The following is a 55676-nucleotide window of genomic DNA, read 5'->3' as shown; positions in this document are numbered from 1 at the left end:
CGACGCTGGCGGCGCCGGGAATGCCCATCTTCTCGAACAGGAACACGAAGGGGCTGACGCCGGGCTTGAGCTCGGTCCAGGGCACCAGCGACATCATGATGACCAGCGCGCCGATGTAGAAGATCAGGATGCGCCACACCACGCCGTTGGTGGCGCGCGGCAGCACCTGCTCGGGGTTCTGCGCCTCGCCGGCCGTCACGCCAATGAGCTCCACGCCCTGGAAGGCGAACATCACCATCTGCAGCGTGAGCGCCACGCCCAGCACGCCAAAGGGCATGAAGCCCTGGTGCGACCACAGGTTGGAGAAGCTCGCGGTGGGCGCCAGCGGCGTGACGCCGAAGAACAGCACGGCCAGGCCTATGCCAATCATGGCCACCAGCATCACCACCTTGATCAGCGCGAACCAGAACTCCAGCTCGCCGAACACCGCCACCGTGATGCGGTTGGCGAAGTACAGCACCAACAGCGTGGTGAGGGCCGGCAGCCACTGCGGGATGTCCGGGAACCAGTAGTGCACGTACATGGCCACGGCGGTGATCTCGGCCATGCCGATGGTGACCCACATGAACCAGTAGGACCAGCCCGTGGCAAAGCCCGCGAAGGGGCCGACGAACTCCTCGGCGTAGGAGGCGAAGGAGCCGGACACGGGGCGGTACATCAGCAGCTCGCCCAGGGCGCGCATGATGAAGAAGATGATGGCGCCACCCACCGCGTAGCTCAGTATCAGCGCCGGCCCCGAGATGCTGATGGCACGCCCGGCGCCCAGGAACAGGCCCACGCCGATGGCGCCGCCCAGGGCGATCATCTGGATGTGCCGGTTCTTCAGCCCGCGGTGAAAATCGTGTTCCTCGTGGCGTCGTTCCGCCGCGAGCATGGTGTCCAGTTTCGTCACGCTTGTCGTCTCCTGTGTGATGTCAAAGCCCGGGCTTGAAGCCCGCGCCCCTGCCGTGCGGTTGAGTCCGCTTCTTCTTGTGTCTTGTGTCTTGCGGCTTGCAAAGCCGAGTCCGGCCCAGCCGCGGCGAGCGCGGGAGCCGGAGCGCCGAAAGCGGCGTTTAAAGGGTGGTCAGGCGCGCGCTCAGGCGTTGGAGCCGGCCGTTTGCAGCCGTGCCGGCGTGGCGCGGCCCCGGCTGTAGCGCTCGATGCCCAGCCCTTCCATGCTGATCTCGGGCTCGCGCCCGCTGATGAGGTCGGCCATCACGCGGCCGGTGCCGGCCGCCATGGTCCAGCCCAGCGTGCCGTGGCCGGTGCTGAGCATGAGGTTGCCGTAGGGCGTGGCGCCCACGATGGGCGTGCCGTCCGGCGTCATGGGCCGCAGCCCGGTCCAGAACTCGGCGCGCGAGACGTCGCCGCCGCGCGGGAAGAGGTCGCTCACCACGAACTCCAGCGTGCGGCGGCGGGCCTCATAAAGGTTGAGGTCGAAACCCGAGAGCTGCGCCGTGCCGCCCACGCGGATGCGGTCGCCCAGGCGCGTCACGGCCACCTTGTGCGTCTCGTCCATTACGGTGGATTCCGGCGACGCCGACGCGTCCGTGATGGGCACGGTGATGGAGAAGCCCTTGACCGGGTACACCGGCACGTCCAGGCCCAGCGGCTTGAGCAGCTTGGGCGAGTAGCTGCCCAGCGCCACCACGTAGCGGTCGGCGCGCAGCACGCCCGCGGCGGTGCGCACGCCGGTGATGCGGTCGCCCGCGAAATCCAGGCCCTGGATGTCCACGTTGTAGCGGAACTGCGCGCCCAGCAACTGCGCCATGATCGCCAGCGACTGCGTGAACTTGAAGCAGTCGCCCGTCTCGTCGCCGGGCAGGCGCAGCGCGCCCACGAACTTGTGCTGCGTTTCGGCCAGACCGGGCTCGATGTTCACGAAGCCGGCGCGGTCCAGCACTTCAAAGGGCACGCCGTACTGCTTGAGGATCTCGATGTCCTGCGCCGTGGCGTCCATCTGCTTTTGCGTGCGAAAGAGCTGCAGCGTGCCTTGGGCGCGGTCGTCGTACTGGATGCCCGTCTCGTCGCGCAGCGCCCGCAGGCAGTCGCGGCTGTACTCGGCCAGGCGCACCATGCGGCTCTTGTTGACGGCGTAGGCCGCTTGCGTGCAGTTGCCCAGCATCTTGAGCATCCAGCGCCACAGGGCCGGGTCCAGCGAGGGCTTGACCACCAGCGGGCGGTGGTGCATCAGCAGCCACTTGATGGCCTTGAGCGGCACGCCCGGGCCGGCCCAGGGCGAGGAATAGCCGGGCGACACCTCGCCGGCGTTGGCGAAGCTGGTTTCCAGGCCCGCACCGGGCTGGCGGTCCACCACCGTCACCTCGTGGCCGCTGCGTGCCAGGTAGTACGCCACCGAGGTACCGATCACACCACTGCCAAGCACCACCACACGCATGTCGTTCACCCTGATCTGGAGCGCACCACGGCGGCACGCGATACGAGCCCTATCGCAACGCCTGTGCCAACTCCAATAAATTCAATGAAATCAAAGGCTTACGTGAATCTGCGGGGAATTTCTGCCCGAAGTTTGTATTGATTTCAATACGGCTGCGGCGTGACCTGCATCACGCATGTCCCGACAAGCCTTGAGCGACAAGCACTTAGCGACTTCGTATCGAAAGCTTTACACTGTCATGAAATGAATACAGGTGCTGTGTGCGCATAGACGTCGCCATTGCCGACCGGGTCGGCATCGCCCATGAAATCCTGGCGCAGCTTGCGCGGCGGGCGCTCAACGTCTCGGCGGTGGAGGTGGAGCCGCCGCACGTCTACATCGAGGCGCCGGCGCTGGATGCCGCGGGGCTGGAGGAGCTGCGCAGCGACCTCCTGCGCATCGCGGGCGTGGAGAGCGTGGACGTGCTGGCCATGATGCCCGGCGCGCGCCGCCGCCTGTACCTGGACGCACTGCTGGCCTCGCAGGAGGACCCGGTGCTGGCCGTGGACGCGGCGGGCTTGGTCGTGGTGGCCAACGCCGCGGCCGTGGCCGCCAGCGGGCTGCCGGAGCAGCGGCTGGTGGGCCTGTCGCTCAAGGCGCTGATCAACGACGCGGCGCTGGTGGAAGCGCTCATTGCCAACGGCTACAGGCTGCCGGTGAGCGAGGTGCTCATCAACGGCGAGCCTTTCCTGTTCGAGAGCGTGGCGCTGCAGGAGGAGGGCGGCGGCATGGTGGCCGGCGCGGTGCTCACGCTGCACGCGCCGCACCGCTTGGGCGAGCGCTTGAGCGCGCTGCAGAACTACGGCAGCGCGGGCGGCTTCGAATCCATCCTGGGCGAATCGCCCGCCATTCGCCAGCTCAGGCAGCGCGCGGCGCGCATGGCGCAGGTGGACGCGCCGCTGCTCATCCACGGCGAGACGGGCACGGGCAAGGAGCTGCTGGCGCATGCCTGCCACGCCGGCAGCCGGCGGCGCGAGCAGCCCTTCTTTGCGCTCAACTGCGCGGCGCTGCCGGAAAGCCTGGCCGAGAGCGAGCTGTTCGGCTACGCGCCGGGCGCCTTTACGGGCGCCTTGCGCGGCGGCAAGCCGGGGCTGCTGGAGCTGGCCGACGGCGGCACGGTGTTCCTGGACGAGGTGGGGGAAATGTCGCCCTACCTGCAGGCCAAGCTGCTGCGCTTTCTCAACGACGGCAGTTTCAGGCGCGTGGGCGGCGACCGCGAGCTCAAGGCGGACGTGCGCATCGTCAGCGCCACGCACCGCGCGCTGGAGCAGATGGTGGCCGCGGGCAGCTTCCGGCAGGACCTGCTTTTCCGCCTGGACGTGCTGCACCTGCAGGTGCCGCCGCTGCGCGAGCGCACCGAGGACATCGTCCCGCTGGCCGAGGTGTTCCTGGCCCGCGCCTGCGCGCAGACCGGCCGCGCCACGGCGCGGCTCACGGCCGCGGCACGCGCGGCGCTGCTGGCCAACCCGTGGCCGGGCAACCTGCGGCAGTTGCAAAACGTCATCTTCCGTGCCGTGACCATGAGCGAGGCTGCGCTCATCGACGTGGGCGACCTAGAGCTGGCCGGCGCCGAGGCGGGCACACGCGCGGCGCCCCGTGCCGAGGAAGTGCAGTCGCTGGACGAAGCCGTGTGCGGTTACGAGAAGGCGCTGTTGCAGCGCCTGTACCCGCAATACCCGTCCACGCGGCGCCTGGCCGAGCGCTTGAAGACCTCGCACTCGGCCATCGCGCAGCGGCTGCGCAAGTACGGCATAGGCACGGCCTGAGCCGCCTGTCGGGCCGCTGCGGGGCTCAGGCCGCGGCGGCGACGCTGTGCCACTGGCCGTCCGGCCGTTGCAGCACGCAACGCTCGCGCGGGGCCTCTATGAAGACGCTCAGCCGCTGCGGCGTGTGGCGCAGGTCGCTGCCGTTTGTTGTGTGAGCAACTGGGCTTGGAGCTGCAGGGTGCGCGCAGCGCCGGAGCCGAGGCGCGGGGCCTGTGCTTTGCCGCGCGGCGGGCAGGGGGCGTGCAGGCCGCAGGACGTATCCTTCCCGGCCCATCAACATGCGAAGGCGCCGCCCCGGGCGCGAGAAGGAAGCAATTCATGGACGACCAAGCAGCAGCCGGCTTCTGGCAAACGGTGCGCGAACAGGCCGATGCGTTGCGGGCACCGCTGTCGACCTCGCCGGACGAGGCGGGCTGGGACGACGTGGTCGCGCAGGTCGGCGCGGCCATGGAGGTGCTGGAAGCGGCCGTGCGCGAGGTGGACGAGCGCTTGGGCGTGGAAGCGACGCAGGCGCAGGACGCCGGCAACGTGCAACTGGCCATCACCTGCGGCTGCAACGTGGAGGCGATGGACGAGGTGCTGGCGCTGGTCGCTGCCGCGCCGGCGCTGCCCCCGGGCCTGAGCACCGTGGCCTTCAAGCAGCCCGTGCCCGCGGAAGTGATCTCCGGCTTCGGCAACATGGAGTTCGCGGGCCAGGAGGTTGCGTTCGACGCGGTGCGCTTCATCGCCCGCCCGGCCGAGTCCGGCAACGGCCGCTACGACATCGTGTGCTTCGCTCCCAGCCGGGTGGAAACGCCTTTCGACGAAGGCGTGCCGGGTTCCATGGCCGTGCAGATGGTGCTGGGCATGGGCATAGGCGAGCTCAAGCTGATGACGTGCATCGGCCAGATCGGCGTGGTGCTCACCGACGAGCCGCCGCAAGGCGCCATGACCTCCTGGGAGCTCAACCAGGTCATGGACGAGCACAAGGTCCATTGAGACGTGTGCGCGGCATGCGGCGGGCGTTCGCCCGCTGCCGCCGCCCGTGATGGGTGATGGCCGCCTGTGCCGGGGCCGCGTCCGCAACGCTCACTTGCCCACGCAACGTTCAACACCACGTCCACAACCGTTTGTTTGTTGATTGACTTAACAATGCTCGTTATGTCAATTCACGTGGGCTGTGCATGCTTGGCGGCGTGCGCTCCAAGCGATGAGATCTTTACGTTTTGACCGGCCTTGAAAAGGCTGCTGCGTGGCACAAGGTAGGAGGTTTACCCCTGCATCCTTCAGCACATGCCCGTTCGAGAAACCGACACCAAGACGACGATCTCCCATGACGGCTTGCGGTACACGGCCAGGGTGCCGGGTTCGCTGTTCGGTCCGGTGGCGCTGGGTGGGCGGCTGACGATGATGTCGTGCTTCAAGTGCGGCCGTCACAAGCCCATGTCCGCGCTGGCAACCAAGCGCATCCTGGGCCGCAACGAGAAGGTATGCGCCCAGGGCTGCCGCTCGGACAAGTAAGCGCCGTTGCCGGCTCAACTTGAAGCCGGCGCGGCTTGGATGCTGCCTGCGCGGGCGCCGACGGCGCCGTGGTACGGCTTGCAGGCCCGGTGCGGGCCCAAGCTGTTCAGTGCGTGTCGCTGCAGCGGTACAGCGGCCTGGGCACGCCGGCCGTGTAGCGCTCGCGCAAGGCAAAGATCTCGTGCCGCGCCTGCGCCAGGGTCACCTCGCCGCGCGCAGCCCGCCGTTCGAGGTCGGCCAGCGCCAGTTCGTATTCCGGATGGTGGCCGCCATGGCAGCCGGAGGAGATCGAGGTGGTATCCATTGCGTCAACAGCAGGGTTACGGAATGGCCTGGGCCATGCACTGACAAACGGCACCGACAAAAACCACTTGGACGGTGCCACGGTGCCGACTCGAAGCAATTGACGTTCCAAGCAGCTGGTTCACATCGTAGAGGTCGCGGCAATTGGCGTCTTGGCGGTTTTACCCTGACTTGACGACAGTTGAATGCAGAAGATTTCACGTTTGCCGGCGGCTGGTTTGCCGAATCCAAGCATGTCTACACTGAGAAAACTTCCCTCCCGCCTGAAAACCTGCGTGTACGAGCTTTCCCGATTGCGTACTGCCTTGTGTACCTTGGAGGAGCAAATTGCCCATGCACGCGATAGGGTCATGGCCTGCGATGGAGCAGCCAAGAAAGAGTTACTGCCTATCTCCGAACACCTGGACGGGGCCATTGCCCACCTGAAAACCCTGGTGAACGCGCGCGGAGAAAACGCCCAAGCGCTGGCGCGTGCGCATTTCGCCAAGGCTGGCCTGGCCGAGGGCGCCGTTGTCACCCTCACCTATCCGGTTTACGGGCTGCGACGCGCCGCGGTGTTCGACGAGGAACGGCTGCCGCGCAAGCTCAAGGACGTCACGCTCAAGGTCGAAGGCTTCACGGTCGAGCATGTGCGCGGCAAGACGGAGGTGGTGTTGGGCGTCAGCGGCCACTTGGTCGTGGACGGCAAGCCGTCCAAGGAGGCGGGTACCTTTTGCCTGCACCCGGGCTGTCCGGTGGAGGTGATCAAGCCCGCGCCGGCCAAGGATGTGCCGCTGCTGCCCGCCCCAGCCGCGGACTGAAGCACCGTGGCCGGTGTGAATAGCGCACGGCCGCAGGCCGGGCGAGCGGGCCGCCGAGCCGCGCTCCCTGAAAATCCCGGCCAAGCAGGAGAAGTTGAATGAGCAAGCATGGAACGTTGGCCAGGACCAAGGCGGCCAGGTTCTGGACCGTGGTCCAGGGCCAGGTGAAGGATTTACTGGCGACGGCGCAGCGCCTGGGCGACCCGGCCACGCACGAAGCCGCGACGCAGCGGCTGTATGAGCTCGCACCCGCGCTGGGCAAGGCCGCACGGCAGTTCCACCGCGAGCTCAGCGTGGAGTTCAATCCCATCTCGCCGCCGCCGGGCAGCCGGCTGGAGATCCTCGTCACTTGCGACGGCAACGGCGCGGGCATGGAAGCGGTGCAGGAGCTCGTGGCGCTGGCGCCGGCCCTGCCTGCCGGGCTGAACGTGCGCGCCTTCCGTCCGCCCATGCCGCCGCAAGTGATCGAAGCGTCCGAGGTGGAGGTCGCCGGCAAGAAGGTGAAGCTGGCCGACATGCGCTACAGCGCCACGCCCAGCGCGCAGCACCCCGGCCGCTTCGACATCCTGTGCTGGGCCCCGTGGCAGGCCGTCACGCCGGACGACCGCGGCAACCCGGGCTCGGTGGTCGCCATGCTGGCCCTGGGCCATGGCGTGGGCGAGGAGCGGCTGCTGGCCAAGGTGGGCGAGGTGCGCATCGAGCTGACCTTTCAGCCCGCGGCCCAAGGCCTGCGCAGTTGGGAGCTGATCCCGCTGCTGGACCAGGCGTCGGCCTGAGGTCCAGCCGCCGGCGCCGCGGGGTTCAGCGCCGCAGCCGGTAGCTGCGCATGAGGGGCCGGCCGTCCAGGCCACGGCTGCGGCCCTCGCGCGGCGTCCAGCCCAGCTCGCCCAACAGCTCGAACACCCGTATGGCCTCGACCAGCCGCGTGGTTTCCACCACGCGCATGAGCAGGCCGCGCTCGTCTTCTATGCCTATGCGTATGGCGCGCGCCTCGGGGTCGGCGGGCGGGCGGCGCAGCTCAAGGCCTTCCAGGCGGCGCCACAGCTCCAGGCAGGCTGGAGAAACGGCGCGGTCCAGGGCTGGGGTGGAGAGGGCGTGCATCGTCGCGGTGCGTTGGTTGAACAAAACGCAACGAATGCAAGGTCGGTGCCCAAGCACACAGGGATTTCCCCAGGAACTTTGAAAAACCGTTGCCGCGCCGCTACTCGTCCCTGTTCAAGGGCCCATTGAACCCCGGCGCGAAGCTCCAGAACAGGCGCATCCATGCCTGCGTGAAGGTCCATACGGCGGACCACGGATGCGCCCACGGCGCCACTGCCCACGGCGGCGCATCGCTGTGTTCGAAATCCGACCGCCAGGACGAACACGCCGGCTCCAGCAGCACCAGGGCGAGCTTTTTGCGCATGGCGATGTCCCGCTGCGGTGCGTGCGTCATGGCGCTGCGGGCGGCTGAGCGCCGTGGCCCTGTGGGTGGTCGTGAGGGCCGGATTGGTGATCGTGGCCGGCCATCGCATGCGGACCGTGGTCGCTGAGCTGCGCGTCGAACCAGGCATGCACCGCGGACGCCAGCGTGGCGTCGGCCGCGCGGTAGCGCAGCTCGGCGCCGCCCGGGACGTCGCGGTACTCCACGGACAGCCGCCCGGCGGGCGCCTGCCGCAGCGCGGCCAGGCCCGGCATGGCCTCGCCGTGGATGTGCGCCGGCCCCGAGAAATCGCCCTGCCGGAAGCGCTCGTGCAACTCGCGCAGGTGCTCGCGCACCAGCCGCACCTGCGTGGCGTTGGCCTCGTCGCGCGCCACCACGCGCTGCACGCCGCCGTCTTCCAGCTTGGTGAACACATGCACCGTGGCCTGCAGGTCGAACGGCATCACCTGGGTGCCGCGGCGCGCCACCTCATGCAGGCGCTCGGCGCTGGCGCTTTGCTGCGCCTGCGCCGGCAGCGCCGTGGCGGCAGCCGCAAGGCACAGCGCCGGGGCCCAACGGATCTTGAGCATGCAATGTTTCCTTCTCTGAAGCGGGCCGGCGCGTGCGCCCGCCCGGCGGGGCGCAAGTGTGCAACAGGCGCGGCGGCTTTTCTTCAACTGCGCCAGGGCAGCGCGATGGGCTGCCCGTCGGCCAGCCGCGTGTCCACGGGCGTTGCGGCGAACACGGCCAGCAGCTCCAGCGGCGCCTGCCCGCTGTTGAGCAGTTGATGCACGCGCTGCCTGGGCAGCAGCACCGTGCTGTTTGGGCCGAAGGGAATCACCTGCCCCTCGGTGACCAACTCGCCGTGGCCGGCTAGGCAGAAGACGATCTCGTCGCACTCGTGCTGGTGCGCCGGTGTGGCCGCCCCCGGCGACAGGGACTGGCGCCAGACGGAGAGCTGCTGCAGCCCGTCCCGATGGCCCGCCCAAGTGGCGTGGGCGATGCCGGGCAGGCCGCAGGCTTGAGGCGGGGTTTGAGCGAGGACGGTCATGGCGGTGTCTCCAGGGTCAGTGGCAGGGTTTCGAACGGTCCGTGGCGCCTTGGACGGTGTGAAGTCTGCGCAGCCGCCAGGCGTTGCGGAAGTGCAGGCCCCGGCACAACACTGAGGACGTTTTGTCGTCAATGGCGAGGACAGCCATGTCCATGCACGGCCTGCAGCAGTACGTCGCTTTCGCGGAGACCGCGCGCCACGGCAGCTTTGCCGCGGCGGCGCGCACGCTGGGCACGGTGCCCTCCGCGCTGGCCAAGGCCGTGGCGCGGCTGGAGGTGGAGTTGGGCGTGCGGCTGTTCCACCGCACCACGCGCCAGGTCACGCTCACGGCCGATGGCGAGCGGCTGTACGCGCAGTGCCTGCGGCTGCTGGCCGAGGTGGAGGCGCTCAAGGCACAGGCGTCCGGCACGCGCCTGGAGCCCGCGGGCACGCTGCGCGTGGACCTGCCCATCTTCTACGGCAAGCACGTGGTCATGCCGGTGCTGGCGCGGCTGGTGCAGCGCTGCCCCGACCTGCGGCTGGACGTGCGGCTGCAGGACGGCTACGTGGACCTGGTGCAGGAAGGCATAGACCTCGCCGTGCGCGTGGGTCACCTGGACGACTCCTCGCTCGTGGCCCGCCCCATGGACGAGCAGCAGCTCGTCCTATGCGCCAGCCCGCCCTATCTGGCCGCGCACGGCACGCCGACGGACGTGGCGGCCCTCGTCTCGCACCGCGCCATTGCCTTTCGCATGCCCACCAGCGGCCGGCACAGGCCGTGGCAGTTCCTGGAAGGCAGCGTGGCTGTGGAGATGGCGCCGCCCAACGTGGTGGCGCGCGTCAACGACGGCGAAGGCATGGTCGAAGCAGCCCGCCTGGGTTTGGGCCTGTGCCAGGTGCCGGATTACATGGCCGCCGCGGCCCTGGCCCGCGGCGAGTTGCTGGAGGTGCTGGCCGACCGGCGCCCCGGGCCCATGCCCATCAGCGTCGTCCACGCCGGAGGACGGCTGCTGCCGGCGCGCGTGCGCGTCGCGCTGGATGCGTTGACGGCGCTGCACACGTCCGGTGCGGTGGGCTGAACACCGCTCAACCCATGGCGTTGGCGCGCCAAACAGGCTCTTTACAACATACACGTGATACTGAACGCACCAAGGTCGCTGACGTTTGACACCGTTTCCCTGCCGTCCTGAGCCGCGCTGTTGGAGGGGGGACAAGGGAGAAAAAGGAAATCAGAAGCAGCCGGCTTGTCAGAACTGGGGTTGGGTCAATGCTGTTGGTGTTGCATTACACGTGTATGTTGTTATTTAGGTAGGCACAGGGGCTCCATCAAAAGCCAGCACCCGGCGGCATCAACACCCACAGCCCCAGCTCGCCGCGTTGCCCTCAAGGCCAGCATAGAAGCCAGTGCGCCCGCGCGCGGCTCTGCGCCACCAGCTGCGCGTTGGGCTCGTCCGTGGACAGCACCCACTGCCGCGCCGCCGACGCGCTGCGTCCGAAAGCCTCATGCCGGCGGCACAGGCGCTCCACGCGCTGCGCGTCGCCGCCGTCCAGATACCAGGCCTCGTCCAGCAACGGCACCACCTCCCGCCAGTGCGGCGCCTCCAGCAGCAGGTAGTTGCCCTCCGTGATGACCAGCGGCAGCGACGGCGGCACGGCAATAGACCCTGCCACGGGCTCCTCGATCTCGCGCCGGAAGGCCGGCGCATACACCGTCTCATCCGCCACCGGCCGGCGCAGGCGGCGCAGCAACGCCACGTAGCCGGCGCTGTCGAAGGTGTCCGGCGCCCCCTTCCTGTGAGCGCGGCCCAAGCGCTCCAACTCGGCTTGCGCCAAGTGAAACCCGTCCATGGGCACCACCACCGCCCGCCCCGGCAAGGCCTCGGCCAGGGCCTGCGCCAGCGTGGACTTGCCGCCCCCCGGCGGTGCGGCGATGCCCAGCAGCCGGCGTCCCCCGGCCTGCGCCAGCGTCCGCGCGCGCTCCAGCGCGGCCGGCGGCACGGTGATGGCCGTCATGCGCCGCCTCCCGGACGTCGGCGGCCCGCCGCCCGCCACGCCAGCGCTCGGCCTGCACGATCAAACCGCCCAGCCGCCGCGCCGTGGCGCCCCCGCTTCCGTCCTGCCTGCTTCATGCCGCCCTTCATGCGCCAGCCCTGGCGAGCAGACAGCGTAGCGAGCCGCTTGCCCCATCCGCCCACGGGGTAAATATGACGATCATCATATTTTTGGCTACATTGGAGCCCATGGAACGCCAACCGACCCGCAAGCAATTGACTCACGAGCGCATCGTCGAGACCGCCGCACGCGCCATACGCCGTGCCGGTTTCCATGGGGTCGGGGTGGCGGACATCATGAAAGAGGCCGGCCTGACCCACGGCGGCTTCTACGCCCACTTCGCCTCGCGCGACGCCCTGCTGGCCGAGGCGCTGGAGCGCGCCGGCAGCGAAAGCGCCGCCCGCCTGGCCCGCTCCACCGAAGCCCACCCGGCGCAGGCGGCCAACCCCTTGCGCGCGCTGGTGGAGAGCTACCTGTCCGATGCCCACCTGGCCGGCACCGAGCGCGGCTGCCCCGTGGCCGCGCTGGCGGGCGAGATGCCGCGCCAGGCGCCCGCCGTGCGCGAAGCCGCCGCCCAACGCGTGCGCGGCCTGCTGGCCGCCGCACAGCGTGCCTTGCCACAGGGCGCGCCCGCGGGCAGCGCGGAAGCCGTCGCCAGCCAGCTCGTGGGCGCGCTGCAACTGGCCCGCGCCCTGGGCGACAACGACGAGGGCCGCGCCCTGCTCGCGCACACCCGCGCAGCCCTGCTCGCCCAGTACGAACAGCCGTCCGAACAGCCGCCGGCCCAGGCCGCCGTGGACTGACCCTTTCCCGCGCGCCGCAGGCTGCGGCCGCCCTATTGGCTCGCCCCAAAATATGATGATCATCATATTCAAGGCGTTTTCCCTGATCACCGATTCCACCCGACGAGGACCCGACATGAAGCTCGACAACGCCACCGTCCTGATCACCGGCGCCAACCGCGGCATAGGCCTGGCCTTCGCCCGCGAGGCGCTCCAGCGCGGCGCGCGCCGCGTCTATGCCGGTGCCCGCGACCCGGCCAGCGTCACCCTGGCCGGCGTGGAGCCCGTGCGGCTGGACGTCACCAGCCCCGAGGACGTGGCCGCCGCCGCGCGCCGCTTGGGCGACGTCACGCTGCTCATCAACAACGCCGGCGTGGCCGAGCTGGGCCCCTTCCTGGCCGAGGACGGCGAGGCCTCGGCGCGTCGGCAGATGGAAGTCAACTACTACGGGCCGCTGCGCCTGGCCCGCGCCTTCGCCCCCGTGCTGGCGGCCAACGGCGGCGGCGGGCTGCTGAACGTGCTGTCGGTGGCGAGCTGGGTGCACGGCATGGACCTGGCCGTCTACGGCGCCACCAAGGCCGCGGCCTGGGCCCTGACCAACGGCCTGCGCCACGAGCTGCGCGCCCAGGGCACGCAGGTGCTGGCGCTGCACATGGGCTTCGTGGACACGGACCTCGTCCACGCCGTGCAGGCCCCCAAGTCCCGCCCCGAGGACATCGTCGCCCGCGCCCTGGACGCGCTGGAATCCGGCGCCGAAGAGGTGCTGGCCGACGAGTTCACCCACCAGGTCAAGCAGGGCCTGTCGGCCGAGCGCGGCATCTACCTGCAGCCGCTGTGAGGCGCGCGGGCCGGCGTCGCCACGCCGGTCCGTGCCCTTGTCCGTGCTTTGTATGCCCGCCCCTTCCACCGGCGCTGGCTACGCCCCACCGCTGCTCCTGGAGCCCGCCATGACGCCCCCTTCCCCCGGCGCGCAAGCCGCCGCCGTGCCCCTTGCCGCATCGCCCGCCGCCGCGCGCACCGCGCTGCCCTGGCCCGTGTTCTGGATCGCCAGCGTGGCCGTGTTCCTGGTGTCGCTGGACAGCACCATGCTGTTCGCCGCCTTCGCCGCGCTGCGCCAGGCGTTCCCCGGCGTGTCGGCGGCCGAGCTGTCCTGGGTGCTCAACGCGTACACGGTGGTGTTCGCGGCCATGCTCATCCCGGCGGGCGGGCTGGCCGACACGCACGGGCGCAAGCGCGTCTTCATGGTGGGCGTGGCGCTGTTCCTGGCCGCCTCGGCCGCCTGCGGGCTGGCCGGCGACGTGCAGTGGCTGATTGCCGCGCGCGTGCTGCAGGCCGTGGGCGCGGCGCTGCTCACGCCGGCCTCGCTGTCCATCGTCCTGGCCGCCTTTCCCGTGGAAAAGCGCGCCGTGGTGGTGAGCCTGTGGGGCGCCGTGGGCGGGCTGGCCGCGGCGGTGGGGCCCAGCTTGGGCGCTTTCGTGGTGGACGGCGCGGGCTGGCCCTGGGCCTTCTACCTGAACCTGCCCGTGGGCGGCCTGGCGCTGTGGTTCGCCGCCTCGCGCCTCCCGGCCTCGGCACGCGGTGAAAAGCGCCAGCGCGTGGACGGCGTGGGCATGGCGCTGCTGATGCTGGCCGTGGGCGCGGTGGCGCTGGGCATCGTGCAAGCCGACGCACCGCACTGGAGCCGGGCCGACGTGGCGGCTTGCCTGCTCACCGGCGCGGTGGCGCTGGCGAGCTTCATCGCTTGGGCACGGCACACGCCGGCGCCGCTGGTGGACCTGAAGCTTTTCCAGCACCGCAGCTACCGCTGGGTGAACCTGGCGACGCTGGCCTTCGGCACGGCCTTCGCGATGATGTTTTTCGGCGTCTTCTTCTATCTCACGGCGCTGTGGCACTACCCGCTGCCGCGGGCCGGGCTGGCCATCACGCCGGGGCCGCTGCTGGTGATGCCCACGGCGCTGGTGGGCGGGCGGCTGGCCGCGCGCCTGGGCCACAGGCCGCTGCTGCTGGCCGGCGCGGGGCTGTTCGCAGCCAGCGGGCTGTGGTTCTGGATCGTCCCCGGCCTGGAGCCGGCCTACCTCACGCAATGGCTGCCCGGGCTGGTGCTCAGCGGCTTGGGCGTTGGGCTGGTGCTGCCGTCGCTTTCAGCCGCGGCGGTGAGCCGGCTGCCGCCCGCGCACTACGCCGTGGGCAGCGCGGTGAACCAGGCCACGCGCCAGGTCGGCTCGGTGTTGGGCGTGGCGCTGACGGTGCTGCTGGTGGGCGCGGCCGGCGTGCAGCGCGCGGATTTCAGCCTGCTCTACGGCGGCTACGTGGCGCTGGCGCTTCTCACGGCGCTGTGCAGCCTGCCGGTGGACACGCGCCCGCCCAGGGCGCCCGCGCGGGATTGAGCTTTAAACGGCGCCTGCATGCGAGCACACGGGGCACGCGCGGCGCTGTCCACGCCTGCCTCTTTTTTAGGCATAGGCGGTACACCCCTGGCCCATCAAGCACTTAGGCGTGCCGCGCGCAGCCGCCCCACAGACTTGTCCACAGCGGCGGGGGGTAAGTGCGGGGCAGGCGCTGCAACCTGGTCAGGCCGCGAGCCAAGCCTCGAATTCCCGGTCTCCCATGGGCGGCGCCACGTAAAACCCCTGCAGCTCCGCACACCCCCGTGCCGCGAGCCCCTGCGCCTGGGTTTCAGACTCCACGCCCACGGCCACGCTGCGGATGTTGAACGCCTGGGCCATGCCCAGTGCGGCGCGGACCATCTGTAAATCGCCCTGGTCGTGCTGCATGCGCCCTATGAACCCGCGGTCGATCTTGAGCGCGGACACCGGCAGCCGCCGCAGCGTCGCCAGCGACGCGTAGCCGGTGCCGAACCCGTCCAGCGCCACGCCTATGCCGTGCTTCGCGCAAGCTTTCACGGCGCGCGCGGCGGCAATCAGATCGTCCTGGACGGCCGTTTCCGCCACCTCCAGCTCCACGCCCGCGCCCCCATTGCCGCCACCGCCGCCCTCCAGCAGCAGGCACGCCACCGTGTCGGCCAGGTCGGGCAGCGCCAGCGTGGCGGGCGCCACGTTGAGGCTCAGCGCCAGCGCGTGGCCAGCCTCGCGCCAGCGCGCGCGCTGCACCGCCGCGGCCCGCAGGGCCCACAAGTCCAGCTCCACCTCCAGCGGCGTACCGGCGGCGGCCTTCAGAAAATCCTGTGGCGACAGCAGCCCGCGCCGGGGGTGCTGCCAGCGCAGCAGCGCCTCGGCGCCCAACAAGCGCCGTGTGCGCGCGCACACGCGGGGCTGCCAGTGCAGGCGCAACTGGTCGCTGAACAGCGCCATGCGCAACTCCTCCAGCAGCGCCTCCTGCTCCAGCGGCCGCTCCAGTGCCTCGCCGGCCAGGCACACGCCCTGGCCCAGGCGCTGCGCGCGGTACATGGCCGCGTCGGCCGCGCGCAGCAGCGCCTGGGCCGAGTCGCCATGCGCCGGCCACATCGCCACGCCCGCGCTGGCGCTGGCGCGCGGCACCTGCGTGCTCAGCGCGTAGGGCTGCTGCAGCGCCTGGTGCACCCGCTGCAGCGTTGCCTGCACGGCGGCCATGCCCTGCAGCCCGCCCAAGAGCAGCGCGAACTCCCCGCCGCACAGCCGCGCCACCGTGTCGCCCGGGCGCAGGCAACCGCGCAGCCGCGCCGCAGCCGCCAGGAGCAGCGCATCGCCCTGGGCGTTGCCGTACCAGCCGACGAAGTCGTGCCAGCCGTCCAGGCTCAGGTGGCACACCGCCACCTGGTGGTCCTGGCGCCGCGCCTGCTCCAGCAGCTCGTCGAGCCGCTGCGGCGCCAGCGCCCGCGCGGGCAGCCCCGTCACCGGGTCGTGCAGCGGTTGGCCGCCGCCCGCCGCCGGGGAACCCGCCACGTGGCCGGCCGGGCGGCCGTACCAGGCCACGTAATGGGCCGGCGCGCCGCCCTCGCCCTGGACGGCGGCGATGCGCACCCGCTCGGCCACCAGCGTGCCGTCGGCGCGGCGGTTCCACACCTCGCCGCTCCAGTGCCCAAGCGAGTGCAGGCTGGCCCACAGCGCGCGGTAGAACTCGCGCCCGTGGCGGCCGCTGGCCCAACGCGCCGGGGTGGCGCCCAAAAGCTCCTCGCGCGCGTAGCCGCTGGCGGCGACGAAGGCGTCGTTGACGCCCTGGATGCGCCCGCCCGCGTCCGTGACCACCATGCCCTCGCCCTCGGCCTCTTCGGCCAGCCACTGCGGCGCCTGTCCGTCCGGCAGCGCCTGTTCCTGCGCCTGCAGCAGGGCGCCCAGGGGCAGCGGCGCATTCATGCCGGCGCTCCCAGCGCGTCCTGCAGCGTGCCGGAGCCCACCAGGCGCAGCCAGCCGCAGGCGGCCACGGCGGCGTGGCGGGCGTCGCGCGGGTCGCGCGCCAGCACCAGCAGCCGTGTCGAGGGCACGCAGCGGGCGATCTGGAGCAGCCATTGCTCGAAGCCGTCGCCCGCGTGGTCGCCATCGACCACCACCGTGTCGAACCCGCCGCCGCAGGCCTTGAACACCGCCGGCGCCACGCTGGTGTAGAGCTGCCACTGCAGCCCCGGCTGCAAGCGCGCCAGCGCGGGCAGCAGCGCGGCGCCCCGGTCCACGGTGGTGACCAGGATGGCGCCGGAAGAGGAGTGGGACATGGACTGCGGACCTGATGCTGCTGCTGCGGGCCGTGCGAGACGGATGAAGGCCGGGCCCGAAGACACGAAGTGTCCCGGCGGCGGGCACCGGCGTCTGCCGCGAAAGCTGGACGGGCGCTGTAGCGGATTCTTGATGGTTCGGAAGGGGAAGGCGGCTGACCTTGGACGCAGGCAGCGGGATGGCGGCTGCCGGCGCAGCGGCCCCTCAGCCTTCATTCCCACGAAGGCGCACTGCGGTCCGGGAAAAACACGTTTCCTTGGACAGCCAGGCGCCTTCGCGGGAATGACGGGCGCACCCTCGTGGACCGCACGCGCCCAACGGCAGGTGTTGGACCGTCTAACACCGTGTTCAGGGGAGAGGCCGCAGCGTGCCGGCGGCACGCCCGGCAACTCACTCCTCGTCGTCCTCCACCAGCCCCGTGCGCAGCGCCAGGCGTACCAGGGCGGGCACGTCGCCCACGCCCAGCTTGGCCATGAGGCGGCTGCGGTAGGTGTCCACGGTGCTTGGGCTGAGCTTCAACTGCGCGCCTATGGCGGCGCTGGTGCGGCCCTGCACCACCAGGCGTGCGATCTGGCGCTCGCGCGGCGACAGCAGCGCGATGGGGTCGTCCTGCGCCGGCGCGGCCAGCTCCTGCACCAGCAGGTCGGCCACACCCGGGCCCAGGTGGCGGCGCCCTTGGGCCACGGCCTCCACCGCGGCCAGCAGCTCGCGCGTGGGCGAATCCTTGAGCACATAGCCCAAGGCCCCCAGCCGCAAGGCTTCGCCCACGTTGCGCGGCAGCGCCGACATGGTCAGCACCAGCGTGCGCACGCCAACAGCCCTCGCCTTGAGCGCGCCCAGCAGCTCCAGCCCCGAGCGCGCCCCCAGGTTCAGGTCCAGCAGCAGCAGTTGCGGCTGCAGCGCGGCGATGTCGGCCAGGGCGCGCTCGGCGTCCTCGCCTTCGCCCACCACCTCGTGGCCCGCGCCCTGCAGCACGGTGCGCAGGCCGTCGCGGACGATGGGGTGGTCATCCACCAGATAGATGCGCGTCATCACGGTCGTCCTCCCATTCGATCTCCATGCGGCTGCCCTGCCCCGGGCGGCCCTTGAGCCGGTAGCGCGCGCCGATGGCGAAGGCGCGCTCGCGCATGCCCACCACGCCCAAGTGGCCCGGGCGCTGCGGATCGTCCGGCACGCCGCAGCCGTCGTCGCGCACCTGCAGCCGCAGCCAGCCGCGCTCGCCCTCCAGCGCGCAGTGGATGTGCGTGGCCCCGGCATGCAGCACGGCGTTGTGCAGCGCCTCGCGCGCGACCATGAAAAAGGCGTACTCCACCTGCGGCGGCCAGCGCAGCGACGGCAACCCCGGCGTGACGCGCAGCGACAGCGCCGGCCCCCCGGCCTCGGCGCGGCGGCAGCGCAGGTCGTGCTCCAGCGCCGCCACCAGGCCCTGTTCCTCCAGCAGCGCCGGGCGGAGCTCCACCAGCGCGCCGCGCACCTCGGCCGAGGCCTGCTCCACCAGGGCGCGCACGGCAAGCGCGGCGCGGCGCTGGGCGGGCGACAGCAGCGGCAGCGGGTCCGGCGCCTCCAGCGCCGAGAGCTGCAGGCGCAGCGCGCTCAGCGTCTGCCCCAGGCCGTCGTGCAGCAGTTGCGCCAGGCGCCGCGTGCCTTCCTGCTCCTGCTCCATCAGGCGCTGGGTGAGGCGGCTCAGGTCCAGTTGCGACTGCAGCAGCGCGCTTTCGGCGCGCTTGCGCTGCGTGACGTCGCGCGCTACGCCCAACAGCCCGGTGATGCGCCCGTCGGCCGCGCGCAGCGGCAGCTTGACGCTCAGGAAGTGGCGCTGCTCGCCGCGGCCGGCGTCGAAAAAGCGCTCCTCCACCTCGATGCGCTCGCCGCCGCGCAGGATGCGCTCGTCCTCGGCGTCCGCCGCCGCGGCGTGGCCCGCGGGCAGCACCTGGGCATTGCCCAAGCCCTGCAGCGCCTCGCGCGGCAGGCCGATGACGGCTGCCGCCGCGCTGTTGAGCAGCGTCCAGCGGCCCAACGCGTCCTTGGTCCACACCGGGTCGGGAATGTTCTCCATCACTTCCTCCAGCACGGCCGCGGCCTGGCGCGCGTGCGCCTCGCTGCGCGCGAGCTCGGCCGTGCGCTGCGCCACGGTGCTCTCCAGCTCGTCGCGGTGCGCGGCCAGCGCGGCTTCGGAGGCGCGGCGGCGCGCCACCTCGCGCCCAAGCAGCAGCACCACGGCCAGCAGCGTGCACACCGCCAGCGCCCCGCCCACGGCCAGGGTGCGCGCGGCCTGCCGCGGGGTCTCTTGCACCAGCAGCCCGGCACCGGTGTGCAGGGCACGCAGGCCGGCCCCCTGCGGCGGCGCCAGCACGCCCAGGCGCACCACGGCCGACCAGCCCATGGCCAGCAGCGCCACCACGGCCACCGTGGCGGCCACCAGGCTCAGCCGCGTGAGCCAGCCCGCGCCCAAGTGCAGCAGCAGCCAGCCCGCGCACAGTGCCAGCAGCCCAAGCGCCGTGTGCAGCGCCATGCCGGCGTAGGGCCACAGCCGATAAAAGGCCTGCACGTCCACCAGGCAGCCGAAGACGGCCAGCAGCGCCAGCAGCGCGGCGGCGACGGCTGCCGCCACGGCCCAGGCGCCGCGGCGCCCGGGGGGACGGCCGGACCCCGCCGCCAATGCCAGGCCGCACAGCACGAAGCCCAGCGCGGTGGCGGGCAGCATGCGCCCGCCGGGCCCCGTGGTGTCGGCCAGCAGGCCGGCCACCTCGGCGGCGCGGCCTTGCAGCGCGTCGCCCACGCAGCCCGCCAGCGTCGCGGCACCCGCGCCGGCCACCAGCAGGCCCAGCACCTGCGCCAGCCGGCGCGCCGCGGCCGACGCGCAGGCCGACAACAGCAGCGCCAATCCCGCCCCCGCGAAGCAGCCGGCGGCCGCGAGCTTCATCAGCCCCGGCCCGGCCGACTGCAGCGCCCGCACGGCCGGCAGGTGCAGCCAGCCGTCCAGCAGCACCAGGCCGCCCAACGCCAGCACGCCCAGCGCCAGGGCCTGCGCGGCCCGCGTGGCGCAGGGGGAAGCGCAGGAGCTCGCCAGTGAGGGATCGCTTGCAGCCAAGAGGAGGAAGGGCGGGCCCGCGGCCCCCCGAAAAACCGAAAGCCGAGGATTGGAGAGCCTGCGCGCCGCCCTGGCGCCACGTCACGGCGCGAAAGTGTGACGAATCGACGCTTCACCGCAGCCTCACCACCCGCTCACCACCGCCCCACCGCAGCCCGGCCGCGGCCGGACCGCAAGCGCCCTGTGGCCCCACCCCCGCTGTCGCCGCCCCCTCAGGTCAGGAGAAAACGCTCCACCGCCTCCATGAACACGCGCGTGCGCGCCGGCACCAGCCCGCGCCCGGGCAACTGCGCGTACACGCGCAGCGCATGCGCCGTGAAGCCCGGCAGCAGCGGGACGAGGGCGCCGGACTCCACCTCGCGCCGGCAGTAGGAGGTGGCCAGCATCGCCGCCCCATGCCCGGCCAGGGCGGCCTGCAGCCGCAGCGCGGCGTTGCTGGTACGCAAGGGGCCGCGCGGCTGCAGCTCGTGCGTGCGCCCGTCCGCATGCTGGAAGCGCCACCACGCCTCGCCCGGCGTGGTCAGGCAGGGCCAGCCGACCAGGGCCTGCGGGTCGGCTGGCTGGCCGTGGCGGCGCAGCAGCGCCGGCGCGGCATAGACGCCGCGCGCCACGCTGTAGACGCGGCGCACCACGCGCTGCGAGTCCGGCAGCGGCTCGCTGCTGCTGAAGAACACCACGTCGTACTGGGCCGTGGCCTCCTCCACGTCCGAGGCACGCACGTCCAGCTCGATCTGCAGCCCGGGGTGGCGCGCCAGCACGTCGTTGACCACCTCGCCCAACTGCAGCGCGCCGAACTCGTAAGGCGTGGCGATGCGCAGCATGCCGCGCGGCTCGTCGCGCGCGTCGCCCGCCTCGGCGGCCACCGCGTCCAGCCGCTCGAACAGCGGGCCCAACTGCGCCAGCAGCCGCTGGCCCTGCTCGGTGAGCAGCAGCCGCCGCGTGCTGCGCTCCATCAGCCGCGCCCCCAGCGCCTGCTCCAGCCGCGCCACCGCGTGGCTCACCGAGGACTTGGGCCAGTCCAGCTGCTCGGCGGCGCGCGTGAAGCTGCCGCAGCGTGCCACCACGGCAAAGGCATACCAGTCGTTCCAGTTCATGCGGCCTATTGTCCAGATTGTCCAATCACTTGAACACTGCGTTCACCAACGCCTCTTTATGCCGCCGGCCGAACAATGCAACATCCCGGCATGAAGTTCACGCCGTCCGTCCTGCCCTCGTCCCCGTCCGCCGCGCTGGTGCGGCCGCCGCTGCTGTCGGCGCATCCGCACTGGGCCGCCTGGCGCGTGTACGCCTTCGGCGCGGTGCTTGGGCTGGTGGCGTCGCTGGACATCGTGGGCTCCATCCTCATCGCCATGGCCGGCACGCAGGTGCAGGTGGGCCTGCACGCCGCGGCGCGCGACTTCCTGTGGGCGTTCACCGCCTACGCGGGCGCGGCGGTCGTGGCCAACCTGGTGCTGGTGCGCGCGGCCGCGCACGTGAGCTGGCGCGGCTTCACGCTGGCCAGCCTGGCGGTGTTCGCGGCCGGCTCGCTGGCCTGCGCGGCGTCGCCCTCGCTTGGGCTGCTGGTGGCGGCGCGCGCGCTGCAGGGTTTGGGCGGCGGCGGGCTGTTCGCCGCGGCGCGCATCCTGGCGCAGTACAGCGCGCAGCCGCGCGAGCGGTTGTCGCTGTTCTGGGGTTTCGGACTGGCCAACTTCACGCTGGTGGCGCTGGCGCCCTGGGTCACGGCGACGCTGATGGCGCGCCACGGCTGGCCGCTGCTGTTCCTGCTGCAGGCAGGGCTGGCCGTGCTGCTGCTGCCGCTGGTGTGGCTGCTGTTTCCGCGGCGCGGCGCGGGCGCGCCATCGCAGGTGCGCACGGGTGCGCCGGTGGACGCACACGGGGCCGCGCCGGCAACCGCGCCCATGGGCACGCCGATGGGCTCGCTGGACTGGCCGGGCGTGGCCGCCTTTTCCCTGGGCGCGCTGCTGCTGGTGCACGCGCTGGAGCAGTTGCGCCACTTCGCGCCGGCCCAAGCCCCGCTGCTGGCCGGTTGGGCGCTGGCCGGGCTGGCGCTGCTCGTGGCGGCGCTGCGGCGCTTTCACCGCCACCCCGACCCCTGGCTGGACCCGCGGCGGCTGGCCAGCCGCCGCTACCTGGCGGGCCTGGCCTTCTACGGCCTCTTCTACCTGGTGAACGGCGCCTGGAACTACGCCGTGCCGGCGCTGCTGGTGCAGGGGCTGCACATGCCGCTGCCGCAGGCCGGGGCGCTGCTGTCGCTGGGCGGGGCGGTGTCGGTGGTGGCGGTGGTGGTGTTCCACCTGTCGCTGCCGCGGGTGATGCGCAAGCGCCGCTACATCGCGCTGGGCTACGTTGGGCTGGCCGCCGCTTTCGCGCTGATGGCGCAGGCGGCGCATGCCGACGGCGCGGCGCCCGCCTGGGCACTGGCGGGACTGCTGCTGCAGGGCGCCATGCCGGTGCTGGCGCTGCTGCAGGTGGCCATGATGACCTTCGTGGAAATGCCCACCGAGGACTTCGCGCACGCTTACGCGTTCAAGAGCATCGTGCGCGAGATCGTCAACGCGTTGGGCGCGGGGCTGACGGTGCTGCAACTGCAGCACGGCAGCGAGGCGGCGCTGCAGGCGTCCGCGCCCGCGCTGGCGTCAGCCGATGCGCACGCCCTGGCGCTGCGCGCCGCGGCGGGCGATCTGTTGGGCGCGCTGGCCCTGGGCTGCCTGCTGGTGGCCGCGGTGGCGGTGGCGCAGCGCTCGCTGAAGTAAGCGCGGCGGCGGCGCCCGCGCAGGACGGGCGCCCAGGGCTGCTCTCAGTGCAGCACCAGCACCGGCAGCTTGCTGTTGGAGATGACGTGCTTGGTGTGCGAGCCGAAGAGGAACTCGCCCAACGCGCCGCGGCCGTGGGTGACCATGACGATCATGTCGCAGCCCAGGCGCTCGGCCTCGCCGGTGATGGCGTCGTCCACGGCGCCGGACTCGACGGAGTGGCCGCTGAACTCCACGCCGGCCGCCACCGCGCGCTCCTCGAACTGGCGCAGCAGCGCCTTGGCGTGCTTCTGGTTCTCATCCTCGTGGTGGCGCACGCGCTCGGCGTAGGCCGCCGCATCGGGGCTCACCAGCGACAGGCTGATTTCCGGCTCGACCACGAAGCCCGTGATGCGCGCGCCCAATTGCTGGGCCAGGGCGATGCTGCCTTGCATGGCGCGGTGGGAAAGCTCGGAACCGTCAACGGGAACGAAAAGGTGCTTGTACATGTGGGTTACCTCGTGCTTACAGCGTAGGTGCGCGGAGCCGCCCGGGGATTGATGTCCATCAAGTTGTCATGCCGCCAGCCCGTTGCCGCCGTTTTTCCGTGGCGCAGGCCCGGCTCAGCGGCCAAACCCGAACAGGCGCCTGGGCGTGTCGCACCACAGCGCCTGGCGCGTGGCCGCATCCGGCACCCAGGCCTCCCACAAGGCCAGCAGCGGGCCGTAGTCGATGCGCGCGGGCGCACGCAGGAAGGGCCAGTCCGACGCCCACACCAGCGACTGCGGGCCAAACGCGGCCAGCAGCGCCTGCACGAAAGGCCGGGCATCCCCGTGCGGATGCGGCTGCGCCGAGAACTTGGCCAGGCCGGAGAGCTTGACGCAGGCCCGCCCCGTGTCCGCCAGCGCCAGCAGCGCCTGGAAGCCCGCCTGGCCCACGCCGGCTTGCGGGTCAGGCCGGCCCGCGTGGTCGAACAGCAGCCGCGCGCCGCTGTCGCGCAGCAGGGGCGCCATCTCCACCAGCTGGTCGCCCTGCACCTGCACCTGGGCCCACAGGCCCAGGTCGCGCAGCCGCTGCAGCAGCGGGGCGGCGTCGCGGTAGGCCGACGTGCCCAGCAGCGCGGCGTTGAAGGCCACGCCGACGACACCGGCCGCCTGCAGCGCCTGCAACTCGTCGCGGCCGGCGTCGTTGCGCACCACGGCCACCCCCTTGTAGCGGCCCGCGCCCTGGGCCAGCGCATCGAGCAGGCAGCGGTTGTCCAGCCCGTAGCCGGAGTTGGGCCCAACCAGCAGGGCATGGCTGAAGCCGTGGGCATCGAGCAGCCGGCCCAGTTGCGCGGCCGTGCCGATCTCGGCGCCCGCGGGCCTGTAGAAGGTGTCAGAAGCGTAGGCAAAGCGGTCCGGGTCGAAGACGTGCACGTGGCAGTCCACCCAGCCGGCGGGCGCCGCATTCAACACGGCGGTTTCGCTTGTCATGTCGGCTCCCTTGCGTCCCACCCGGCCAGCCGGCCCCCAAGAAGACTCACTTGCGCAGCTTGGCCAGCTCGGCGTAGGCCTCCCTGACCGTTTCCGGCCCAACCTTCTCGGCCAGCTTGTCTATGGCCGGCTTGGCCTTGGCGCGCATCTTCTCCACCTCGGCCGGCGACAGCTCCGTCACCTGCATGCCGCCCTTCTTCAGCTCGGCCAGGGCCGCGTCGGCCTGCTGGCGCGACACCTGGCGCTGGTACTGGATGGCGGCCGCCGCGGCGTCGGTGACGATCTTCTTCTCCTCGGCGCTGTAGCCGTCCCAGACCTTCTTGCTGAACAGCAGCGCCATGGGGTTGTAGATGTGGCGCGTGACGGTCAGGTACTTCTGCACCTCGTTGAAGCGCGAGGCCTTGATGGTGGTGAAGGGGTTCTCCTGCCCGTCGATGGCCCCCTGCTCCAGCGCGCTGTACACCTCCGGGAACGGCATGGGCGTGGCGTTGGCGCCCAGGGCATTGAACAGGTCCACGTAGATGGGCGACTGGATGACGCGGATCTTGAGCCCCGCGATGTCCTCGACCTTGTTGATGGGCCGCTTGTTGTTGGTCAGGTTGCGAAAGCCCAGGTCGAAGTAGCCCAGGCCCACCATGCCCTTGTCGGCCAGCATGCCCAGCAGCTTCTGGCCCAGCGGGCCGTCGCTGAGGGCATCGGCCTCGGCCGGGCCGTTGAACAGGAAGGGCACGTCGAAGACGCCCAGCTCCTTGACGTGCGAGGACAGGATGCCGGCGTTCAGGTTGGTCATCTCCAGCGTGCCGCCCTGCACCGCGGAGACGTTCTGCAGGTCGCCGCCCAGCACGCCGCCCGGGAACAGCTTCACGTGCATCTTCTGGCCGGAGGCCTTTTCCACCAGCTCGGCAAAGCGCTTGGCGCCCAAGTCCTGCGGGTGGCCCGCCTGGTTGAGGTAGGCGAACTTGATGGTGCGCTCGCGCACCTGCGCGCCGGCGGACGTCGCGGCGCCGGCCAGCGCCAGCGCGGCGGCCACGGCCAGTGCGGCACGGCGGGTGAGGGTGTTCATGGCTTGTCTCCTGTGGGATGTCGGTCTTGTGGTCTTGCGGTTTTGCGTTCTTGGAATGGATCTGCAGCTTCCGCGGCTCAATCCACGCCGGCCAGCAGTGCGCGGGTCTTGTCCAGCATGCGGCGCACGCGCTCCAGCGCGGGCAGCGTCTGCGCCAGCGACGCCATGGGCACTTCCAGGCTCAGCGCAATGCCCGCCGGCAGCGCGCGCAGCAGGCCGCGCAGGTCCAGCCCGCCGTCGCCGGGCATGAGCCGCTCGGCGCGGGCCTGGTGCAGCAGCGTGGCGCGATCGCTTGGGCGCTGCGCCGGCGCGTCGCACAGCTGCGCATAGCGGAAGTACGCCGGGTTGAGCGCGGCCACGCCGGCGGGCGTGCCGCCGGCGCGGTCCCAGTGGAGGGGGTCCACGACCAGGCCGAGGTCGTCCCGGCCGGTCGCTTCGATCACGCGCGCGGCGGCCTCCAGCGTGGGCACCTCGTACCAGGGCGTGGGCTCCAGGTCCACGACCAGCCCGTAGCGCGCGGCCAGCGTGCACAACTGGCCCAAGCGGTCGGCCAGGCGGGCGGTGTCCGCGTCCTGCGGGGCCGCCAGCACGTGGCGCGCGCCCAGCACCGCGCCGGCCTCCAGCGCGCCCTCGTAGTCGGCCACGCGGGTGGCGGGCTGCAAGCGGAAGATCTCGATGTCCCACACCTGCAGCCCCGTGTCGCGCAGCCGCCGCGCGGCCTCGCGCACCAGCGGCGTGTCGCCCTGGGTGTCGTGCCGCGGCTCGTCGGCCGTGGCGGGGATGAGCCGCAGGCCCAGGCCGTCGCAGCCGGCCGCCGCGGCGTTGCTCACCATGTCCGGCGGCGACAGCTCCAGGTGCGTGAGCGGCGCAATGCCGATGAGGCGCTTCATGTCGCGTGGCCCAGCGGTGTCAGTAGTTGGCGCGGCCGCCGGAGAGGTCGAAGGCAAAGCCGGTGGTGAAGCTGCACTCGGGGCTGGCGATCCAGGCCACCATGGCCGCGATCTCCTCCACGGTGAGGAAGCGGCCCATGGGAATCTTGGCCTTGGAGGCGGCGATGTGCTCCGGCGTCATTTCCTTGAGCAGGTCCGTCTCCGTCATCACCGGCGCGATGCAGTTGACCAGCACGCCGGAGTCGGCCAGCTCGCGCGCCAGCGACTTGGTGAAGCCCACGACGCCATGCTTGGCCGCCGCGTAGGCGGCAATGCCGGGCACGCCTTCCTTGCCCGCGGCCGAGGCCACGTTGACGATGCGCCCGTAACCGGCGGCCCGCATGGCCGGCGTGGCCACGCGGCAGCAGTGGAAGACGCCGCCCAGGTTGACCGCCAGCACGCGGCTCCAGGCCTCCAGCGGGTACTCCCACACCGGCGTGACCGGCCCGTTGATGCCGGCGTTGTTGACCATGATTTCCACGTGGCCGACGCGCTCCAGCGTCGCGTCCCAGGCCCGCTGCACGCTGTCGAAGTCGCTGACGTCCACGCGCTGCAGGTCGGCGGGCATGAAGCCGGCGCGCTCGGTGTCGAAGGCCGACACGTCGCGGTCCCAGATGACGACCCGGCAGCCCTCCTGCGCCAGGCGCCGGCCGATGCCCAGGCCGATGCCGCGCACGCCCCCGGTGACGATGGCGACTTGTCCTTTGATGCCGGGGCCCGTGATGTCCATGCTGTCCTGCTGCGTTGGTGGCTGCGATGGACGGCGACTGTAGGAAGGCGGGGAAAATCGGTCCATCCGCTACAGCCGATCAACGCCATCAGGAAATCCGATAGTGCATTCGGACCACGACCCCGCCCAGCTCCTGGACCCCAAGCTGCTCACGCTGTTCGTCCTGCTCTACACCACGCGCAGCGTCACGCGCGCGGCCGAGGCGCTGGAGCAGAGCCAGCCCACGGTCAGCGCGTGGCTGGCCCGGCTGCGCGAGCTGCTGGGCGATCCGCTGTTCGTCCGCACGGGCGCCGGCATGCAACCCACGCCGCGCGCCGAGGCGCTGGTCGAGCCGGTGCGCGAGGCGCTGCAAAGCCTGCGCCGCATCAGCGCGCCGGCGCGGGAGTTCGTCCCGGCGCAAGCGCAGCGCGGCTTTCGCGTCTGCATGACCGACGCCAGCCACATCACCCTGCTGCCGCGGCTGCTCAGGCGCGTGCGCGCGCAGGCGCCGCGCGTGCGGCTGGAGGCCATTCCCATCGACGACGGCACGCCGCGCGAGCTGGAAACCGGCCACGCCGACCTGGCCCTGGGCATCATCCCCGGGCTGGAGTCCGGCTTCTACCAGCAGGTGTTCTACGAGCAGGACTTCGTGTGCCTGGTGAGCCCGCAACATCCGCTCATCCACGACACGCTGACCCTGGAGCAGTACCAGGCCGCGGCCCACGTGCAGGTGCTGTCCGGCAAGAGCCACGCGCTGCTGGAGGAGGCGCTCAAGGCGCAGCGCGTTCAGCGCGACGTGCTGCTGCGCCTGCCCGGCTTCCTGGGCCTGGCCACCGTCGTGGCGGACACGGACCTCGTGGCCACCGTGCCGCGCCAGATCGGCGAGACGCTGGCCCGCAACGGGGGGCTGAAGGTGCTGGCCTGCCCCATCGCCGTGCCCCGCTACACGGTCAAGCAGTACTGGCACGCGCGCATGCACCACGACCCGGCCAACCGTTGGCTGCGCAACCTGTGCGCCTCGCTTTACATGAACGGATGAAGCCCGCCGCGCGGCTCAAAAGGCCACGCCGCGCACCATCTCCACGAAGCGGGCCATGACGGGCTTTTCCTCCACGTCCTTGCGCCGCCACACCAGGCACAGCTCCGACACCGCGTGCGCGGGCAGCTCCACGGGCCGCATCACCACGCCCGCCATCGAGACCTGGCTGGCCGAGCGCTGCAGCAGCGCCAGGCCGACGCCGCTGGCCACCAGGCCCAGCATGCAGTAGGTCTGGCGCACCTGCTGCACGCAGTGCGGCGTGATGCCGGCGGTGTGGAACACGCTGGTGAGCAGCTCGTACATGCGCCCGCCCTGGCCGGGCTCGTACATGACGAGGTTTTCGCCGTCCAGGTCCTGCAGCCGCAGGCGGCGGCGCGAGGCCAGCCGGTGGCCGGCGGGCAGCGCCGCGGCGAAGGGCTCGCGCAGCAGGCTCAGGCTGTCGAAGTCGGCCAGCGCCACCGGCGGGCGCACGATGCCGGCGTCCAGCCGCCCCGTGCGCAGCGCTTCGAGCTGCTCGGAGGAGCTCAGGTCGCGCAGCACGATCTGCACGCGCGGCAACTGCGCGGAGGCCGCCGCCACCAGCTTGGGCAGCACGCTGAAGCTGGCGCCGGCCACGTAGCCCAGGGCGATGCTGCCCTCCTCGCCGGTATCGGCGCGGCGCGCCGCCAGCGCCGCCGACTGCGCCGCCTCCAGCACCCGCTGCGCCTCGCCCAGGAAGGCCTGCCCGGCCGGCGTGAGGCGCACCGCGTGCGGCCCGCGCTCCAGCAGCCGCACGCCCAGGGCGTGTTCCAGTTGCTGCACCTGGCGGCTCAGCGGCGGCTGCGTCATGTTCAGCCGCTGCGCTGCGCGGCCGAAGTGCAGCTCGGTCGCGACGGCCACGAAGCAGCGGAGCTGGCTGAACTGGAACGGGAGAGACACGGGGCGAGGTCCTGCGGGCACCCCTGGCCGCGCGGCGCAGACGCAAGGACGCAGAGCGCGGCGGCAAAGGGCGCGTCAGTCTATAGCCGCTTCCTCGGCCGGCACGGCCACGCCCAGGCGGTCGGCCCAAGCGGTGAGCGTTGTCCAGGCGGCCGCGCCGTAGGCAATGCCTTGCGCGCGGGCCTGCTGCTCCAGCCGCGCCGCCTGGTCGCCGGGCATGCGCACCGGGCTCGCCGGGTCTATGGGCCGGTTGGCGCGGCACTGGCGCGAGAGGTAGTCCGTCTGCTCCATGAACGCCTCGCGGCCGGCGAAGAAGGCGGGGTCGATGACCTGCAGGAACACGTTGCCGCCCCAGCGCGCGGGCGCGTCGGCCCGCCCGTGGCCGGAAAGGCCTTGCGACAGCGCCTCCACCATCAGCGCCAGGCCAAAGCCCTTGTGGCCGTACTCCTGGCCGCCCAGGAGCTGCAGCGAACCGCGCGGCTCGGCGTGCTCCAGCACGGCCGGGTCGCGCGTGGGCCGGCCCTGGGCGTCCAGCAGCCAGGGAAACTCGAACTGCTCGCCCGCGGCGTGCTTCTGGCGCGTCATGGACGTGGTGGTGATGGAGGCGCACATGTCCACCAGCACCGGGTGCTCAGGCCCCGGCCAGCCCACCGCGAACGGGTTCGGCGTGAACAGCGCCTCGGTGCCGCCGTAGGGCGCCACGCGCCGCGCCGCCGGCTCCGAGTTGGCGATGACGGCCACGCAGCCGCGCTCGGCGGCCTGCCGGGTCAGCGCCGCCAGGCAGCCGATGTGGTGGCTCCTGCGGAGGGCCACCGTCACCACGCCCAACGTGGCGGCGCGATCGACGGCCATGCCGATGGCGCGGCTCATCAGCCACAGGCCCGGCAGGTAGGCGCCGTCCCACACCACGGCCGCGCCGCTGTCGGCCACGACCTCCGGCTCCCCGCGCAGCGCCATGCCGCCCTTGGCGATGTCGGCCAGGTACAGCGGCGCCATGGCCAGGCCGTGGGTGCGGCGGCCCATCATGTCGGTGAGCACCAGCAGCCGCGCCACCTCGGCGGCCTTGTCGGCCTCCATGCCGGCGGCCTCGAACAGCGCGCGGCCGAAGGCGGTGAGCGCCTCGGCGGGCAGGCGCAGGGCCTCGTGCGCGTCGCGGGCGTCGTGGGCGTCGTGGGCGGGCTGCGTCATTGCGCCCCCTCGATCACGCCGCCGGCCTGCTTGACCACCGCGGCCCAGCGCGTGCGCTCCTTGGCGATGAGCTCCGTGGTTTCCTGCGCACCCAGGCTGGAGACTTCCATGCCCGCCTCCACCAGCGCAGCGCGCACCGCGGGGGTTTGCACGATGCGCGAGAGCTCCGCCCCCAGGCGGGCCACCTGCTCCCTGGGCATCTTGGACGACACCGTGACGCCCTGCCAGGTGCCCGCGACGAAGTCCGCCACGCCCTGCTCGGCCAGCGTCGGCACGTCCGGCAGCAGCGGCGAGCGCGTGGCCTTGGACACGCCTATGACGCGCAGCTTGCCGCCCTGCACCAGCGGCAAGGTGGCGGGCATGCCGTTGAGCACGGCCTGGGTGTTGTTGGCCATGGTGTCGGCCACGGCCGGCGCGCCGCCCTTGTAGGGCACGTACTGCCAGCGCAGCCCCGTGAGCTGCGCGAGCTGCATGGTCGCCAGGTGGTTGGGCGTGCCGGTGCCGGGCACGGCGGCGCTCAGCCGCTCGGCCTTGGACAGCGCCACCAGCTCCTTGAGGTTGGTGGCCTTGAGCGTGGACGGCACCACCAGCAGGTAGGGCGCGTAGGCCAGCATGGCCACGCCCTGCAGGTCGCGCGCGGGGTCGTAGGCGAGATTTTTGTAGGCCAGCGGCGCGATGGCCAGCCCGCCCACGTCGCACAGCAGCAGGGTGTGCTGGTCGGTGGCCTGCGCCACCGCCGCGGCGCCGATGTTGCCGCCCGCGCCGCCGCGGTTCTCCACGATGACGGGCACGCCCAAGGCATCGCTCAGCGGCTTGCTGATGAGGCGGGCGATGATGTCGGAGGTGCCGCCCGCGGCATTGGGCACGACGATCCTGAGCGGCTTGTTGGGCCAGGCCTGGGCCCAGGCGCCGGACGAGGCGGCCAGCGCGAGGGCCGCAAGCGCCTGCAGCGCGTGGCGACGACGGGAATTCATGAGGCTTGTCTCCTGGTGATGCCTGCGGGCCTGTGGACCAGGCCTCCAGGAAATTGCATCACCGGCGACGATGCGCGTCCAATGCCAACGCTGGATGGGACGATGCGCGCTTTGCATCGCAACCGGCCAGCCGGCCGGACGCGCCTAGGCCAGCGGCACCATGAGCTGCCGTATCAACGCCGCGGTGTCCGGCCGCGCGCCGCGCCACCAGTTGAAGGCCTCGGCCGCCTGCTCCACCAGCATGCCCACCCCGTCGGCCAGGCGCGGCACGCCGGCATCGCGCGCCAGGCGCAGGAAAGGCGTGAGCCCCTTGCCGTAGGCCATTTCGTAGGCCAGTTGCGCGGACCCGAACACCGCGAACGGGATACCGGGCAGCTCGCCCGCGAGGCTGGCCGAGGTGCCGTTGAGCACGATGTCGAAGGCCATGCCGTCCAGGTCGTTGAGGCCGCAGCCTTGCACCGCGGCGCTGCCGCACTGCGCGGCCAGTGCCCGCGCCTTGGCCTCGGTGCGGTTGGCGATGACGATGCCCATGGGCTGCTGCGCCAGCAGCGGCAGCAATGCCCCGCGCACCGCGCCGCCGGCACCCAACAGCAACACGCGCCGGCCGGCGACGTCGAAGCCCTGGTTGAGGCGCAAGTCGTTGACCAGGCCGACGCCGTCGAAGTTGTCGGCGCGCACGCGCCCGCCGTCGAAGGCCAGGATGTTGGCCGCGCCGGCCAGGTGGGCGGCGTCCGACGTTTCGGTCGCATAAGCGAGGGCGTCGAGCTTGTGGGGCGCGGTGACGTTGACGCCGCGGGCCCCTTGGGCGCGGAAGGCGTCTACCGTGGCCTTGAAGCCGTCGAAACCGGCAGGCGCTTCCAGGCGGATGTATTCAAGCGCCTGGCCGGTCTGGCGCGCGAACTCGGCGTGGATCAGCGGCGACTTCGATTGCGACACCGGGTTGCCGACGATGGCGTAGCGGTCAGGCATGGGCTGTCTCCTGGTACGGGTACTGCGGGCGATGTGAGGCCGCGCAGCATGCGGCGGGCCGGCCGGCGGGACGGCGTCGCCGCGCCCCTCAGCCCACGCTGCCTGCCTGCGCCTGAAGCTCCTCGAAGGACAGCAGCCGCCCCGCAATGGCGCTGGCCGCCACCGTGGGCGGGCTGGCCAGCCAGACCTGGCCCGGGCCGCCGCGGCCCGGGAAATTGCGGTTGATGGCGCTCACCGTCACCTGCGAGGCCTCGGTGGTCGAGCCCGGCCCGCAATTGCCGCAGGCGCCGCACGAGGGCTGCAGGATGCGCGCCCCCACCTGCTCGAACGCCTGCAGGTAGCCCTGGGCAATGCAGTGGTCGCGCACGGCCGTGGTGCCGAACTGCAGGAAGAGCTGTACCCCCGGCGCCACGCGCAGGCCGCGCGCGGCGGCCCAGGCCAGCACGGCGTGGTAGTGATCAAAATCCTCGCGCTTGCCGGCGGTGCAGGAGCCACCGTAGGCGATGTCCACGCGCACGCGCTCCTGCAAGTCGCCCAGGGCCACACCGTTGCCGGGGTCGCCCGGGCGGGCGACCATGGGCGTGAGGCGGCTGCAATCGACGCTGAGCACCTCGGCGTAGGCCGCGCCGGGATCGCTGCGCATCCACGGCTCAAGCTCGATGTCCACGCCACGGCGCTCCTTGAGAAAGCGCAGCGTCTCGGCGTCCGGCGCGACGATGCCGGTAAAACCGCCCAGCTCGGCCGTCATGTTGGTCAGCGTCGCGCGCTCGTCGGTGGAAAGCGCTTCCACCACCGGCCCGGCAAATTCAAAAACCTTGCCGACGCCCGCGCCGGCGCGCAGCGCGGGCAGCGCCAGCAGGTGCAGCACCACGTCCTTGGCGGTCACGCCGGCCGGGAGTTGACCTTCCAGCCGCACCAGCAGCGAGGGCGGTAGCGTCAGGCGCACGGCACCGGTGACGAAGGCGTTGGCCATGTCCGTGGTGCCCACGCCGAAGGCCACGCAGCCCAGCGCGCCGCTGTGCGGCGTGTGCGAATCGGTGCCGGCGATGAGCTGCCCGGGCAGCGCGTAGTGCTCGGCCACCATGGCGTGGGAGATGCCGGCGACGTGGCGGCCATCGTCCCGCGCGGCCTCGGCCTCGGTGAGCGTGCGGTGCTCGCGCAGGCCGTGCTCGGCGGCAAAGGCGCGTTGGGCGCGGCACATGGCCAGCACCTTGTCCACCAGGCCGCCGCGCAGGTGGGCCGGGCTTTCGGTGACGTAGTTGGTGTGGTCCTCGAACACGACGATGGAGCGTGGATCGTGCAGCGCCAGCGGCTTGCCGAAAGTGGCCTGCAGCATGTGCGCGGCCATGCCGGTGTAGTACTCGTGGATGAAGCGCAGGTCGGCGCGGACGAAGGCGCCGTCGCCGGGCGCGGGGTCGGCCGGCGTGAGCGCGGTGGCCAGCGCGTGGCGGGCCACGATCTTCTCGAACAGCGTGCGCGGGCGATCGCCTTCGGCCACCGCGGCCGGGCGCACGTCGCGCATGTGCCGCTGGCCAAAGCGCAGCAGGCCGCCGGCGCGCAGGATGGCGGCGGCCAGGGCGTCGCGGCCCTCCACCAGCTCGTCCACGGCAATGGCCTCGCCGGCCAGGATGCGCGGGATGAGGCCGAAGTCGGTGGAGGTGAACAGGCCGATGTTGTCGGCGTTCTGCCGGTAGATGCGCTCGAAACTCTCGGCGATCACCAGGCGTATGCCCGCGAGCTTCTCGGCAAAGGGGCTGTGCTCGCGCGAGGAGCCCTTGCCGTAGCGCTTGCCGGCCACGGTGACGCAGAAGCCGCCGCCGCGCACGGCCTCGGGGCCCAGCGGCACGGTGTCGCCGGCCTTGAAGCCGGTGTAGGCGAAGCGGCCCAAGCGGTCGTCGTAGTGCGAGAGGATGTGCACCGGCGTGATCTCGTCGGTGGACACGTCGTCGCGCAGCGTGCCGGCCTGCGCCGGGGTCAGCGGCTCGCCCGCGAGCTGCCGCGCCATGGCCTGGGCCGAGGCGCTCAGGAACAGCAGCCGCCCGGGCAGGGCCAGCGTCGCGCCGTCAGGCATCACTGCGCCTCCAGGCCGATCTTCTTGGACAGCCTGGCGTACTTGGCCAGCTCGCTGCGGAAGAAGGGCATGGCCTGGTCCATGGGGGCGACGCCGATCTGGTTGCCCTGGCGCGCCATGGCCTCCTTGGTGGCCGGGTCGTCGAAGGCGGCCACCACGGCGTCGTGCACGCGGCGTGCCTCGGCCGCCGGCAGCCCCTTGGGGCCCACGACGGCGAACCAGGCCTCGACCACGACCTTGCTGAAGCCCTGTTCGGCGAAGGTGGGCACGTCAGGCAGCGCGGCCACGCGCTGCGGCGTGAACAGGGCGATGGCGCGCAGCGCGCCGGATTTCAGGTGGCCCTGCACGCTGGGCAGCGAGACGGCGCCGAAGTCGATCTGGCCGCCCATGAGGTCCGTGACCATGGGGCCCACGCCCTTGTACGGGATGTGGCGGGCCTTGGTGCCGGTCTCGTCCAGCAGCGTTTCGGTGGCCAGGTGCAGGATGGTGCCGTTGCCGCCGGAGCCGAAGTTGAGCTCGCCGCTGCGGGACTTGAGCAGCGCAATGAACTCCTTGGCGTTGGTGGCCGGCACCTTGCCGGGATTGACCACCAGCAGCATGGGCGTGGAGCCCACGACGGCGATGGGCGTGAAGTCGCCCGGCATGTCGAAGGGCAGCGTCTTGAAGAGGCTGGGAAAGATGACGACGTTGTTGGAGACCACGCCCAGCGTGGCGCCGTCCGGCGCGGAGCGCGCGAGCTGCTGCAGGCCGACGATGCCGCCGGCGCCGGACTGGTTGTCCACCACGATGGGGTGGCCCAGCGCCTTGGCCAGCGCGGGCTGCGCGGCGCGGGTGATGGCGTCCACGCCCGACCCCGTGGCGTTGGGGAGGATGAACCGGATGGGCTTGTCGGATTGAGCCAGCGCGGGGGCGCACAGGCCGGCGCCGGCCAGGGCCAGCAGCAGGCTGCGCCGGGTGATGGGGGTGGTCATGGGCTTGTCTCCTGTCTGTCTATGTGTCGTGTGCTGCCCGCTTGAACCGGTTCAGCTCACCAGCTTTTCCTGGCGCAGCCGTTCGATGTGCTGCGCGTCGTAGCCCAGCCCGGCCAGCAGCTCGGCCGTGTGGGCGCCCAGCGGCGGCGGTTGCAGGCGCACCGGCAGGCGCTGGCCATCCATCGTGATCGGGAACAGCGTCGTCTTCACCGTCTGCCCGGCCTTGTCGCCGTCGGGCACCACCACGTCGGCCAGGCCGCCGGTGGCCAGCAGGTGCGGGTCGTCAAAGAGGTCTTCCGGGCGGCGAATGGGCGCGTAGGGCAGGCCGGCCTTCTCGAAGAGGTCCGCCAGCTCGGCCGCGCCGCGGTGCGCCAGGCGCTCGCGCAGCGTGGCCAGCAGTTGCGGGCGCACCCGCACGCGGTCGTTGTTGGTGGCCAGTGCCGGGTCGGCCTTGAGGTCGTCCAGGCCCAGCGCGTCGCACATCAGGCCCCATTGGGCGTCGCTCACCGCGGCCAGGAAGATCTGCTCGCCGTCCTTGACGGTGAACACGTCGTACACCGCCCAGGGGTTGTCGCGCGCGGGCATGGGCGCGGGGTGCCGGCCCGTCATGGCGTACTGCAGCATGTGCTGCCCCATGAGGAAGACGTTGTTCTCGTACAGCGCCGACTGCACCTCCATGCCGCGCCCGCTGATGCCGCGCTGTATGAGCGCGCCCAGCACGCCGATGGCGCCGAAGAGGCCGCCCATGATGTCGTTGACGCTGGTGCCCGCGCGCAGCGGGTCGCCGGGGCGGCCGGTCATGTAGGCCAGGCCGCCCATCATCTGCACCACCTCGTCCAGCGCCGTGCGGTGCTCGTAGGGGCCGGGCAAAAACCCCTTGTGGCTGGCGTAGATCAGCCTGTCGTTGACGGCGGCGAGGCTGGCGTAGTCCAGGCCGTACTTCTTGAGCGCGCCGGGCTTGAAGTTCTCCACCACCACGTCGGCGCTGGCGGCCAGGCGGCGGGCCACCTCGGCGCCCTCGGGGCGGCGCAGGTCCACGCCCACGCTCTTCTTGTTGCGGTTGAACATGGGGAAGAAGCCCGCGCCCGCGCCGAGCAGCCGCCGCGTGCCCTCGCCCTCCACAGGCTCCAGCTTGATGACCTCGGCGCCCATGTCGGCCAGCACCATGCCGCAGGTGGGGCCCATCACCATGTGGGTCAGCTCGACGACCCGCAGGCCGCTCAGGGGTTGGGGTGCCGTGCTCATGCCGCGTTCCTCATCGTCAGTGTCTTGGGCAGCCCGGCGCGCCAGATGGCGCCGTGCAGCGTCTCGCCTTCCAGCCACTGCGCAACGTTGCGGCGCAGCGCCATCAGCGCGTCGAAATCCAGCCCGGTGGCCACGCCCATGCTGGCGAACAGGTAGGCCACGTCCTCCGTGGCGACGTTGCCGCTGGCGCCGGGCGCGTGCGGGCAGCCGCCTATGCCGCCGTTGGTGGCGTCGAAGCGGCGCACGCCGGCCTGCCAGGCGGCAAACACGTTGGCCAGGCCCAGGCCGCGCGTGTCGTGGAAGTGGCCGCAGGCCAGGCGGTCGCCGACCAGCTCGAAAGCCTGGCGGAACAGGCGGCCCACCTGCAGCGGGTCGGCGTAGCCCACGGTGTCGGCCAGGCCGACGCGGTCGGCCCCGGCGTCCAGCGCGGCCTGCAGCAGCCGCAGCACCTCGGCCTCCTCCACGCGGCCCTGGATCGTGCAGCCGAAGGCCGTGCTCATGCCGACCTCGATCAGGCAGCGCGAGCTGCTGGCGTCGCGCAGGGCGCGTATGCGGGCGATCTCGGCCACCACCTCGTCCGGCGTCTTGCGCAGGTTGGCCAGGGAATGGGCGTGGCTGGCGGACAGGGGCAGCAGCATCAGGTCGGCGCCGCTGTCCAGCGCGGCCTGCGCGCCCTTGAGGTTGGGCACCAGCACGGACGTCACCAGACCCGGCAGCTGGCGCGCCTGCGCCACCAGCGCCGCCGTGTCCGCCAGTTGCGGCAGCAGCCGCGCCGGGACGAAGGAGCTGACCTCGATCTCGCGCAGGCCGGCCGCGTGCGCGGCGCGCAACCACAGCAGCTTCAGCTCGGTGGGCAGCGTGCGGGCCACGCTTTGCAGGCCGTCACGCAGGCCCACTTCGCGCACGGTCACGGCATCCGGGAAGGGTTTGTTCATGGAGCGGGACTGTAGGCGTTCCACGGGGTGGGTCCCCATGGCGATTTTTCAGCCCTGCCGTTCCAATCCGGAACAACGACGCCTGGAGCCTTTCATGAGCCGACCGCTGGACCCGCTGCTGCTGCAAAGCTTCGTTGCCGTGTGCGAGGAGGGCAGCATGGCCCGCGCGGCGGCGCGCGCCTCGCTGGTGGCCTCGGCCCTGAGCAAGCGCGTGCTGGCGCTGGAGCAGGAGGTGGGCGTGCCGCTGCTGGAGCGGCGCAGCAACGGCGTGACGCCCACGCCCGCGGGCGAGGCGCTGCTGGCGCGCGCCCGCGAGGTGCTGGCGCAACTGGAGCGCGTGCGCGCGGAGCTGGGCGAGTTCGGCGCCGGCGCGCAGGGCAGCGTGCGCGTGCTGGCCAGCCCCTCGGTGCTGGCCGAGAACCTGCCGGACGACATCGCGGCGTTCCTGCGCCGCCATCCCGCCCTGCGCGTGAGCCTGGACGAGCGGCAGAGCGCCGAAGTGCTGCGCGGCCTTCGCGAAGGCGCGGCCGATCTCGGCGTGCTGTGGGACCAGGGCGACACGGCGGGGCTGGACGCGACGCCTTACCGCAGCGACCACCTGTGCGTGGTCATGGCCGCGGGCCACCCGCTGGCGCGGCGCGCGGCGCTGGGCTTCACGGACATCCTGGACCAGCCGGCGATCTGCATTTCCCCCGGCGGGCTGCTCGACCGGCTGCTGCGCCGCCAGGCGGCGCTGCTTGGGCGCACGCCCTCGTACCGGATGCAGGTGTCCAGCATGGACGCGGCCTGCCGGCTGATTGCCGCCGGACTCGGCCTGGCCATCGTCCCGCGCGAAGTGCCCGTGGCGCTGGCGGGGGCCGGGAGGCTGGTGCTGGTGCCGCTGGCCGAACCCTGGGCGGAGCGGCGCTTCGTGGTGGTGACGCGGCCAGCGCCCTTGGGGTCGGCGAGTGCGCGACTGTTGGCGGGGTTTCTGGGGCAGGCAGGCGCTTGACCAGGCCAAGGCGGCAGGTCGAACTGCCCGCCCACGGGCCGCGGTGCCGTGAGAAGCGTAACTAGAAACTGGCTGAAGCTTGGAATTCCAGCCTGGGCTTGTTTTTGATCGAGCAGCGCCGATACACGATCAAACTCGTGACGGCATAACACCCCACCAAGTTTCCCGTCGAAACCAGCACGAATTCAGCGTTGCGCGCCACCAGGGCCGCATACAGCAGCGTCACTGTGGCCGAAGTGCTCCAGATACTCCAAGTCAAGAGGGAAACGTCGGCCGCGCCGGTGCGGCTGCGCCACACGGACCATAACTGCGGAATATAGGCGGCCACGAGCACGGCCCCAAATACCGCATACAGAACACTCACCAGTTCAAGCACGACTTGGCTTTCAACAATTCAGGTTTGGGCCAAGTGTGCTTGATACAAGAAAAAGGATTAAATTCTATAAGCGGCGTGTATTCGGACTATTTCTCGCGGGCCGATTCAAATGCGACAAAAGTCACGGTGCTATTTCTCGGCCGGCCGCATCAATAAATCCCGGTCAGGTAGTAGATCCCGATCACTACGAACACCGCCGCCGTCTTGATCAGCGTGATGGCGAAGATGTCGCCGTAGGACTGCTTGTGCGTGAGCCCGGTGACGGCCAGCAGCGTGATGACGGCGCCGTTGTGCGGCAGCGTGTCCATGCCGCCGCTGGCCATGGAGGCCACGCGGTGCAGCACCTCCAGCGGGATGCCCGCGGCGTTGGCCGACTGGATGAAGGTGTCGGCCATGGCGGCCAGCGCGATGCTCATGCCGCCGGAGGCCGAGCCGGTGATGCCGGCCAAGGCGCTCACGGTGATGGCCTCGTTGATCAGCGGATTGGGGATGCCGCGCAGCGCGTCGGCGATCACCGTGAAGCCCGGCAGCGCGGCGATGACGCCACCGAAGCCGTACTCCGAGGCCGTGTTCATGGCCGCCAGCAGCGCGCCGGCAATGGCGGCCTTGGAGCCGTCGGCGAATTTCGACTTCACGCGCGGGAAGGCGAACACCAGCACGGTGAGGATGCCCACCAGCAGCGCGCCTTCCACGGCCCACACGGCGGCGATCTTGGAGATTTCCGTCACCACGGGCTTGCCGCCGGTCAGGGGAAGCTGGTGGGTCTGGCCGTAGTGGGCGTAAATCAGGTCCGTGAACACGCGGTTGAGCACGCCCACCAGCACCAGCGGCAGCAGCGCGATCAGCGGGTGGGGCAGCTTCTCGGCCTCGTAGGGCTCGGGCTCGTTGAGCAGGTTGCTGCCGTAGCCCTCGCCGGCGGCCAGGGCGCGGCGGCGGCGGCTTTCCAGGTAGAGCATGCCCATGGCCAGGATGAACAGCGCGCCGAACACGCCCAGCCACGGCGCGGCCCAGGTGGTGGTCTTGAAGAAGGTGGTGGGGATGATGTTCTGGATCTGCGGCGTGCCCGGCAGCGAATCCATGGTGAAGGTGAAGGCCCCCAGCGCGATGGTCCCGGGAATGAGCCGTTTGGGAATGTTGCTCTGGCGGAACATCTCCGCCGCGAACGGGTACACCGCGAACACCACCACGAACAGCGACACGCCGCCGTAGGTGAGCACGGCGCAGACGATGACGATGGAGAGCATGGCCCGCCCGCGGCCCACCACGTCGATGACGGCCGCAACGATGGACTTGGAGAAGCCGGACAGCTCGATGACCTTGCCGAACACCGCCCCCAGCAGGAAGACGGGGAAGTACAGCTTCACGAAGCCCACCAGCTTGTCCATGAACACGCCGGTGAACATGGGCGGCACCCAGGACGGCTCGGTCAGCAGCACGGCCAGCAAGGCCGCCACCGGCGCGAACAGGATGACGCTGTAGCCGCGGTAGGCCACGAACATCAGCAGCACCAGGGCTGCCAGAACAATCAGAAAACTCACCGGAACACTCCCTGTCGCATGTGGAGCTTGCGCTCCCGTTGGAGAACCGCTTGAACTGCCACGGCGCCTGCCCGCGGTTGTGCCATGCCGCCGCCGCGGCTGGATGAGCGGGCAACCGGCACGCGGCGGCAATCCGCACCTGCTCTGCGCTGCATCAAGCAGCCGTGCAGGCGTGCGCTGCGCGCAGGCTGTACCGCACCGGTCGGCGCCCCAGGAGCAGCCGCCGTGCCCGCATCGGCCGCCACGGCCGGCAGCCGCCCGGCGCCGGCGGCGCAGGCGGCGGAACCTGCGCCTCCCATACAAAGGCGGCCGCGCCGGGCCCGCAGGCGCGCGCGGGCTGCCGCCGGTTTGAGCCCGCACGCGCCGGGCGCTTTCCCAGGTTTACCGGTGGCCGTGCACGGGCATGGCAACGGCTTCCGCTTCCGACCCGCCTGAATCCGACCCTGGTGCGGAGCAGCCGCCCGCCTCGGCGCGCAGCCGGCTGGACGCCGGCCTGATCACCGGCGCCTCCGACGAGCCCTCGTGAGCCCGCAAACGGGCCCGCGGGCGTGCATCTCTCACGATTGAGGAGTTTGCCTGGGTTCAATTGCAGGGCCTGCGCGCCGATACAGCGTGATCCCCAGAACGCCCCACCCCCGCACTTCATGAAACACCTGCGCCGCAGCCCGCCCCCCCGGGCCTTGCGCCTTGACGTCACGGCGGCCCGCTCCCGGCCCGTGCGCGCCTGACCGTGCAGCGCTTGAAAGCGCCGCTGGAGGGCGCGCGCCGCGCGCTGGGCACGCTGCGCGCGCGGTTGACGCTGGCGGGCATCGCGCTGCTGGCGCTGGTGGTGCTGCTCAACACCTTGACGCTGGTGCAGCGGGCCGAGCAGGACACGCTGGTCGAGCAGCGCGATCGCGAGCTGGTGAAGGCGGAGCGCATCGCCGAGGTGCTGTCCGGCCGCGTGCTGGAGCTGCAGGGCGCGCTGGCCGCGGTGGCCGGGCAGCTTGACCAGCGCACGCTGCACGACCAGGCCGCGCTGGAGCGCTTCATGACCGACCGCATCGTGCTGCGGCGCATGTTCGGCAACGTCAACGTCGCCACGGCGGACGGCACGCTGCGCGTCTACGGCGAGCACAGCAGCCTGCGCAAGGTCGTGGCCAACGTGGCCGACCGCGCCTACTTCCGCCAGGCCATGGACAAGGCCCAGCCCAGCATTTCCGAGGCGCTGGTCAGCCGCGTGCTGGACGAGCCCGTGATCGTGCTGGCGCAGCCGCTGCAGGGCTCGCGCGGGCCCTTCGGCATGCTCAGCGGCTCCATACGCCTGGGCAGCGGCGGGCTGATGGCGCAGGTGCTGCAGTACCGCGGCGCCGGCGAGGCCGACGCGCTGCTGGTGGTCACGGACGAGCGCGGGCGCATCCTGGCGCACCCCGACATCGGCCGGGCGCTGCAGCACATCTCCACCGAGCCGCGCCTGGCGCAGGCCTGGGACGACTGGGTGCGCATGGGGCGCCCGCTGGAGCCCGCGGGCGTGTCCGCGCAGCAGGAGGGCGAGCTCGTCAGCGTGGCCGCCGTGAGCGGGCCGCAATGGCTGGTGTGGCGCGCCATGCCGCAGCAGCGGCTGCTGGCGCCGCTGCACGACGCGCGCCGCCTGGCCATCACTTGGGCCGTGCTCATGATCGTGGCTGCCAGCGCGGCGCTGCTTGGGCTGGTGAGCTGGCTGCTGCGGCCGCTGCAGGCGCTGCAGCGGCGCGCGCAGCACCTGTTCGATCCTGCCTTCGACCCGCACGCGGGCTGGCCCGCGGCCACCGGCGAGATCGCCAGGCTGGCGCAGGCGCTGCGCCACGCCGGGGCCGAGCGCGCGCAGATGGATGCCTTCAACACCGAGCTGCTGCGCCGGCTGGAGGGCGTGATGGCCGCCGCGCCCGTGGGCATCGCCTTCACCCGCGACAACCGCATCGAACTGGCCAACGCCGAGCTGTGCGCGCTGCTGGGCCGCGAGGCCGGCACGCTGGCCGGCCAGCCGCTGAGCGCGCTGGGCCTGCGGCAAGACGGCGTGCTGGCCCTGCTGCGCCGCGCCACGCGCGCCTTCCAGGCCGGGCAGCCCTACAGCGACGAAATGGAGCTGCGCCTGGCGCACGGCGGCACGTTCTGGGCGCAGTTGCGCGTGCAGCCTTCGCGCGGGGACGAGGCCGCGCCGGGGCTGATCTGGTGCGTGCTCGACGTCACCGCGCAGCGCACCGCGCGCGAGCACTTGCGCTGGTCCGCGCACCACGACCCGCTCACCGGGCTGGCCAACCGCGCAGCGCTTGAGCAGCAGCTGGAGCATGTGTTCGCCGCCCGCCCGCGCTCCATGCCCGCGATGCTGGTGGCCATGGACCTGGACCACTTCAAGCCCATCAACGACAGCGCCGGCCATGCCGCGGGCGACGCCATGCTCAAGGCCGTGGCCGCGGCCATCAACGGCTGCGTGCGCGTGGGCGACCTCGTGGCGCGCTTGGGTGGCGACGAGTTCGTCCTGCTGCTGCAGCGCTGTCCGCCGGAGCGCGCGCTGCTCATCGCCCAGGCCGTGTGCGCGGCCGTGGCCGCCATAGAGCTGCCCTGGGAGGGCCGCACGCTGCGCGTGAGCGCCTCCGCCGGCGTGGCCGAGCTGCAGGCCGACATGTTCGAGGTGGCGCACTGGCTCAAGGCCGCCGACCGCGCCTGCTACGACGCCAAGGGCGCCGGGCGTGGGCACGCGCGTGCCGCCCTGGTGAGCTGAACAGGCCCAACGCTTGCGCAGGAAACCATGAAGATTGCTTTTGCCAACGAAAATGTGCAAAAGCTCCGGCAATTTTTCGCGCCGGCGCTTGCGTCATGGCAAAGCGCGTCGCACAGCGCATCCGCCAAGGCCGCGCAGATGCTCAACTCGCCGTCTGGCGGGTCGATATGCAGCGTTGTCCGCCTGGTTCACGACAACGCCGTCGTGGCGCGCTGCCTGTACGCCTTGAGCAAACACACCGCCCAGTCCGCCAGTGCCCTGCCGCAAGGCTCCAGCTTGCGGCTGCGCACCGTTTCGCGAAACTTCTTCGCGCTGGTGTCGGTGGCGCTGGCGGCCAACCTGCTGTTCCTGCTGGCCATTGGCGCGGCCTTCGACAGCGCGCGGCTGGCCGCGCTGCGCCGCGACCAGGCCATGGGCCTGGTGGGCGAGTTGCACCACGAGACCGACCGGCTGGCGCGGCTGGTGCGCGCCTACACAGCCACGGCCGATGCGCGCTACCTGCTCTATTACTACGACATCCTGGCCATACGCCAGGGCGAGAAGCAGCCGCCGGACCCGGCCGACCGCCTGTACTGGGACCAGGTCATCGCCGGGTTGAGGCCGCACCGGCTGCCCGGCGGGGGCCCGGGCCTGCCCCTGGCCGAGCGCATGCGGCGCATGGACTTCGACGACGCCGAGCAGCAGGCGCTGCGTGCCGTGCTGCAGGCCTCGGCCGTGCTGGGCAAGACCGAGCAGGTGGCCTTTGCCGCCACGCAGGGGCTGTACGACAAGGCCAAGGGGCAGTTCGTCTCCGACGGCGAGGCCGACCCCGCCTTCGCGCGGCAGGTGGTGTACAGCGCGCAGTACGAGCTGCAGGCCGCGCAACTGGCCGGCAAGGTGGACGAGCTCGTGCGGCTGACCGACGTGCGCACCGCCGCCGAGGTGCAGGCCGCCGGCTTGCGGCTGCGCGGCTTCGTGAGCGCGGCCATCGCCATGGATGCGCTGGTGGCCCTGGCCGTGTGGCTGGCCTGGCGCGGCGTGCGCCGCCGCGTGCTGCAGCCCATCGCGGGCCTGGCCGCCACGGCCGAGCGCTATGCCCTGGGCGACTACGGCGCGCAGATGGACCCGGTGAGCGCGCGCGTGGGCGAGCTCGACGGCCTGGCGCACACGCTGGAGCACATGGCCGCCTCCATTCGCAGCGACCTCGAAGAGCGCGCGCGCACCCAGCGCGAGCTGGAGGCCGCGCGCACGCAGGCCGAGGCCGCCACGCGGGCCAAGAGCCTGTTCCTGGCCAACATGAGCCACGAGATACGCACGCCGCTCAACGCCATCATCGGCATGACCTACCTGGCGCTGGGCACGCCGCTGACCGACCAGCAGCGCGACTACCTGCACAAGGTGCACGGCGCCTCCACGCTGCTGCAGGGCTTGCTGCACGACATCCTGGACCTCTCCAAGATCGAAGCCGGCAAGCTGGCGCTGGAGTGCATACCCTGCCACCTGGAGAGCCTGATGGGCGACGCGCTGTCGCTGCAAAGCTCCAAGGCCGCCGAGAAGGGGCTGCTGCTGGCGCGCGAGATGGAGGGGCTCGCGCGCGACGCCGCGGCCGTGGTGTGGGGCGACCCGCTGCGGCTGCGCCAGGTGCTGATGAACCTGCTGTCCAACGCGGTGAAGTTCACCGAGCGCGGCCAGGTGCGGCTGCGCGTGAGCCTGGAGCCCCTGGCGGCCGAGGACGACGGCGAGCCCCGCGCGCTGCTGCGCATCGCCGTGGAGGACAGCGGCGTGGGCATGACGGCCGAACAACTGGCGCTGCTGTTCGAGGACTTTGCGCAGGCCGACAGCTCGACGGCGCGGCGCTACGGCGGCACGGGGCTGGGGCTGTCCATCTCGCGGCGGCTGGTCACGCTCATGGGCGGCACGCTGCTGGCGCGCAGCGAGCCCGGCCAGGGCTCGACCTTCACCGTCACGCTGCCCGTGCGCATGGCGCAGCCGCTGGCCGGCCCGCGGCCGTTCCATCCGGCCGCTGCCGACAGCCCCTGGAGCGACGCGGGTGCGACGGCGGCCCGCCGCCCGTTGCAGGGCCTGCACGTGCTGCTGGTGGACGACGACGCGCAGAACAGGCAGGTCGCCGGCGAGCTGCTGGAGCGCGCGGGCGCGGAAGTGGCCACCGCCGACGACGGCCGCAAGGCGCTGGAGGCCTTGCTGACCCTGGAGCGCTTGCCGCAGCCCGGCGCGGCCTGCCACGTGGTGCTCATGGACCTGCAGATGCCCGTGATGGACGGCTACGAGGCCACGCGGGCCATTCTTGCGCGCCCGGCCTGGCGCCACCTGCCCATCGTGGCGCTGACCGCGCACGCGCTGGTGGAGGAGCGCCGGCGCTGCCTGGAGATGGGCATGCGCGGCCACATCGCCAAGCCGCTGGAGCCGCACGTGCTCATAGGCGCGATGCGCCCCTACGTGCCCACGCCCCCCGACGCCGGCGCCGCACCGGACGGCTCCCCCGCACCTGCGCCCGCCCAGTCGGCCGAGCCGCTGCACGCGGGCACGGACCTGCCGGACACCGAAGATGCGGCCGCGCCGCAGGACGCGGGAGCCCACTGGGCGCGGCTGCGCGAGCTGCTGGTCGATGGCGACAGCCAGGCGCTGGAGCACTGGCGCGCGCGCCGCGTGGAGCTCATGCGCGCGCTGCCCACAACGCAGGCCCACGCGCTGGACCTGGCCCTGCAGCGCTGCGACTTCGACGCGGCGCTGGACACCCTTTCCAACATCCTGCCGGCTGCCGCTGCGCAGCCGGCGCTGGAACTCACGAGAACGACATGACGCAGCAAGAACGCCCCACGATCCTCGTCGTGGACGACACCCCCGACAACCTCACGCTGCTGGCCGACCTGTTGGGCGGCGAGTGCCGCGTGAAACTGGCCAACGGCGGCGCGCGGGCGCTGGCGCTGGCGCAGCGCGAGCCGCCGGACCTGGTGCTGCTGGACGTGATGATGCCCGGCATGGACGGCTTCGAGGTCTGCCGCCAGCTCAAGGCGCACGAGGCCACGCGCGACGTGCCGGTGATCTTCCTCACCGCGCTGGGCCAGGCCGAGGACGAAACGCGCGGCTTCGAGCTGGGCGCCGTGGACTTCATCACCAAGCCCATCAGCCCGCCCGTGGTGCAAGCACGGGTGAAGACGCAGCTGCAGGTCAAGGCCTGGCGCGACTCGCTCAGCCGCCGCAACGCCGGGTTGCAGGCACAACTGCTGGAGCGAATGAACCAGGTGGAGCGACTGCGCGACGCCACGCTGCACGTGATGGTGTCGCTGGCCGAGTTCCGCGACGAGGACACGGGCAACCACATCAAGCGCACCCAGGAGTACGTGCGCGTGCTGGCCGAGTACGTGCGCGCCCACCCCGAAGGCTGCGAGGAGGCCACCGGGCTGGACGACCACGCCATAGAGCTCATGGCCAAGTCCGCGCCGCTGCACGACATCGGCAAGATCGCCATCCCCGACCACATCCTGCTCAAGCCCGGCAAGCTCGACGCGGCGGAGTTCGAGCAGATGAAGGGCCACTCCGTGCACGGCTGGGAGATCCTGCGCCGCGCCGCGCAGCGCATGGCCGGCGACTCCGACGTGCTGCTGTACGCCATGCAGATCGCCCGCCACCACCACGAGCGCTGGGACGGCGGCGGCTACCCCGACCGGCTGGCCGGGCGCGGCATTCCGCTGGCGGCGCGGCTCATGGCCGTGGCCGACGTGTACGACGCGCTCACCACGCGGCGCCCGTACAAGGAGCCGTTCCCGCACGCGCGGGCCATGGCCATCATCCTGGACGGGCGCGGCAGCCACTTCGACCCGCAGCTCATAGACGCGCTGCTGGCCTGCGAACCGCGCTTCGTCGAGATCGCCAGCACCTGGCGCGACTGATGGGCCGCGGCCGTACCTTCCCGGCACCCGTGGCGGCGCCCCGGGCCGCACGCCCCGCGCGGCCGGGCCGGCGCATGGGGCGCCCACGGGCTGCCGTGCTGTCCATGGCGGCCCTGGCCGTGCTGGCCCTGTCGGGAGCCGGCGCGGCGCGGGCGGCGGGCGCGGACGGCGACGGCGGCGACGGCCCCTCGCTGTCGTGGTCGGCCTTCGGCACGGCGGGCTATGCCGTCTCGGACCGCGCCTGGCGCTACCAGCGCTTCGTGGACGATGGCGGCACCTTCAAGCGCGACACGGTGCTGGGGGCGCAAGTGGACCTGCAGCTCACGCCGCAGTGGTCGGCCACGCTGCAGCCGCGGCTGGCGCCGGCCACGCGCAACGACACGCGCTGGGACCTCACGGCGGCCTGGGCCTTCGCGGCCTGGCGGCCCAACAACGACTGGCTGCTGCGCGTGGGCAAGCTGCGCGTGCCCTTCATGCTGCGTTCGGCGCAGCTCGACGTTGGGCAGACCTACGACGAGGCGCGCGTGCCCACCGAGGTCTACAGCCTGCTGCCGGCCAGCGACTTCACCGGCGCGCACCTCTCGCGCAACTGGAGCCGCGGGGGCGGCGAGCTGGCCCTGGACCTCTACCACGGCGACTCGCCGCTGGTGAACCGCAACCGCGTCTGGCTGCGCGAGCCCTCGTTGGGCGCGGCGCCGGCCGTGATGTTCAGTGACCTGGAGATCACGGTGACGGGGGCCGTGCTGTCGTGGAACACGCCTGACTTGAGCGCGCGCGCCGGCGTGCACCACACGCGCGTGCGCAATGCCGACGGCTCCGGGCTGCTGGTGCGCCCGCGCTGGGTGGACCTGGGCGGCGGCGCGGGCTACTGGCAGACCCGCGGCGCAGGCCTGGAGCGGGTGAGCAACAGCAACAACGTGGCGCTGACCTTGGGCGCCGAAGCGCAATTGGGCGGCGGCTGGCGCCTGGCGGCCGAGTGGCTGCGCATCATTCCGCGCGAGCTGGAGATGGGCATGTCCTCGACCTCGGCCTACCTCACGGCCTACCGGAGCTGGTCGGCGCTCACGGCCTACGCCACCGTGGCGGCCATCCATCCGGGCAGCGGGCCGCTGAAGTGGGTGCAGCAACTGGAGACGACCACGGTGCCGGGCTCGGTACAGGACGCCTCGGCGCTCAACGCCTCCATGCGCGCGCGGGCGGACATCGTCCCCTTGTTCCGCCAGCGCTCGCTGGCCTTGGGCGCGTCCTATGCACTTTCGCCCACGAGCAAGCTCAAGGCCGAGTGGCTGCATACGCACGCACAGGGCTCGCAGTTCATGGACGTGCCCGCGGGCCAGGGGCTGCTGCAGCCCCGGCGCGTGAACGTGCTGTCCGTGAGCTACAGCTTCGCGTTCTGAGTCGGACCCATGCAGCGCAGAACCTTTATCGCCCACACGCTGCCCGCCCTGGCGGGCGCGGCCGGCGTAGCTGCCGCCTGGGCCGACGAAGGCGTGGCCGTCATCGGCAACCTGCCCGCGCGCGCGCTGGACGCCGAGACGCTCAAGCGCATCTACACCGGCCGCACGATAGAGCTGGAGGGGCTGCTGCTGCGCCCGGTGAACCTGCCCTACGGCCACCCGCTGCGCCGGCGCTTCCTGAGCGCGGTGCTGCAGCAGCAGGAAGACGACTACCTGGCCTACTGGACCGTGCGCCGCTACATCGGCAAAGGCGCGCCGCCGCGCGAGCTCGCGGGCACGGCCGAGGTGCTGGCGCACGTGCGCAACACGCCCGGCGCCATAGGCTACGTGGAAGCCTCGCAGCTCACGCCGGACCTGAACGTGCTGCTGCGGCGCTGAGCACAACTGGAGTTCGGCGCGGGCGTGACCGCTCAGCGTCCGCTGCGCCCGGCCACACCCGTGCCGGTAGCCGGGCCCGGGGCGCCGCCCAAGCCGCCGTCGCCGGAGACGCTGCCCTCCCCCGTGCCGGCCGGGCCGGCCGCGCCGCCCTGGGCGGTGGTGTCGCCCGTGCTTGGGCCGCTGGCGGCGGTGTTGGCGCGGTTGGCGCGCAGCACACGGCCGGCGCGGGCGGCGCCGGGGGGCGTCTCGCGCGTGCCGCTCATGCCGCCGTCCACGGTGCCGGAGGAACCCGAGCCCGCGCCCATGAAGCCCGGCCCCTTGTTGCTGCCGCCCGTCATGCCGCCGGCCTGTGCCCAAGCGGCGCCGCAAAGCGCCAGCAGCGCGGCCAGCGCCGCCGCCTTCAGGCCCACAACTCCTTGGACGCGCTTCATGTCCAGCTCCTGCAACAAGGGATGAGCCCTCACGGCAGCAAGGCCGGTGCCCGAGAGAGGGGTGTGCCGCGGTCCGCGGGGAACCGGGCCGCCGTTGGCGTCCCGTGAGCCCAGGCGTTGTGGCAACACCTCCGGCGCCGGCCCGCCGGCGCAGCCGTCACGCACGCCGCTGCCGGTTCACCCCATAAGCCCCAACGCCCACCCGCCCCCGCGTACGGCTCTACGCTTGGCGCGATGCAAGCGCTGGTCGATCTGCTGTTGCGCCATGGGGTGCTGTTGGTGTTCGTGGTCACCCTGGCCGCGCGGGTGGGTGCGCCCGTGCCGGCGGCGCCGCTGCTGGTGGTGGCGGGCGGCCTGGCGGCCGGCGGACGCTTTTCGTTGGCCGCGGCGATGGCCGTGGCCGTGGCTGCCAACGTGGTGGGCGACGCGCTGTGGTTTGCCGGCGGGCGCCGCCACGGCCACCGCGTGATGCGGCTGCTGTGCCGCGTGTCGCTGTCGCCCGACTCCTGCGTGCGCCGCAGCGAGCTGCTCATCGGCCGCTGGGGCGGCAGCTCGCTCATTGCCGCCAAGTTCGTGCCCGGCGTGTCGCTGGTGGCCGCGCCCATGGCCGGCGCACTGGACATGCCCTGGCTGACCTTCCTGTTCTTCGGTGTGGTCAGCGGCGCGATCTGGAGCGCCGCCTACCTGCTGCTGGGCCTGGCCTTCAGCCATGAAGTGCAGCGCGTGCTGGACGTGATGGCCGACGCCGGCACCAAGGCGCTCATCGCCCTGGGCGTGCTGCTGGCGGCCCTGGTGGCGCGGCGCTGGTGGCGGCGGCGGCGCATGCAGCGCGACATGGCCATGCCGCGCGTGGGCGTGGCCGAGCTGCGCGAGCTGCTGCAGGCGCAGGAGCCGCCGCTGGTGCTGGACGTGCGCGCGGGCTCCAGCCTGGCGATGGACCTGCGCCGCATCCCGGGCGCGCGCCACGTGGAGTTGGGCGCCGTGGCCGCGCTGCGGGACGAGCTGCACCCGCAACGTTCCATCGTCGTGTACTGCAACTGCCCCAACGACGTCTCGGCCGCACAGGCCGCGCGCGTGCTGCAGGACCACGGTTTCACGAACGTCCGCCCCCTGGCGGGCGGGCTGGAAGCCTGGTTCGCCGATGCGCCGCCGGCCGGCGTTGCCGCGCCCACGGCCGACGGCCCTGCGCCCGCGGCGCATTGAGGGCGCGGCGGCGGCTTGTTCAGGCCGCCTGGAGATCGAACACCGGCAGGTAGGGCGGCGCGCGGTGCGGGCCCACGCGGCTGGCCGCCGCCATTCCCTTGCGGCAGAGGTCGGCCACGCCGGGGCCGCGCTCGGCCAGCACCAGCAGCCGCACCGGGTGGCGGAACGTCGCCTGGTTGAGCTGCAGCGCATGCAGCGCCTGCGCCAGCACTTGGGCGTGCAGCCCGTCGGCCACGATGAGCGTGGGCCGGCGCGGACGGAACCGCGCCAGCGGCTTGACTGCCGCCGCGCTCAAGGGCAGGTAGCCGGCGTCCCAGGGCGTGGCCGGCGGCACGGGCCGCCACCACAGGCACTCGTCCAGCTTGATGCGCAGCCGCCAGCCCAGGCCCCGCAGCCGGCTGCCCAGCGCCAGCAGCCGCGTGCTGCCGTCAATGTGGCGGGAGAACCCTTCGGCCAGGCGGCGGCGCTCCAGCTCGGTGCCGCCGGTGAGCACGGCCACGCTCAGCCGCAATTCCACGTCAGGCAGGGCGCCCGGGCGCCACCAGGGCGTGCAGCCCGGCCCGCTGCCGTGCAGGCACCAGTGCTCCAGGCCGGCCCAAGTGGCGCGCCGGGACGGGTGCAGCGCCGGCGCGTCGGCGGGGCCCAGGTTCCCGGCAGGCTCCACGCGCAGCGCAGCGCCGTCGAAGCGGGCCGTCAGCGTTGGACCGATGTGGCGCGCGGGTGCCAGGCACAGCACGAAGCAGCCCGCCAGCAGTGCCGCCAGGTCGCGCCACAGCGGGTCGCTGGCCAGCGGCTGGCCCAACAGCAGCGCGTCCACCCAGCCGCGTTGCCAGCCTTCGCGGCCGGTGGCCTGGCCCAACAGCGCCGCCAGCGCCTCGGCCAGCAACGCCAGCCCAAGGGCCAAACCCAATGCGGCGGCGGCGGTCGCCGCGCCCTCCCTGCTGCTGCCGGCCCGCCGCGGGGCCTGGTCCTGCTTGTTCATCGTCTTGCCCATACCTGGACTGGGGTCATACCGGACGCCATGCTATCGGCGCTCCATGGGCGCTTCCCTGCCTTGCCGCGCACGAAGACCGCCACGAACCGCCATTTCTCACGGCTTGGCCGGCATGGGCGATGCAGCTGGGCCGGTACCCGGGGCCCAGGGTGCGGCGAGGAATGAATGCACGGGATTTCCCGGTACCGCTTTCGCGAAGTGCGAAAGCTCGGCTCCCGTCTGTGTCATTCCGCCCACAGGGCGGCACTTACAGAATGCGCCCGCGCCCGCTGCAAAACAGGAGACACAAGCATGAACATCGCCCGCCGTGCCGTACTGCTGATGCTGGCCGCCGCCAGCAGCGGCGCCGCTTTCGCCGAAGACAAATACCCCAGCAAGCCGGTCACCGTGGTGGTGCCGCAGGCGCCGGGCGGCGCCAATGACGCCATCGCGCGCATCGTGGCGCAAAAGCTCAGCGAGCAGACCGGCCAGCAGTTCATCGTGGACAACCGCCCCGGCGCGGGCGGCAACCTGGGCAGCGCCGTGGCCGCCAAGTCCAAGCCGGACGGCTACACGCTGCTGCTGACCGTGAGCAGCGCCCACGTCATCAATCCCTCGCTCTACAAGAACCCGGGCTTCGACCCGGTGAAGGATTTCGAGCCCATCACGCCCGTGGCCACCGCCGGCTACGCGCTGGTGGCCAACAACGATTTCCCGGCCAGGAACGTGAGCGAGATGATTGCCGTGGCCAAGAAGCAGCCGGGCAAGATCGCCATCGCCTCCGCGGGCAACGGCACGCTCAACCACCTCATTGGCGAGATGCTGCAAAAGGCCGCGGGCATCGAGCTGATGCACGTGCCCTACAAGGGCGCCTCGGCCGCGGTGACGGACCTCGTGGGCGGCCAGGTGCAGCTTTCGGTGCAAAGCCTGCCGTCGTCGATTTCCTTCATCAAGTCCGGCAAGTTGAAGGTGCTGGGCGTGGTCAACGAGAAGCGCGTGGCCGCGCTGCCGGACGTGCCCACCATCGGCGAGACCCTCAAGGGCTTCGGCTCGACGCCCTGGTACGGCCTGTTCGCGCCGGCGGGCACGCCCAAGGCCATCGTGAACCAGTTGCAGGCGCAGGTGGCCAAGGCGCTGGAAGGCAAGGATGCGCAGGACAAGCTGGCCGCCGTGGGCTGCGAGCCGTTCAAGAGCACGCCGGAGCAGTTCGGCGCGCTGGTGAAGGAAGAGCTGCCGAAGTGGGCGCGCATCGTCAAGGAATCGGGCGCCACCGTGGATTGAGCGCTTGGGCGCTACGCGCTTCCCAGCGGCAGCGCCGTCTTGTAGCGCACCTGCTTGAGCGCGAAGCTGGAGCGGATCTTCTCCACCTCCTCCATGGGCGAGAGCTGCTCCAGGATGAACCGCTCCAGCGCCGGGATGTCCGGCACGGCCACGCGCAGCAGGTAGTCGGCGTCGCCGGACATGAGGTAGCACTCCATCACCTCGTCGCGGGCGCACACGTGCGCCTCAAAGCGCTCCAGCGCCGCGCGCGACTGGTGGCGCAGGCTCACCGAAATGAAGACGTTCAAGTCCAGCCCAAGCTGCTTGGCGTCCAGCAGCGCCACGTATTGGCGAATCACGCCTTTGGCCTGCAGTGCCCGCACCCGTGCCAGGCACGGCGAGGGCGACAGATGCACCCGCTCGGCCAAGGCCACGTTGGACAGGCCGGCATCGCGCTGCAGCTCATGAAGTATCCGCAAATCGACTGCATCCAGGCTCATTTGGCTTCTCCCACATTGATTGGCAGCATTTTGTGCTGCCGTAAGCCTGTACTGCAGTGAACTTCGGCGATTTCTGCGGCAGCGCCGTTCCTACACTGCCCGGACTCAGGAGACAGCGACATGAGCGACTTGAAGATCCAGCAGCACCTGGCCGCCCTGCCGGCCGCGGACCCTGATCCGCAGGAAAGCGCCGAGTGGCGCGACGCGCTGGCGTCGCTGCTGGAGGCGGCGGGCCCGGCGCGCGTGCGCCAGATCATGGACATGCTGGCGGCCGCCGCCCGCGACCCGGCCGTGGGCTGGCAGCCGCAGCGCGGCACGCCCTACATCAACACCATTCCCGCGGCGCAGCAGCCGGCGTTTCCCGGCGACCTGGCGCTGGAGGAGCGGCTGGCGTCGCTCATGCGCTGGAACGCGCTGGCCATGGTGGTGCGGGCCAACCAGGCGTATGGCGAGCTGGGCGGGCACATCGCCAGCTACGCCAGCGCGGCGGACCTGTTCGAGGTCGGCTTCAACCACTTCTTCAAGGCGGGCGGTGAAGGGGGCGGCGGCGACCTGGTGTTCTACCAACCGCACTCGGCGCCGGGCGTGTATGCGCGGGCCTTCCTGGAAGGGCGGCTGAGCGAAACGGACTTGAGCCACTACCGGCAGGAGATCAGCGCCGCGCGCGCCGGGGCGCGGGGCCTCTCCAGCTATCCGCACCCCTGGCTGATGCCGGACTTCTGGCAGTTCCCGACCGGCTCCATGGGTTTAGGCCCCATCAGCTCCATCTACCAGGCGCGCTTCATGCGCTACCTGCAGCACCGCGCGCTGCTGGACACGGCGGGCCGCAAGGTCTGGGGCGTGTTCGGCGACGGCGAGATGGACGAGCCCGAGAGCATGAGCGCGCTCACGCTGGCCGCCCGGGAGAAGCTGGACAACCTGATCTGGGTCGTCAACTGCAACCTGCAGCGCCTGGACGGGCCGGTGCGCGGCAACGGCCGCATCATCGACGAGCTCGAAGCCCTGTTTGCCGGCGCGGGCTGGCGCGTGATCAAGCTCGTCTGGGGTTCCGATTGGGACGGCCTCTTCGCCCGGGATGGCGAGGGCGCCTTGGTGGACGCCTTCTCGCGCACGGTGGACGGCCAATTCCAAACCTTCGCCGCCAAGGACGGGCGCTACAACCGCGAGCATTTCTTCGGCCAGGACCCGCGGCTGGCCGCTCTCGCGCAGGGGCTGACGGACGAGCAGATCGACCGCTTGAAGCGCGGCGGCCACGACCTGGTGAAGATCCACGCGGCCTACCACGCCGCGGCGCACACCGCGGGACAGCCCACCGTCATCCTGGCCCAAACCAAGAAGGGCTACGGCATGGGCGACGCCGGCCAGGGCCGCATGACCACGCACCAGCAAAAGAAGCTGGAACGAGAAGACCTCGTCGCCTTCCGCAACCGGTTCAACCTGCCGCTCACCGACGAGCAGGCCGCGAACCTGGAGTTCGTGAAGCCGGCCGAGGACAGCCCGGAAATGCGCTACCTGCACGCGCGCCGCGCGGCGCTGGGCGGGTTCATTCCCGCCCGCCGCACGCGGGCTGAAGCCCTGCCCGTGCCGGCGCTGGAGCGCTACGGCCAGTTCGCGCTGCAGGCCGAGGGCAAGGAGATGAGCACCACCATGGCCTTCGTGCGCATGCTGGGCAGCCTGCTGCGCGACAGCACGTTGGGCCCGCGCGTGGTGCCCATCGTGGCCGACGAGGCGCGCACCTTCGGCATGGCCAACCTCTTCAAGCAGGTCGGCATCTATGCCTTCAATGGGCAGAGCTACGAGCCGGAGGACATCGGCTCGCTCATGAGCTACCGCGAGGCGCGGGACGGGCAGATCCTGGAGGAAGGCATCAGCGAGGCCGGCGCCATCAGCAGCTGGACGGCGGCGGCCACGAGCTACTCGGTGCACGGGCAGGCGATGCTGCCCTTCTACATCTACTACTCGATATTCGGCTTCCAGCGCATCGGCGACCAGATTTGGGCCGCCGCCGACCAGCGCGCCCGCGGTTTCCTGCTCGGCGCCACGGCCGGCCGCACCACCTTGGGCGGCGAGGGCCTGCAGCACCAGGACGGCTCCAGCCTGCTGCAGGCGGCGCAGATTCCGAACTGCCGCGCCTACGACCCCTGCTTTGCCGGTGAATTCGCCGTGATCCTGGACCACGGCATGCGGCAGATGCTGGAGCAGCAGGAGGACGTCTTTTATTACGTCACCCTGATGAACGAGAACTATGGGCAGCCGTCGCTGCCGGCGGGTGTGGCGGCGGACGTGATCCGCGGCCTCTACCGCTTCGGCGTGCACGCGCCGACGGGGGCGGCGCGTGGCACCGTGCGGCTGGTGGGCTCGGGGACCATCCTGCGCGAGGCCCTGGCCGCGGCCGAGTTGCTGGCCGCGGACTGGGGCGTGGAAGCCGAGGTGTGGAGCGCGACCAGCTTCAGCGAACTGGCGCGCGAGGCACGGGAAGTGGAGCGCTGGAACCGGCTGCATCCCGCGCAGCCGGCCCGCTCCAGCCACGTGCAGCAGTGCCTGGCGGGCGACGCGCCGGTGATTGCCGCCTCCGACTACGTACGTGCCTGGCCACAACTGGCGCTGGCCTGCGTGGACACCCCCGTAACAGTGCTGGGCACGGACGGCTTTGGGCGCAGCGACACGCGGGCGGCGCTGCGCGGCTTCTTCGAGGTGGACCGTGCGCACATCGTGCTGGCGGCGCTCACGGCGCTGCGCGAGCGGGGCGAGGCCACGGCTGACGATTGCGCGGCGGCGATGGAGCGTTACGGCATCAGCGCGGAGCAGGCTGCGCCCTGGAATTGCTGACGCTGATCTGTTGAAAGTGAGCCGCTGCGGGTCACCGCAGTGAAAAGGGTACGCGTGCAAACCACGTGTGCCCTTTTTCAATCCCGAAAGCAAATCCAAGGACA

Annotated in this window: 52 protein-coding genes (1 of these 52 running past the window's edge); 21 read left to right on the top strand and 31 right to left on the bottom strand. The window is 71.7% G+C overall.

All coding sequences use genetic code 11. From position 1 onward, the window contains the following. Both SM757_RS13630 and SM757_RS13625 read right to left on the bottom strand, forming a co-directional pair. On the bottom strand, window positions 1-874 hold the 5' portion of the coding sequence (locus SM757_RS13630) for an amino acid permease (RefSeq protein ID WP_407655757.1). The gene continues 536 nt to the left of window position 1, outside the view; 874 of the gene's 1410 nt are visible here — the first part of the coding sequence; its start codon is at window positions 872-874; the stop codon falls past the left edge of the window. A 201-nt stretch (window positions 875-1075) separates the two neighbouring features. Continuing rightward, window positions 1076-2392: a D-amino acid dehydrogenase gene (locus tag SM757_RS13625; protein ID WP_373862990.1), complete on the bottom strand. Its 1317-nt coding sequence runs from the start codon at window positions 2390-2392 to the stop codon at window positions 1076-1078. 245 nt (window positions 2393-2637) lie between these two features. On the opposite strand from SM757_RS13625, the gene SM757_RS13620 reads away from it, so the two are divergent. From SM757_RS13620 to SM757_RS13610, 3 genes are all read left to right on the top strand, one after another. Beyond that, window positions 2638-4182 carry a sigma 54-interacting transcriptional regulator gene (locus SM757_RS13620; protein ID WP_322465888.1) on the top strand — a complete coding sequence of 515 codons (1545 nt, stop codon included), beginning with the start codon at window positions 2638-2640 and terminating at the stop codon, window positions 4180-4182. 318 nt (window positions 4183-4500) lie between these two features. Further along, a complete protein-coding gene (locus SM757_RS13615; protein WP_322465887.1) occupies window positions 4501-5160 on the top strand; it encodes a hypothetical protein in 660 nt (219 codons plus the stop codon). Between the two features lie 294 nt (window positions 5161-5454). Next, window positions 5455-5682 carry a hypothetical protein gene (locus SM757_RS13610; RefSeq protein WP_066336303.1) on the top strand — a complete coding sequence of 76 codons (228 nt, stop codon included), beginning with the start codon at window positions 5455-5457 and terminating at the stop codon, window positions 5680-5682. A 106-nt stretch (window positions 5683-5788) separates the two neighbouring features. Here SM757_RS13610 and SM757_RS13605 read toward each other — a convergent pair whose 3' ends face one another. Beyond that, window positions 5789-5986 carry a hypothetical protein gene (locus SM757_RS13605; RefSeq protein ID WP_066336305.1) on the bottom strand — a complete coding sequence of 66 codons (198 nt, stop codon included), beginning with the start codon at window positions 5984-5986 and terminating at the stop codon, window positions 5789-5791. A 184-nt stretch (window positions 5987-6170) separates the two neighbouring features. Between SM757_RS13605 and SM757_RS13600 the strand changes: the two genes are divergently transcribed. Beyond that, window positions 6171-6785: a hypothetical protein gene (locus tag SM757_RS13600; protein WP_322465886.1), complete on the top strand. Its 615-nt coding sequence runs from the start codon at window positions 6171-6173 to the stop codon at window positions 6783-6785. A 98-nt stretch (window positions 6786-6883) separates the two neighbouring features. Then, entirely contained in the window at window positions 6884-7561 is a 678-nt protein-coding gene (locus SM757_RS13595) for a hypothetical protein (protein ID WP_322465885.1), read from the top strand. A 25-nt stretch (window positions 7562-7586) separates the two neighbouring features. On the opposite strand, the gene SM757_RS13590 is transcribed toward SM757_RS13595, so the two are convergent. The 4 genes from SM757_RS13590 to SM757_RS13575 form a co-directional block, all read right to left on the bottom strand. Beyond that, on the bottom strand, window positions 7587-7886 hold the full coding sequence (locus SM757_RS13590; protein ID WP_322465884.1) for a hypothetical protein: 300 nt from the start codon (window positions 7884-7886) through the stop codon (window positions 7587-7589). A 100-nt stretch (window positions 7887-7986) separates the two neighbouring features. Continuing rightward, on the bottom strand, window positions 7987-8220 hold the full coding sequence (locus SM757_RS13585; protein WP_322465883.1) for a hypothetical protein: 234 nt from the start codon (window positions 8218-8220) through the stop codon (window positions 7987-7989). Next, a complete protein-coding gene (locus SM757_RS13580; protein WP_066336315.1) occupies window positions 8217-8777 on the bottom strand; it encodes a hypothetical protein in 561 nt (186 codons plus the stop codon). The genes SM757_RS13585 and SM757_RS13580 overlap by 4 nt, the downstream gene beginning before the upstream one ends. An 83-nt stretch (window positions 8778-8860) precedes the next feature. Then, window positions 8861-9238: a cupin domain-containing protein gene (locus SM757_RS13575; RefSeq protein WP_066336319.1), complete on the bottom strand. Its 378-nt coding sequence runs from the start codon at window positions 9236-9238 to the stop codon at window positions 8861-8863. A gap of 146 nt (window positions 9239-9384) precedes the next feature. Here SM757_RS13575 and SM757_RS13570 point away from each other — a divergent pair, with 146 nt between their 5' ends. Then, window positions 9385-10296, top strand: coding sequence for a LysR family transcriptional regulator (locus SM757_RS13570; protein ID WP_322465882.1), 912 nt, complete (start codon window positions 9385-9387; stop codon window positions 10294-10296). A gap of 304 nt (window positions 10297-10600) precedes the next feature. Here SM757_RS13570 and SM757_RS13565 read toward each other — a convergent pair whose 3' ends face one another. Further along, a complete protein-coding gene (locus SM757_RS13565; RefSeq protein WP_322465881.1) occupies window positions 10601-11230 on the bottom strand; it encodes a nucleoside/nucleotide kinase family protein in 630 nt (209 codons plus the stop codon). Window positions 11231-11457: 227 nt separating this feature from the next. Here SM757_RS13565 and SM757_RS13560 point away from each other — a divergent pair, with 227 nt between their 5' ends. The 3 genes from SM757_RS13560 to SM757_RS13550 all read left to right on the top strand — a co-directional run bounded on the left by SM757_RS13560 (window position 11458) and on the right by SM757_RS13550 (window position 14438). Next, window positions 11458-12072, top strand: a complete 615-nt coding sequence (locus SM757_RS13560) for a TetR/AcrR family transcriptional regulator (protein ID WP_084267458.1) — start codon at window positions 11458-11460, stop codon at window positions 12070-12072. Between the two features lie 115 nt (window positions 12073-12187). After that, on the top strand, window positions 12188-12889 hold the full coding sequence (locus SM757_RS13555; RefSeq protein WP_322465880.1) for an SDR family oxidoreductase: 702 nt from the start codon (window positions 12188-12190) through the stop codon (window positions 12887-12889). Window positions 12890-12998: 109 nt separating this feature from the next. Further along, a complete protein-coding gene (locus SM757_RS13550; RefSeq protein ID WP_322465879.1) occupies window positions 12999-14438 on the top strand; it encodes an MFS transporter in 1440 nt (479 codons plus the stop codon). Between the two features lie 183 nt (window positions 14439-14621). Here the strand turns inward: SM757_RS13550 and SM757_RS13545 are convergent, their stop codons facing one another. The 5 genes from SM757_RS13545 to SM757_RS13525 form a co-directional block, all read right to left on the bottom strand. Continuing rightward, window positions 14622-16343 (bottom strand): putative bifunctional diguanylate cyclase/phosphodiesterase, encoded by a 1722-nt coding sequence (locus SM757_RS13545; RefSeq protein ID WP_322465878.1) that lies wholly within the window; start codon window positions 16341-16343, stop codon window positions 14622-14624. Continuing rightward, window positions 16340-16696 (bottom strand): hypothetical protein, encoded by a 357-nt coding sequence (locus SM757_RS13540; protein WP_322465877.1) that lies wholly within the window; start codon window positions 16694-16696, stop codon window positions 16340-16342. Before SM757_RS13540 ends, SM757_RS13545 begins: the two co-directional genes overlap by 4 nt. A 391-nt stretch (window positions 16697-17087) precedes the next feature. After that, the gene (locus SM757_RS13535; protein ID WP_322465876.1) at window positions 17088-17729 is read right to left on the bottom strand and encodes a response regulator transcription factor; all 642 of its coding nucleotides are present in this window, start codon (window positions 17727-17729) and stop codon (window positions 17088-17090) included. Beyond that, on the bottom strand, window positions 17704-19788 hold the full coding sequence (locus SM757_RS13530) for a PAS domain-containing sensor histidine kinase (protein ID WP_322465875.1): 2085 nt from the start codon (window positions 19786-19788) through the stop codon (window positions 17704-17706). Before SM757_RS13530 ends, SM757_RS13535 begins: the two co-directional genes overlap by 26 nt. A gap of 212 nt (window positions 19789-20000) precedes the next feature. Further along, complete coding sequence (locus tag SM757_RS13525; protein ID WP_322465874.1) at window positions 20001-20882, bottom strand: LysR family transcriptional regulator; 882 nt, start codon at window positions 20880-20882, stop codon at window positions 20001-20003. 90 nt (window positions 20883-20972) lie between these two features. On the opposite strand from SM757_RS13525, the gene SM757_RS13520 reads away from it, so the two are divergent. Further along, window positions 20973-22541, top strand: a complete 1569-nt coding sequence (locus SM757_RS13520; RefSeq protein WP_322465873.1) for an MFS transporter — start codon at window positions 20973-20975, stop codon at window positions 22539-22541. A gap of 44 nt (window positions 22542-22585) precedes the next feature. On the opposite strand, the gene SM757_RS13515 is transcribed toward SM757_RS13520, so the two are convergent. From SM757_RS13515 to SM757_RS13495, 5 genes are all read right to left on the bottom strand, one after another. Further along, window positions 22586-23029 (bottom strand): universal stress protein, encoded by a 444-nt coding sequence (locus tag SM757_RS13515; RefSeq protein ID WP_066336358.1) that lies wholly within the window; start codon window positions 23027-23029, stop codon window positions 22586-22588. Between the two features lie 114 nt (window positions 23030-23143). Then, the gene (locus tag SM757_RS13510; protein WP_322465872.1) at window positions 23144-23995 is read right to left on the bottom strand and encodes an amidohydrolase family protein; all 852 of its coding nucleotides are present in this window, start codon (window positions 23993-23995) and stop codon (window positions 23144-23146) included. A 46-nt stretch (window positions 23996-24041) separates the two neighbouring features. Beyond that, window positions 24042-25058: a TRAP transporter substrate-binding protein gene (locus SM757_RS13505; RefSeq protein WP_066336364.1), complete on the bottom strand. Its 1017-nt coding sequence runs from the start codon at window positions 25056-25058 to the stop codon at window positions 24042-24044. 77 nt (window positions 25059-25135) lie between these two features. After that, window positions 25136-25948, bottom strand: coding sequence for a sugar phosphate isomerase/epimerase family protein (locus SM757_RS13500; RefSeq protein WP_066336367.1), 813 nt, complete (start codon window positions 25946-25948; stop codon window positions 25136-25138). Window positions 25949-25967: 19 nt separating this feature from the next. After that, entirely contained in the window at window positions 25968-26717 is a 750-nt protein-coding gene (locus tag SM757_RS13495) for an SDR family NAD(P)-dependent oxidoreductase (RefSeq protein WP_322465871.1), read from the bottom strand. A gap of 103 nt (window positions 26718-26820) precedes the next feature. Here SM757_RS13495 and SM757_RS13490 point away from each other — a divergent pair, with 103 nt between their 5' ends. After that, complete coding sequence (locus SM757_RS13490; RefSeq protein WP_322465870.1) at window positions 26821-27735, top strand: LysR family transcriptional regulator; 915 nt, start codon at window positions 26821-26823, stop codon at window positions 27733-27735. 15 nt (window positions 27736-27750) lie between these two features. Here the strand turns inward: SM757_RS13490 and SM757_RS13485 are convergent, their stop codons facing one another. The 8 genes from SM757_RS13485 to SM757_RS13450 all read right to left on the bottom strand — a co-directional run bounded on the left by SM757_RS13485 (window position 27751) and on the right by SM757_RS13450 (window position 37006). Then, the gene (locus SM757_RS13485) at window positions 27751-28653 is read right to left on the bottom strand and encodes a LysR family transcriptional regulator (RefSeq protein ID WP_322465869.1); all 903 of its coding nucleotides are present in this window, start codon (window positions 28651-28653) and stop codon (window positions 27751-27753) included. Window positions 28654-28728: 75 nt separating this feature from the next. Continuing rightward, window positions 28729-29841: an Ldh family oxidoreductase gene (locus SM757_RS13480; protein WP_322465868.1), complete on the bottom strand. Its 1113-nt coding sequence runs from the start codon at window positions 29839-29841 to the stop codon at window positions 28729-28731. Beyond that, window positions 29838-30815 carry a Bug family tripartite tricarboxylate transporter substrate binding protein gene (locus SM757_RS13475; protein WP_066336380.1) on the bottom strand — a complete coding sequence of 326 codons (978 nt, stop codon included), beginning with the start codon at window positions 30813-30815 and terminating at the stop codon, window positions 29838-29840. The genes SM757_RS13480 and SM757_RS13475 overlap by 4 nt, the downstream gene beginning before the upstream one ends. A gap of 144 nt (window positions 30816-30959) precedes the next feature. Further along, window positions 30960-31784 carry a shikimate dehydrogenase gene (gene aroE / locus SM757_RS13470; protein WP_322465867.1) on the bottom strand — a complete coding sequence of 275 codons (825 nt, stop codon included), beginning with the start codon at window positions 31782-31784 and terminating at the stop codon, window positions 30960-30962. Window positions 31785-31872: 88 nt separating this feature from the next. Continuing rightward, window positions 31873-33855, bottom strand: a complete 1983-nt coding sequence (locus tag SM757_RS13465) for an aconitase family protein (RefSeq protein WP_322465866.1) — start codon at window positions 33853-33855, stop codon at window positions 31873-31875. Then, window positions 33855-34826: a Bug family tripartite tricarboxylate transporter substrate binding protein gene (locus tag SM757_RS13460; RefSeq protein ID WP_322465865.1), complete on the bottom strand. Its 972-nt coding sequence runs from the start codon at window positions 34824-34826 to the stop codon at window positions 33855-33857. Before SM757_RS13460 ends, SM757_RS13465 begins: the two co-directional genes overlap by 1 nt. A gap of 51 nt (window positions 34827-34877) precedes the next feature. Then, window positions 34878-36071 (bottom strand): CaiB/BaiF CoA transferase family protein, encoded by a 1194-nt coding sequence (locus SM757_RS13455; RefSeq protein WP_066336394.1) that lies wholly within the window; start codon window positions 36069-36071, stop codon window positions 34878-34880. Next, a complete protein-coding gene (locus tag SM757_RS13450; protein WP_322465864.1) occupies window positions 36068-37006 on the bottom strand; it encodes a hydroxymethylglutaryl-CoA lyase in 939 nt (312 codons plus the stop codon). The genes SM757_RS13455 and SM757_RS13450 overlap by 4 nt, the downstream gene beginning before the upstream one ends. 94 nt (window positions 37007-37100) lie before the next feature. On the opposite strand from SM757_RS13450, the gene SM757_RS13445 reads away from it, so the two are divergent. After that, window positions 37101-37997 (top strand): LysR family transcriptional regulator, encoded by an 897-nt coding sequence (locus SM757_RS13445; protein ID WP_066336401.1) that lies wholly within the window; start codon window positions 37101-37103, stop codon window positions 37995-37997. Between the two features lie 61 nt (window positions 37998-38058). Here SM757_RS13445 and SM757_RS13440 read toward each other — a convergent pair whose 3' ends face one another. Then, window positions 38059-38373: a hypothetical protein gene (locus tag SM757_RS13440; protein WP_066336404.1), complete on the bottom strand. Its 315-nt coding sequence runs from the start codon at window positions 38371-38373 to the stop codon at window positions 38059-38061. Between the two features lie 149 nt (window positions 38374-38522). After that, window positions 38523-39911 carry a GntP family permease gene (locus SM757_RS13435; protein ID WP_066336407.1) on the bottom strand — a complete coding sequence of 463 codons (1389 nt, stop codon included), beginning with the start codon at window positions 39909-39911 and terminating at the stop codon, window positions 38523-38525. Window positions 39912-40314: 403 nt separating this feature from the next. Here SM757_RS13435 and SM757_RS13430 point away from each other — a divergent pair, with 403 nt between their 5' ends. From SM757_RS13430 to SM757_RS13405, 6 genes are all read left to right on the top strand, one after another. Further along, complete coding sequence (locus SM757_RS13430; RefSeq protein ID WP_322465863.1) at window positions 40315-40437, top strand: hypothetical protein; 123 nt, start codon at window positions 40315-40317, stop codon at window positions 40435-40437. A 204-nt stretch (window positions 40438-40641) separates the two neighbouring features. After that, window positions 40642-42651, top strand: a complete 2010-nt coding sequence (locus tag SM757_RS13425) for a sensor domain-containing diguanylate cyclase (RefSeq protein WP_322465862.1) — start codon at window positions 40642-40644, stop codon at window positions 42649-42651. Between the two features lie 225 nt (window positions 42652-42876). After that, on the top strand, window positions 42877-45450 hold the full coding sequence (locus tag SM757_RS13420) for an ATP-binding protein (protein ID WP_322465861.1): 2574 nt from the start codon (window positions 42877-42879) through the stop codon (window positions 45448-45450). After that, entirely contained in the window at window positions 45447-46541 is a 1095-nt protein-coding gene (locus SM757_RS13415) for a response regulator (protein ID WP_066336413.1), read from the top strand. Before SM757_RS13420 ends, SM757_RS13415 begins: the two co-directional genes overlap by 4 nt. Before the next feature lie 104 nt (window positions 46542-46645). Beyond that, window positions 46646-47938, top strand: a complete 1293-nt coding sequence (locus tag SM757_RS13410; RefSeq protein WP_322465860.1) for a hypothetical protein — start codon at window positions 46646-46648, stop codon at window positions 47936-47938. A gap of 9 nt (window positions 47939-47947) precedes the next feature. Beyond that, entirely contained in the window at window positions 47948-48376 is a 429-nt protein-coding gene (locus SM757_RS13405; RefSeq protein WP_322465859.1) for a type 2 periplasmic-binding domain-containing protein, read from the top strand. Between the two features lie 32 nt (window positions 48377-48408). Here SM757_RS13405 and SM757_RS13400 read toward each other — a convergent pair whose 3' ends face one another. Beyond that, window positions 48409-48807, bottom strand: coding sequence for a hypothetical protein (locus tag SM757_RS13400; protein WP_322465858.1), 399 nt, complete (start codon window positions 48805-48807; stop codon window positions 48409-48411). Between the two features lie 234 nt (window positions 48808-49041). Between SM757_RS13400 and SM757_RS13395 the strand changes: the two genes are divergently transcribed. Then, on the top strand, window positions 49042-50010 hold the full coding sequence (locus SM757_RS13395) for a DedA family protein/thiosulfate sulfurtransferase GlpE (protein WP_322465857.1): 969 nt from the start codon (window positions 49042-49044) through the stop codon (window positions 50008-50010). Between the two features lie 19 nt (window positions 50011-50029). Here SM757_RS13395 and SM757_RS13390 read toward each other — a convergent pair whose 3' ends face one another. Next, window positions 50030-50992, bottom strand: a complete 963-nt coding sequence (locus tag SM757_RS13390) for a hypothetical protein (RefSeq protein ID WP_322465856.1) — start codon at window positions 50990-50992, stop codon at window positions 50030-50032. A gap of 303 nt (window positions 50993-51295) precedes the next feature. Here SM757_RS13390 and SM757_RS13385 point away from each other — a divergent pair, with 303 nt between their 5' ends. Further along, window positions 51296-52264 (top strand): Bug family tripartite tricarboxylate transporter substrate binding protein, encoded by a 969-nt coding sequence (locus SM757_RS13385; protein WP_066336423.1) that lies wholly within the window; start codon window positions 51296-51298, stop codon window positions 52262-52264. An 11-nt stretch (window positions 52265-52275) separates the two neighbouring features. Here SM757_RS13385 and SM757_RS13380 read toward each other — a convergent pair whose 3' ends face one another. Then, window positions 52276-52743 carry an Lrp/AsnC family transcriptional regulator gene (locus tag SM757_RS13380; protein ID WP_066336425.1) on the bottom strand — a complete coding sequence of 156 codons (468 nt, stop codon included), beginning with the start codon at window positions 52741-52743 and terminating at the stop codon, window positions 52276-52278. A 120-nt stretch (window positions 52744-52863) separates the two neighbouring features. Between SM757_RS13380 and mdeB the strand changes: the two genes are divergently transcribed. Then, window positions 52864-55572, top strand: coding sequence for an alpha-ketoglutarate dehydrogenase (gene mdeB / locus SM757_RS13375; RefSeq protein ID WP_322465855.1), 2709 nt, complete (start codon window positions 52864-52866; stop codon window positions 55570-55572). Window positions 55573-55676: the final 104 nt, after the last annotated feature.

This window comes from Azohydromonas lata (genome assembly GCF_034427735.1).
In the GTDB taxonomy this organism is placed as follows: domain Bacteria; phylum Pseudomonadota; class Gammaproteobacteria; order Burkholderiales; family Burkholderiaceae_C; genus Azohydromonas; species Azohydromonas lata.
This window is presented reverse-complemented; position numbering and strand designations above follow the sequence as displayed.

Bases quoted from the DNA above. Each gene is read 5' to 3' on its own strand.
- SM757_RS13615 (WP_322465887.1), top strand. From the start codon at position 4,501: ATGGACGACCAAGCAGCAGCCGGCTTCTGGCAAACGGTGCGCGAACAG.
- SM757_RS13610 (WP_066336303.1), top strand. From the start codon at position 5,455: ATGCCCGTTCGAGAAACCGACACCAAGACGACGATCTCCCATGACGGC.
- SM757_RS13605 (WP_066336305.1), bottom strand. From the start codon at position 5,986: ATGGATACCACCTCGATCTCCTCCGGCTGCCATGGCGGCCACCATCCG.
- SM757_RS13600 (WP_322465886.1), top strand. From the start codon at position 6,171: ATGCAGAAGATTTCACGTTTGCCGGCGGCTGGTTTGCCGAATCCAAGC.
- SM757_RS13595 (WP_322465885.1), top strand. From the start codon at position 6,884: ATGAGCAAGCATGGAACGTTGGCCAGGACCAAGGCGGCCAGGTTCTGG.
- SM757_RS13590 (WP_322465884.1), bottom strand. From the start codon at position 7,886: ATGCACGCCCTCTCCACCCCAGCCCTGGACCGCGCCGTTTCTCCAGCC.
- SM757_RS13585 (WP_322465883.1), bottom strand. From the start codon at position 8,220: ATGACGCACGCACCGCAGCGGGACATCGCCATGCGCAAAAAGCTCGCC.
- SM757_RS13580 (WP_066336315.1), bottom strand. From the start codon at position 8,777: ATGCTCAAGATCCGTTGGGCCCCGGCGCTGTGCCTTGCGGCTGCCGCC.
- SM757_RS13575 (WP_066336319.1), bottom strand. From the start codon at position 9,238: ATGACCGTCCTCGCTCAAACCCCGCCTCAAGCCTGCGGCCTGCCCGGC.
- SM757_RS13570 (WP_322465882.1), top strand. From the start codon at position 9,385: ATGTCCATGCACGGCCTGCAGCAGTACGTCGCTTTCGCGGAGACCGCG.
- SM757_RS13565 (WP_322465881.1), bottom strand. From the start codon at position 11,230: ATGACGGCCATCACCGTGCCGCCGGCCGCGCTGGAGCGCGCGCGGACG.
- SM757_RS13560 (WP_084267458.1), top strand. From the start codon at position 11,458: ATGGAACGCCAACCGACCCGCAAGCAATTGACTCACGAGCGCATCGTC.
- SM757_RS13555 (WP_322465880.1), top strand. From the start codon at position 12,188: ATGAAGCTCGACAACGCCACCGTCCTGATCACCGGCGCCAACCGCGGC.
- SM757_RS13550 (WP_322465879.1), top strand. From the start codon at position 12,999: ATGACGCCCCCTTCCCCCGGCGCGCAAGCCGCCGCCGTGCCCCTTGCC.
- SM757_RS13545 (WP_322465878.1), bottom strand. From the start codon at position 16,343: ATGAATGCGCCGCTGCCCCTGGGCGCCCTGCTGCAGGCGCAGGAACAG.
- SM757_RS13540 (WP_322465877.1), bottom strand. From the start codon at position 16,696: ATGTCCCACTCCTCTTCCGGCGCCATCCTGGTCACCACCGTGGACCGG.
- SM757_RS13535 (WP_322465876.1), bottom strand. From the start codon at position 17,729: ATGACGCGCATCTATCTGGTGGATGACCACCCCATCGTCCGCGACGGC.
- SM757_RS13525 (WP_322465874.1), bottom strand. From the start codon at position 20,882: ATGAACTGGAACGACTGGTATGCCTTTGCCGTGGTGGCACGCTGCGGC.
- SM757_RS13520 (WP_322465873.1), top strand. From the start codon at position 20,973: ATGAAGTTCACGCCGTCCGTCCTGCCCTCGTCCCCGTCCGCCGCGCTG.
- SM757_RS13515 (WP_066336358.1), bottom strand. From the start codon at position 23,029: ATGTACAAGCACCTTTTCGTTCCCGTTGACGGTTCCGAGCTTTCCCAC.
- SM757_RS13510 (WP_322465872.1), bottom strand. From the start codon at position 23,995: ATGACAAGCGAAACCGCCGTGTTGAATGCGGCGCCCGCCGGCTGGGTG.
- SM757_RS13505 (WP_066336364.1), bottom strand. From the start codon at position 25,058: ATGAACACCCTCACCCGCCGTGCCGCACTGGCCGTGGCCGCCGCGCTG.
- SM757_RS13500 (WP_066336367.1), bottom strand. From the start codon at position 25,948: ATGAAGCGCCTCATCGGCATTGCGCCGCTCACGCACCTGGAGCTGTCG.
- SM757_RS13495 (WP_322465871.1), bottom strand. From the start codon at position 26,717: ATGGACATCACGGGCCCCGGCATCAAAGGACAAGTCGCCATCGTCACC.
- SM757_RS13480 (WP_322465868.1), bottom strand. From the start codon at position 29,841: ATGACGCAGCCCGCCCACGACGCCCACGACGCCCGCGACGCGCACGAG.
- SM757_RS13475 (WP_066336380.1), bottom strand. From the start codon at position 30,815: ATGAATTCCCGTCGTCGCCACGCGCTGCAGGCGCTTGCGGCCCTCGCG.
- aroE (WP_322465867.1), bottom strand. From the start codon at position 31,784: ATGCCTGACCGCTACGCCATCGTCGGCAACCCGGTGTCGCAATCGAAG.
- SM757_RS13465 (WP_322465866.1), bottom strand. From the start codon at position 33,855: ATGCCTGACGGCGCGACGCTGGCCCTGCCCGGGCGGCTGCTGTTCCTG.
- SM757_RS13460 (WP_322465865.1), bottom strand. From the start codon at position 34,826: ATGACCACCCCCATCACCCGGCGCAGCCTGCTGCTGGCCCTGGCCGGC.
- SM757_RS13455 (WP_066336394.1), bottom strand. From the start codon at position 36,071: ATGAGCACGGCACCCCAACCCCTGAGCGGCCTGCGGGTCGTCGAGCTG.
- SM757_RS13450 (WP_322465864.1), bottom strand. From the start codon at position 37,006: ATGAACAAACCCTTCCCGGATGCCGTGACCGTGCGCGAAGTGGGCCTG.
- SM757_RS13445 (WP_066336401.1), top strand. From the start codon at position 37,101: ATGAGCCGACCGCTGGACCCGCTGCTGCTGCAAAGCTTCGTTGCCGTG.
- SM757_RS13430 (WP_322465863.1), top strand. From the start codon at position 40,315: ATGGCAACGGCTTCCGCTTCCGACCCGCCTGAATCCGACCCTGGTGCG.
- SM757_RS13415 (WP_066336413.1), top strand. From the start codon at position 45,447: ATGACGCAGCAAGAACGCCCCACGATCCTCGTCGTGGACGACACCCCC.
- SM757_RS13410 (WP_322465860.1), top strand. From the start codon at position 46,646: ATGGCGGCCCTGGCCGTGCTGGCCCTGTCGGGAGCCGGCGCGGCGCGG.
- SM757_RS13405 (WP_322465859.1), top strand. From the start codon at position 47,948: ATGCAGCGCAGAACCTTTATCGCCCACACGCTGCCCGCCCTGGCGGGC.
- SM757_RS13400 (WP_322465858.1), bottom strand. From the start codon at position 48,807: ATGAAGCGCGTCCAAGGAGTTGTGGGCCTGAAGGCGGCGGCGCTGGCC.
- SM757_RS13395 (WP_322465857.1), top strand. From the start codon at position 49,042: ATGCAAGCGCTGGTCGATCTGCTGTTGCGCCATGGGGTGCTGTTGGTG.
- SM757_RS13390 (WP_322465856.1), bottom strand. From the start codon at position 50,992: ATGAACAAGCAGGACCAGGCCCCGCGGCGGGCCGGCAGCAGCAGGGAG.
- SM757_RS13385 (WP_066336423.1), top strand. From the start codon at position 51,296: ATGAACATCGCCCGCCGTGCCGTACTGCTGATGCTGGCCGCCGCCAGC.
- SM757_RS13380 (WP_066336425.1), bottom strand. From the start codon at position 52,743: ATGAGCCTGGATGCAGTCGATTTGCGGATACTTCATGAGCTGCAGCGC.
- mdeB (WP_322465855.1), top strand. From the start codon at position 52,864: ATGAGCGACTTGAAGATCCAGCAGCACCTGGCCGCCCTGCCGGCCGCG.